This is a genomic window from Fundidesulfovibrio agrisoli, from assembly GCF_022808715.1.
GTDB lineage: Bacteria > Desulfobacterota > Desulfovibrionia > Desulfovibrionales > Desulfovibrionaceae > Fundidesulfovibrio > Fundidesulfovibrio agrisoli.
Window position 1 is genome coordinate 2648 of sequence record NZ_JAKZKX010000015.1, and the last position, 56687, is coordinate 59334.

Below are 56687 nucleotides of genomic sequence, written 5' to 3' on the forward strand. Positions count from 1 at the left end.
ATTTTGTTTTGGGTGTGGGGTTTGGGGCCGGGGCCGCGGCGCGCGCCCCGCCGGGGGGCCGCCCCGCGGCCCATTTGGGAGTCCAGAGGGTCGAAGGCAGGACTTCGTCCTTTGGCCGCCGGAGGCTCTCCTCATGATACATCTCGCAGGAACCAAACGCCGGAGCCGTGAAGAACAAGATGCCTCCGGCGGCCAAAGGGAGTTCCTCCCTTTGGAATCCCGTATGGGGTTCTTCGCGGGGCGGGGAGGCCGGGGGTGAGCGGGGGGACGGCGGTATACGCGCTCACGCCGCAGGGTGCGGCGCTGGCGGTTCGGCTGGTCCGCGCTCTGGGCGGGGAGCTGTTTTTGCCCGCGCGCATGGCGGCGGATGCGCCGGGGGCGCATGGCTTCGCCTCGCTCACGGAGTTGGTTGGGGAAAACTTTCATGTGTATGCGGCCCATGTGTTCGTGGCGGCCTGCGGCATCGTGGTCCGGGCCGTGGCCCCGCACCTGCGCGGCAAGGACGCCGACCCCGCCGTGGTGGTGCTGGACCAGGGCGGCCGCCACGCCGTGAGCCTGCTCTCCGGCCACCTGGGCGGCGCCAACGACCTGGCACGCGAGGTGGCGCTGGTCTGCGGCGGCGAGGCCGTGATCACCACGGCCACGGATTGCGCGGGCCTGCCCTCCCTGGATGTGCTGGCCCGCGACAGCGGCCTGGCCATCGAGAATTTGGCGGCGGTCAAGGCCGTGAACGCGGCCCTGCTGGAGGGCCGCCCGGTGCAGCTCTTCGACCCGCAGGGCAGGCTTGCCGTGCCTGGGGAGCACGCCGGGCTCTTCGAGTGGTTGGCAGCGCCCCACTTGTTGGACCTGGAGAGGCCCAGCGTGCTGGTGGACTGGCGCGCGGGCGGTGCCGGGCCGAACAGCCTGGCCCTGCGGCCCAAGGCGGTCGTCGCGGGGGTGGGCTGCCGCAAGGGCACGCAGGGGGCGGAGATCGTGAAGGCGCTGGCCCAGGCCTGCGCGGCGCGGGGCGTGGCCCTGGGCAGCGTGGGCGCGCTGGCCAGCATCGAGGCCAAGCGCGGCGAGCCCGGCCTGGCCGAGGCCGCCCGGGAGCTGGGCGCGGAGCTGATATTTTTCCAGGCTGGGGAACTGGCGGGGGTGGCCGTGCCCAACCCTTCGCCCATGCCCCTCAAACATGTCGGAGTGGAGAGCGTATGCGAGGCAGCCGCGATGCTTGCGGCCGGGACGGCGAAACTGCTGGCCCCCAAGAGAAAGACGCCCACGGTCACCGTGGCGCTGGCGCTCCGGGCATGAAGCCGGGGCGTTTGAGCGTGGTGGGCCTCGGCCCCGGCGACCCCGGCCTGCTGGCCCCGCTGGCGGCCGAAGTGCTGGAACACGCGGCCGTGGTGGTGGGCTACGGCACCTATCTGGACCTGATCGACCCGGAGCTGCTGGCCCGCAAGGCCGTGATCTCCACGGGCATGATGGGCGAGGTGCAGCGCTGCGAAAAGGCCATCGACCGTGCCCTGGCCGGTGAGGACACGGTGGTGGTCTCCAGCGGTGACGCCGGGGTCTACGGCATGGCCGGGCTGGTGCTGGAGCTGCTGGAGGCGCGCGGCCTGCTGGAAACCGTGGAGTTCCAGGTCGTGCCGGGCATCCCCGCCGTTATCGGCGCGGCGGCCATCCTGGGCGCGCCCCTGACCCACGACTTCGCCTGCGTGAGCCTGAGCGACCTGCTCACCCCCTGGGAGCTCATCGAGAAGCGCCTGGACGCGGCCGCCTCGGCCGACTTCGTGATCGCGCTGTACAACCCCCGTTCCAAGAGGCGCAGCGGGCAACTGGCCCGGGCGCTGGAGATCATCGGCCGGCACGCCGACGCTCGGACCCCGGCGGGGCTGGTGCGCAACGCCTGGCGCGAGGGGCAGAGCGCTCTTTTGACAACGCTCGGCCAAATGGACCCCGAAGCGGCGGACATGCTCAGCATAGTGGTGGTGGGCAATTCCCAGACGCGCGTTGCGGGCGGCAGGATGCTCACGCCGCGCGGCTACGCCGGAAAATACGTCTTGGGGGGTCGTTGAGGCGCCTGGGCGCACTCTTCCAAGAGCGCAGATTTCTCGCAACGCGCCTTGACACGGGCTTGCATCTAAAAGTAAACCCTATGTGAATTTTTTCATTCAACTTTTTGGTGAGGAGGTGGAAGGATGAGGAAACCGTTATTTGTCATGTTGGTGTGCGCCGCTCTGGTCGGCGTGTTCTGTCTGCCCGCTCTGTGGGCCGTCGAAGCCCCCAAGGACATGGTCCTGAAGCTGCCCGAGGGCACCGCGACCAAGGCCCCGGTGAAGTTCGCCCACGCTGGCGCCGGTCACAAGGCCCTGGACTGCAAGGCTTGCCATCACAACTGGGACGGCAAGTCCGACAAGGGCATGAAGTGCTCCGACAAGGGCTGCCACGACATCTTCGACCCTGCCAACAAGTCTGACGTGAAGAGCTTCTACAAGGCTTTCCACGACATGAACTCCACCAAGAGCTGCTTGGGCTGCCACAAGAAGGCCAAGGCCGACGGCAAGAACGCGCCGATCGCCTGCAACGCCTGCCATCCCGCTGCTCAGTAGCGAACAACCCCGGCGCGGGCGGTTCGTCCGCCCGCGCCGGATTTTTCCCGCCTGGAGGGTCCCGTGGCCAACGCACCCGAAGACATCATCGAGTTGACCGACATCATCGAACGCGGGCCGGGAGCACCCAAGGCCGACGCCTCCGCATCAGGGGGCGACCTGAACTTCGAGCGCGAGCTGGAAGACCTTTTCTCTGACACCGCCGAGCCGGCCGGAACGAAGGCCTCCGACGCGATGCCCGGGTTCGACGGGCTGGACCTGCCCGACGAAACGGGCATACCCGGCGAGGACATCGACCTGGACGGTCTGGACGCCCTGCTGGCCGAGGCGGGCAAATCCCCCTCCACCGCGGCCAAGCTCGAAATCCCCGACGACTTCATGGACATGGCCCTGGGCGCGCAGGCCCACGAGCCCGCCGCGAGCGCGGCTGCGTTCGCATCGGCCCCCGCCTCCGAGGAAGCCAAGCTGGCCCTCGAGGCCCTGACCGCCCGCCTGGACACCCTTGAAGCCAAATTTTCCGGCCTGGGCGAAACCCTCGCCCAGACCTTCATGCCCATGGTGGACGAGGCCCTGGCCGGGTTCAAGGCCGGGCTGCCCGCCATGCCGGACGCCGGAGAGCTGGAATCCCGCCTGGATGCCAAGCTCGAGGAGCGCCTGGATTCCCTGAAGCAGGAGCTGGCCCCCGCCCCCGTAGCCGAGCCCCTGGACACCGCCGCCCTGATGGCCGACGTGGACGCCCGCCTGGAAGCCCTGAAGGGTGAAATTTCCGAAGCCGCCGCCATGGCCGAAACGGCCGCCCCCGTGGACCCCGTCCCCCTCGTGGCGGAGCTGGGCGAGCGCCTCGAGGCCGACATCGCGGCCCTGAGCGGGCGCGTCGACGAGCTTTCCGGGGCGCAGGCCGCCGCGCCTGTCGCCGCCGCACCGGCCGACCAGACGGACCTGCTGGCCGAGGTTGACGCCCGGTTGGAGGTCTTCAAGGCCGAGGCCGCGTCCCAGGCCGACGCCCTGGGCGAGCGCATGAGCGCCGAGTTGGACGAGATCCGCCAGGGCCTGGCCGCTCTGGAGGCCCGCATCGGCGCGCTGGAAGCAACTCCCGAACCCGCTCCCTTCCCGGAAATCTCCGAGGAGGACGTTCCTGCCTCTGAAACCGCGGGGCCGGACCTCTCGAACCTGGTGACCCAGGACGCGCTGGACGCCCTGCGCCAGGAGCTACTGGCCGAGATCGGCCGCACCGTGCCCGCCGCCGCCGCCCAGATCATCCGCGAGGAGATCAGGGCCCTCGTGCAGGAAATGGGCGAATAGGGACGCAACGCCGGTCTTTCCCGGAATCCGTTCATGCCACGCGCCCCCCGGGACGCCATCGGCCTCTGTCTGGGGGCCTCCTCCATATCCTTCGCCCTGGTGTGCGCCGAGGCGGACGGGGTTCGCCTTGCGCGGGGCGGTTCCGTGCCCCACAACGGCGATCCCGCCAGCACCCTGCTGAGCGTTCTCGAATCCATTCCCAACTGGCGCGAGCTGCCCCTGGCCGCCACCGGCAGGCGGCTGCGCGCCATGGTGTCACTGCCGTCGCTCAGCGAGCCCGAGGCCGTGGAGCTGGCCGCCGCGCACGCCCTGGGCGGGGCCGGGGCCGTCACGGTGCTCAGCGTGGGCGGCGAGACGTTCATGGCCTACGGCCTGGACGCCCACGGCAAGGTGCGTTCCATCCAGTCCGGCAACAAGTGCGCCTCGGGCACGGGGGAGTTCCTGCTGCAGCAACTGGGGCGCATGGGCCTCGCCGTGGAGGATCTCTCCAGCATGGACCATGCGGCCGAGCCCCACGCGGTGTCCGGGCGCTGCTCCGTTTTCTGCAAGTCGGACTGCACCCACGCCCTGAACAAGGGCGCGCACAGGCAGGAGGTGGTGGCCGGGCTCGGCCGCATGATGGCGGGCAAATGCCTGGAGCTGCTCACGCGCATGCCCGTGCAGCGCGTGCTGCTGGCGGGCGGTTGCGCGGCCAACCCCTACCTGCTGCGCTTCCTGCGCGAGGAGTTGCCCGGCTTGGAAGCGCCGGAGAACGCGGCCTGGTTCGAGGCCACGGGCGCGGCCCTCTGGGCGCTGGACCACGCCGGGCCTGTTGGCGGCGCGAAGATTTTCGCCCCGCGCGAAGGGAGCTTCGTCCGGCTCGGGCCGCTCTCGGAGGCGCTGCCCCTGGTGGAGTTCAAAGAACACCCCCGGGGCCGGGCCAGGGAGGGCGATGTCGTCCTGGTGGGCCTGGATGTCGGCTCCACCACCACCAAGGGCGTGGTGGTGCGCCGCGGCGACCGGGGGGTGCTGGCCGGGGAGTATCTGCGCACGGAGGGCGACCCCGTCGGGGCCTCCCGCCGCGTTTACGCCAGCCTCGCCGCGCAACTTGGGGCGCCGGTGCGCATCGTGGGCCTTGGCGTCACGGGCTCGGGGCGGGCCATCGCGGCCTTGCACGCCTCGGCCACGGCGGCCATCAACGAGATCGTGGCCCACGCCGCCGCAGCCCTGCACTACGACCCCGCCGTGGACACCATCTTCGAGATCGGCGGGCAGGACGCCAAGTACACCAGCCTGAGCGCCGGGCGGCCCTGCGACTCCGCCATGAACGAGGCCTGCAGCGCGGGCACGGGCTCCTTCCTGGAGGAGTCCGCGCGGGAGTCCCTGGGCGTGCCCACGGACGCCATCGCGGAGCTGGCCCTGGCGGCCGGGAGCACCCCCAACTTCAACGACCAGTGCGCGGCATTCATCGGCTCGGACATCAAGCTGGCCGTGCAGGAGGGCCTGCCCCTGGAGGACATCCTGGCCGGGCTGGTGCACTCCGTGTGCCTGAACTACGTGAGCCGGGTCATGGGCAGCCGCCCCGTGGGGGAGCGCGTGTTCATGCAGGGCGGGGTCTGCTACAACCGGGCCGTGCCCGCGGCCATGGCCATGCTCACGGGCAAGCGCGTGGTGGTGCCGCCGGACCCCGGGCTCATGGGCGCGCTGGGCGTGGCCCTGGAGGTGGAAGCGCGCATAGCGCGCGGCCTGCTGGCGCAAGGAACGTTCGATCTGGACGAACTGGCCGCGCGGGAGGCCCGCCAGCGCGAGCCCTTCACCTGCCGGGGCGGCAAGGGCGGCCAGCACGGGTGCGACCGGGGCTGCCGCATCGCCCGCATCGAGGTGGGCGGGACCGTGCATCCCTTCGGGGGCATCTGCAACCGCTTCGAGAACCTGCGCCAGGGCCGCTCCCCGGACGCCGCCGCGCTGGACCTGGTCATGGCCAGGCACCGCCGCGTCTTCCGCAGCCTGGAGCCGCCCGCGCAAGGACGGCAGGTGGTGGGGCTCAACCGCTCCTATCTGGTGAACACCTATTTCCCGCTGTTCGACGCCTTCTTCAAGGAGCTGGGCTACGGGGTGCTTCTGCCGGAACGTGCCGACCCCGAAGGCGTGAAACGCCGTGGCGCGGCCCTGTGCTACCCCGGCGAGCTGGCCCACGGCTTCATGGCCGACCTGCTGGCCCGCAAGCCCGAGGCTGTGTTCCTGCCGCACATCAGCGGCGTGCCGGGCGAGCCTGGCCAGGCCACGTCCTGCACCTGCGTGCTGCTGCAAGGCGAGCCCTTCTACCTGAGCAGCGCCTTCGGCGAGCTGGCCGCCTACGGCCCCAGGCTCTTGCGCCCCACGCTGGACTTCACGCGCGGTCTGGAGGCGGCGGAGAAAGCCATGCTGGGGGCCGCGCGGGGCCTGGGCGCGGATGCGCGGACCGCGCGCCGGGCCTTCGCCGCCGGTGTGGAGGCGCAGCGCGCCTGCCGGGCGGACCTGGAGCAAATGGGCCGGGAGGCGCTGGAGAGGCTGGAGCAGGGCGACGGGGCGGTCCCGGGCGTGGTGCTCTTCGGCCGGGCCTACAACGCCTTCGCCCCGGAGGCCAACAAGGCCGTGCCCGAGAAGCTGGCCACGCGCGGGGCCATGGTCATCCCCTGCGACATCCTGCCCCTGCCTCCGGGCTTGCGGCCGGAGCCGTCCGTTTATTGGGGCCAGGGGAGGGTCATCCTCCAGGCGGCCCAGGCCGTGCGCCGCCACCCGGGCCTCTACGGGGCCTACGTCACCAACTTCTCCTGCGGGCCGGATTCCTTCCTGCTGGGCTACTTCCGCGACGAGATGGGCGCCAAGCCCTCCCTGACCCTGGAACTGGACAGCCACACCGCCGACGCCGGGCTGGAGACGCGGCTGGAGGCCTTCCTGGACATCGCCGCGAGCCACAGGCGCGGCAACGGGACCGGGAGGGCAGCCCCGGCGCAGGGTTCCGCGCCCCTCTCCACCCCGAAAGCGGGCTGCGTCCTGGAAGCGAACAGCGGACGGCCCGGCGTGGTGGACTCCCAGGGGCGCTGGCTGCCTCTGACCCATGAGCGCGTGCGCCTGGCGCTGCCCAGCATGAACCCTTACGGCACGGCCCTGGCGGCGCGCGCCCTGGAAGGCATGGGCATCCGCTGCGTGGGCCTGCCCCCGGCCGACGAGGAGGCCCTCAAGCGCGGGCGGGGCAACTCCTCCTGCAAGGAGTGCCTGCCCCTGCAGCTCACGGTGGGCACCCTGCTGGACTACCTGGAGAAGCGCCCGGACGGCGAGGTCACGGCCTATTTCATGCCCGGGGCCCAGGGGCCGTGCCGCTTCGGGCAGTACAACGAGTTCACGGCCAGGATGCTGGCCAGGCGGGGCATCCCCGACGCCGTGGTGCTCACCCCGCTGGCCGACACGGGCTACGCGGGGCTGTCGAACAGCGCCACCCTGGGCATCTGGCGCGGGCTGGTGCTGGGCGATTTCCTGGACGAGGTCCGGGCCGTGCTCCTGGCCGCCGCCAGGGACCCTCGGGAGGCCGAGGCCGAATTCGAAAAGGAGCTCGGCGCCATGCTCCAGGCCATGGGCCTGCCCTGGAAACGCGCCCTGGCCCGCCTGGGCGAGAGCGCCGGACGGCTGGCGCGCATCCCCCTGCGCCTGCCCGCGATGGAGACCCCGACCGTCTCGCTGCTGGGCGAAATCTTCGTGCGCAACGACCCCATCTCCCGCCAGCGGCTGGTGGAGCGCCTGGCCGCCAAGGGCATCGCCGCGCGCACCGCGCCGGTGCACGAGTGGGTCTTCTACACGGACTGGCTCCAGAACGAGGGGCACACCGCGCCCCCGGGTATCGGCGGGCGCATCCGCCAGTGGGTGAAGCGCAGGGCCTACCGCCAGATCCGCGCGGCGCTCGCCCCATCTGGGCTGGTGCGGGGCCACACGCCGGACATCCCGGCCCTGGTTCGCGCCGGGCGGCGCTTTCTCACGCCCGCGCTCACCGGGGAGGCCATCCTCACCGTGGGCGGGGCCTTCCATGAGATGCTGGCCCCTGCCTGCGGGATTGTCTCCATCGGCCCGTTCGGCTGCATGCCCGCGCGACTGAGCGAGGCCTTGCTGGCCGACGCCTTCAACACCACCACCCTCGCGGAGCTCTATCCTGAGCGGGTCCGCGCGCTGCCCGAAAGCGAGCTGGGCAGCCTGCCCTTCCTGGCGCTGGAGACCGACGGCAACCCCTTCCCCCAGCTCATCGAGGCCCGGCTGGAGGCCTTCTGCCTGCAGGCGCTGCGGCTGCACGAGGCGGCCCTCAAGCGCCCGCAACGCGCCCCGTAACACATCCGTAACATTCCGTCCGGCGCCCGTCCTTGCGCTTTTCCGGGGGAAATGTAACCGGATCGCCATAATGTCATCATGGCTTCGTCACGGTGCCGTGATGTATGGCCCCAGCGGAGGGTATGGCAATGACCAAGGAAAGCGTGCTGCTGGTGGAAGACGACGAGGACATCCTCCAGTTGCTTGAATACAATTTTCAGAACGCCGGGTTCGCGGTGACGACATCGCGCGACGGACTGGACGCCCTGACGCGCATCCGCCGCCAGCGCCCGGACCTGGTCCTCTTGGACATCATGCTGCCCGGGGCCGACGGCTTCGAGGTCTGCCGCAGCATCAAGCGCGACCCCAAGACCGCCCAGGTGCCGGTCATCATGCTCACGGCCAGGGGCGAAGAGGTGGACCGCATCGTGGGCCTGGAGCTGGGCGCGGACGACTACGTGGTCAAGCCCTTCAGCCCCAGGGAGCTCATCCTGCGGGCCAGGGCCGTGCTCAAGCGCCTGAGCCCCGAGGCCCCGGCCAAGCAGGTGCTGCGCAAGGACGGCCTCAGCGTGGACATGGACGCCCACCGCGCCGAGGCCCAGGGCCAGGAGATCCCGCTCACGGCCACCGAGTTCAAGCTGCTGGCCGAGCTTTTCAGGAGCCAGGGCCGCGTGCTCACGCGCGATCAGCTGCTCAACACCGTCTGGGGCTACGAGTTCGAGGGCTACGCCCGCACCGTCGACACCCACGTGCGCCGCCTGCGCCAGAAACTGGGCCACTATTCCGAAATGATCGAGACCGTGCGCGGCGTGGGCTACCGCTTCAAGGAGTAGGGGACCGGGCCATGCTCTCCTACGGAATGCGGCTCTTCGCCTCCCACCTGGCGGCCTGCGGCCTGGGCCTGTGGGTCTACGTCGAGATGGCGGACCAGCGCACGGGCCTTGCCCTCGCGATAGCCGTGTGCGTGCTGGTGGCGGCCGTTTCGAGCTACGCGGTCACGCGCCGCCACGCCCGCTTCATCCGCCAGTGCGCCGGAGTGCTCGGGGCCGTGGCCGAAGGCGACTACGGGCGCAGGCTCTGGCCCGAGTCAGGCCTGGCCCTGGAGGAGCTGGCCCAGAGCGTGAACGCCATGGCCAGCGGCATCGAGAGCCAGGTCACCGCGCTGGCGGCGGACAAGGCCCGCATCGAGGCCGTGCTGGAGGGCATGCGCGAGGGCCTGATGGTGCTCAGCGAGGAAGGCCGCATCGTCATGACCAACAAGGCCCTGGACGACATCTTCCCCCATGCGGCCGAGGCCGTGGGCAGGCTGCCCATCGAGGCCGTGCCCTGCCCCGAGCTTCAAAACGCCGCGGAAACGGTGCTGAACTGGCAAGATGCGCAGCGCCCCGCCGTGGTCTCTGTGCAGATCGAGCCCATGCACGACAGATTCTTCGACGTGAGCCTGGTGCGCCCGGTGCGCCGCCACCCCGGCCTGGGCGCGGTGCTGGTCTTCCACGACCTCACCGAGTTCCGGCGGCTGGACAAGGTCCGGCGGGATTTCGTGGCCAACGTCTCCCACGAGCTGCGCACGCCCCTGACCTCCATCAAGGGCTACGCCGAGACGCTGCTCGGCGAGAGGCAGTTCCTGGAAGGGCAGGGCAAGCGCTTCCTGGACGTGATCCTCAAGAACGCCAACCACATGTCGAAGATGGTGGAGGAGCTTTTGAGCCTGGCGCGCATCGAGAACGACCGCCAGGCCCCGGTGAAGACCCCTGTGAAGGCGGGTGAGGCCCTGCGCGCGGCCCTGCGCGAGTGCGCGGCGCTCTCCCGGGAGCGCTCCGTCACCGTGGAGATCCGCCTGCCCGAGGGGGACGTGACCGTCTCCGCCGACTCGGGGCAGCTCACGCAGGTGTTCCGCAACCTGCTGGAGAACGCCTTGAAATACGGCCCATCCGGCTCCATGGTGATCGTCTCCCACAGCGCCGGCAACGGGGAGGCCACCTTCTGCGTGGAGGACATGGGGCCGGGCGTGCCCGAGGCCGAACGCCAGAGGGTTTTCGAGAGATTCTACCGCGTGGACAGGCCGCGCATGAAGAGCGAAGGGGGCACGGGCCTAGGCCTGGCCATCGCCAAGCACATCGTGGAGCGCCACGGGGGCAGGATATGGGTGGAGCAGGCCCGCGACCGGATGACCGGGGCCGCCTTCTGCTTCAGCCTGCCCGATGCCTCATAATCGAGTCGTGAACAAGGATCGACAATGACAACGCCACTGAAAATGTCCGCCAGAAACCTGGACTTCTACTACGGGGACTTCAAGGCCCTGCACGCCGTGAACCTGGACGTGCGCACCAACGAGGTCACCGCGCTGATCGGGCCGTCGGGCTGCGGCAAGTCCACCTTCCTGCGCTGCCTCAACCGCATGAACGACCTCATCGACATCGCGCGAGTGGAAGGCGAGTTGCTTCTGGACGGGCAGGACATATACAAGGGCGGGATGGACGTGGTGGAGCTGCGCCGCCGCGTGGGCATGGTCTTCCAGAAGCCCAACCCCTTCCCCAAGACCATCTTCGAGAACGTGGCCTACGGCCTGCGGGTCAACGGTTCCTCCGACAACGCCTTCATCGCCGGGCAGGTGGAGAAGAGCCTCAAACAGGCCGCGCTCTGGAACGAAGTGAAGGACCGCCTGCACACCAACGCCCTGGGCCTCTCCGGCGGCCAGCAGCAGCGCCTGTGCATCGCCCGGGCCCTGGCCGTGGAGCCCGAAATCCTGCTCATGGACGAACCGGCCTCCGCGCTGGACCCCATAGCCACCCAGAAGATCGAGGAGCTCATCCACGAGCTCAAGGAAGACCTGACGATCATCATCGTCACCCACTCCATGCAGCAGGCCGCGCGCGTCTCGGACATGACGGCCTTCTTCTACATGGGCAAGCTCATCGAAATGGACCAGACCGAGACGATCTTCACCCGTCCGGCCAATAAGCAAACCGAAGACTACATCACCGGCCGCTTCGGCTAGGAGGGGAACCCATGGACCAGCGTTTTCAGAAGGAAATGGAGCAGCTCAAGGTCAAGGTCCTCCAGATGGCCGCCTACACGGACCGCGCCCTGGAGCGCGCCCTGGCGGCCATCGCCAACCGCGACGCGGAGCTGGCCCGACAGGTCATCGACTCCGACCGGGACATCAACGCCATGGAATGCGAGGTGGACAACCTCTCCCTGCGCCTCCTGGCGCTGGACCAGCCCGTGGCCATGGACCTGCGCTTCATCGTCTCCAGCATGCGCATGGTGGTCGACCTGGAGCGCATCGGCGACGAGGCCGTGAACATCGCGGAGCAGGCCGTGCTGCTCGCCCAGCTGCCCGCCATGAGCAACCTGCCGGACCTGAACTCCCTTGGCTCCCAGGTCACGGACATGTACCGCCTCGGGGTGCGCTCCTTCCGCGACCAGGACCCGGAGCTGGCCCGCCAGGTCTGCGCGGCGGACTCCGTGGCGGACGACCTGAACATGAAGGTGCTCAAGGAGTGCATGGACGCCGGGGCGGGCGAGGGCGGCCTGAATGGCCTGGACCGCGCCATCCGCACGGTGATCGTGGCCCGCTCCATGGAGCGCATCGGCGACCTCTCCACCAACATCGCCGAGGCCTGCATCTTCGTGGTCAAGGGAGTCTCGGTGAAGCACCACTGCCAGCCCTTCTAGCAGCCTGTTGAAAAATCCCCGCTGGCTGCGTTGCCTCGAAAAAGTCAAACCCTCACGTATGCCAAATACGCATCGGGCTTGACTTTTTCGAGCACCTTGCCAGCGAATTTTTTGAACAGGCTGCGAAGTCCAACGTCATCAGCGGGCCGCCAACCTCGCTTTGCAACGCTGACAATAGCAAGGCCGCCGGGACAGGCAACTGTCCCGGCGGCCTTTTCCTGGCGCAAACAGATCAAGCGGCAACGCGGCCCAGCGCGGCGGCAGGGCGCGCAAGCGGCCCGCCGCGGTGCGGCACTCTAGGACGCGGCCGTTAGAAGCGCATGGCCGGGGAGTAGCCCCGCGCCTTCATGCAATTTGCCGTGGCGTCGTCGACCTCGACGTTCTTGCCGGGGGTGTAGTGGTCCAGGCTGCCCAGGGAATAACAGTCCTGATAGTCGGCCGCGGCCTGTTCACGGGTTGCGCCCTGCTTGGAATAGGGCGGGCTGGCGCAGGCGGCCAGACTGGCGAGGGCGGAGAGCAGCAGGATGATACGCAACATACGCATGGCGGGCTCCTTGATAGTCGATGCCTTTCTGGTTAGAGCAAGGTGGGCTGGGAGTCAACGCGGCCGTTGCGGCGCGGGTGCGCCGGAATAGCGCCGCAGTGCCGACCGGCCGTATGACGGCGCATGGGCAACAACTTGAAATCACGCGCAAGGTTCCGTACTTGCAGGGAGCGGGCGTTGCATTTCACCTTCAAGGGTACGACCATGCTCAAGAGGCTCCTTCGAACACTATGCTTTCCGGTTCTGGCGCTGACCCTGGCGCTGACGGGCTGCGCGCCCTCCCAGCAGAGCGCCGGGCACGGCTCGCGCTCCAACCTGGAGCCGGAGATCACCGGCCTCGAAGCCCTGAGCCAGAGCCGGGGCCGCCCCCTGACCGCCGCCGAGAAGCAGGCCCTGGATTCCCACCAGGAGCTGACCTTCAGGCTCTCTCCCGAGGAAACCGAGGAGATGCGCCTGTTCTTCCAGTATTTCACCCGCGACAAGCGCGACACCGTGCAGCGCTGGATGCTGCGCAGCGAACCCCACCTGGAGTACGTGCGCGCGGTCATGGCCAGCCACCGCCTCCCGCAGGACCTACTGGCCCTGCCCTACATCGAGTCCGGCTACAACGTGCTGGCCGTGTCCAACTCCGGGGCCGTGGGCATGTGGCAGTTCATGCCCGCCACGGCCCGGCGCTTCGGCCTCACCGTGGACTGGTGGCTGGACGAGCGGCGCGACCCCTACCTGGCCACAGTGGCCGCCGCCCGCTACCTCAAGGCCCTGCACCAGCAGTTCGGCGACTGGCAGTTGGCCCTGGCCGCCTACAACGCGGGCGAGGGCAGCATCTCCCGCGCCATGGCCTCCACGGGCACACAGAACTTCAACAGCCTGGCCAAGTCCTCCAGCCGCCTCAAGGACGAGACAAAACATTACGTGCCCAAGTTCATGGCCATGCTCAAGATCGTGCGCAACGCCAAGCGCCTGGGCTTCAACGCCCCGGACCTGCACGCCTCCAAGGAACTGCAGGAGGTGCGCATCCCCGCCGGGTCCGACCTGTCGGGCCTGGCCTCCAACCTGGGGCTCTCCTGGGAGCAGTTTCACGCGCTCAACCCGGCCTACCGCAGGCAGGTGAGCCCGCCGGACCGCACCACGGCGGCCTGGGTGCCCAAGAACTCGGCCAAATCGGCCCTGGCCTTCCTGCAGAATCCTCCGGGGCAGGGCGGCGGTTCGAGCCGCATTGCCGGCCCCGGCGACACCTGGTGGAACCTCTCCCGACAGACCAACATCCCCGCCAACGTGCTGCGCGAGGCCAACGGCAACAAGGACGCCCCGGCCCCGGGCAAGCCCGTGCTGATCCCCCTTGCGGCCTGCTCGCTGGATAACGGACTGCCCGCGCCCGAGCCCGCCCCCAAGTACGCCAAGGCGGGCGGGACGCAGGGGAGCGGGGCCGTCGCCGCCGTGCCGTCGTATTCCTCCGGTCCGGCCCCGGCCCCGGCCTCGGGCCAGCCCACGCTCTACGTGGTGCGCAAGGGCGACACCCTGGAGAGCGTGGCCGGCAAGACCGGGGTGGGCGTGCAGGAGCTCATCAGCTTCAACAAGGCCAACCCCAAGGACGCCCTGGTGCCCGGCACCCCGCTGCTCATCCCGGTGCGGGGCCAGGCCTCCTCGCCCGCTCCGGCGGCCGCGCCTTCCCCGGTGGCCTCGCAGGCCCCGGCCTCGCCCGCCTCGAAGGATGCCGGCACCACCGAGCTGGACCCCAACCCCAAGTACAAGATCATCAAGCGCACCGGCATCTGAGCCGAAGCGGAGCGGAGAGAAAGAAGAAGGCCCCGGAAGAAGTTCCGGGGCCTTTGTTTTGGTTGGGGAAAGATCGGGGAGGCTCCGCCTCCCCAAACCCCTCCGGCAGGGAAGTGACTCCCCTGCACCCCCAGCAGCTTCGCGTTCACGCCCGTAAGCATCGCGTCCACCCGGAAAAAATAATAGCCCGGGAGGCGAAGCCTCCCGGGCTGATTATTGCGGGGTCCAGGGGGATCATCCCCCTGGTGGGGCGTGGGGTGAAGCCCCACTCCGGTAATCCGGCGGCGGGGGCTATGCGCCGAGCGCCCTGAAGAGCAAAGCCTTGGCCTCGTCCAGGGGCAGGTCCAGCCCTGTCCAGAGCTTGAACTGGGCCGCGCCCTGGCCCGCGAACATGGCCAGGCCGTCGATGGCGGCCGCGCCGCGCTCCCGGGCCTGGAACAGGAAGGGGGTGAGCAGGGGGTTGTAGACGATGTCGTAGGCGACGTGGCCGGGCGTCCAGTATTCGGCGGGCATGGGCGAGAGCCCGTCGCCCTTGCCGGACATGCCCACGGGCGTGGTGTTCACCACCAGCGCGGCGTCGAAACCGGCGCGCTCCTCCCAGGGGATGGCCATGGCCCCGAAGGTTTCCGCCAGGGCCTGGGCGCGCTCGAAGGTCCTGTTGGCCACGGCCACCCGGGCCACGCCCAGCTCCTTCAGGCCCGCCAGCACGGCCTTGGCCGCGCCGCCAGCGCCCAGCACCAGGGCGGTTTCCGGGATGGCGCCCAGCCGCTTGAGCGGCGCGCAGAACCCTGCCACGTCTGTGTTGTGGCCCACCAGCCGGCCGGTTCCGGGCTCGCCCTCCCAGACCAGGGTGTTCACCGCGCCCACGCTCCCGGCCAGCGGGTCCACCGCGTCCAGCAGCGGCATCACGGCCTCCTTGTGGGGGATGGTCACCGAGAGGCCGCACACGGGCATGGTGCGCACGGCGCGGATGAAATCCTCCAGGCGCTCGGGCGGCGTGGGGAAGGCCACGTAGGCCGCGGCCACGCCCATGCGCGTAAAGCCCCAGTTGTGCAGCAGGGGCGAGAGCGTCTGGCCCAGGGGGTGCCCGATGATGCCGTAGAGCAGCCTGGGCGGGGCCGGGATGGCGCTGGCCTCAGGCGGCGTCATACCCGGCCTGCAGGGCCTCTGCGTTCTTGGGGATCAGGTGGCCGTAGTGGGCGGGCACCACGTGGCTGAGGGCCTGCTTGAGCCGCTCAAGGGGCAGCGCGCCCGTGGCCTTCACGAAGGCTCCCATGGCAACCATGTTCACCATTCGCGCGTTGCCCACCTTCTCGGCGATGTCGTTGCAGGGCACGCCCACCACCTTGATCCGGGCGGAGTCGGCCAGGGCCGGGTCCGCCAGGGAGGAGTTGACCACCACGGTGCCCCCGTCGGCCAGCTGGAGCTGGAACTTCTCCAGCGACGGCCGGTTCAGGGCCACCACGTTCTGGGGGCGGCGGATGATGGGGGAGCCGATCTCCTCGTCGGAGAGCACCACGGTGCAGTTGGCGGTGCCGCCGCGCATCTCCGGCCCGTAGACGGGCATGAACGTCACGTTGAGGCCGTGCTCCATGGCGGCGTAGGCCAGAAGCGTCCCGGCCAGGACCACGCCCTGGCCGCCGAACCCGGCGATGATAACGTCGGCGTACATCAGCAGGCTCCCGCGTTTTTGGCGATGTCCTTGAAGACCCCCAGGGGGAAGGTGGGGATGATGGCGGCCTCGATGTGCTCGTTGGCCTGCACCGGGGTCATCTTCCAGTTGGTGGGGCAGGTGGCCAGAAGCTCCACGAAGCCCATGCCCTGGCCCGCCAGCTGCACTTCGAAGGCGCGGCGGATGGCCTTGCGGGCCTGGGCCAGGTGCTTGACGTTGTTGAGCGCCACCCGGGCGGAGAAGGCCACGCCGCCGAGTCCCGCCACGATCTCGGCCATGCGGAAGGGCGCGCCCTCGGTGCTGGCGCAGCGGCCCGCCGGGCTGGTGGTGGTCTTCTGGCCCACCAGGGTGGTGGGGGCCATCTGGCCGCCGGTCATGCCGTAGACGGTGTTGTTGACGAACACCACGGTGATGCGCTCGCCCCGGTTGGCCGCGTGCATGATCTCGGCCATGCCGATGGAGGCCAGGTCGCCGTCGCCCTGGTAGGTGAAGACCACCTTGTCCGGGCTGACGCGCTTGACGCCCGTGGCCGTTGCCGGGGCGCGGCCGTGGGGGGCCTCGACGGAGTCGAAGCGCAGGTAGTTGTACAGGAAGACCGAGCAGCCGATGGAGGTGACCATGATGGTCTTCTCCGCCAGGTTCTCGGCGTCGAGGTATTCGGCCACCATGCGGTGGGCCACGCCGTGCTGGCAGCCCGGGCAGTAGTGTGTGGGCGTCTCGGCCACGGAGGGGGTGCGGGTGAAGGCCAGGGTCTCGCTCATTTGGAGCCTCCGGTGAGGGCGGCCTCGATGGCGGCCTCGTATTCGTCCGGCGTGGGGATGGTGCCGGAGAGGGTGCCGTGGAAGGCGCTGTCCGCGATGCCGCACACGGCCAGGCGCACGTCGTCCACCATCTGGCCCATGTTGTGCTCGATGGTCAGCAGGCGCTTGCCCTGCCTGGCCACGGCGGCGACGGCCTCGGCCGGGAAGGGGAACAGCGTGATCGGGCGCAGCAGGCCCACCTTGAGCCCCCGGGCGCGCAGCTTGCGGATGGAGGATTTGACGATGCGCGCGATGGACCCGAATGAGACCACCACCAGCTCGGCGTCCTCCGTCATGAACGTTTCGCAGCGCGCCAGGGAGGCCATGGCCTCGAACTTGGCGCGCAGGCGCTGGTTCACGGCGGTGAGCACGCCCTCGGCCAGGAACAGGGAGCGGAAGATGCGCTGCTCGCGCCCCTTTGCGCCGCTCAGGCCCCAATCGGCCGATTCGGCCGGGTCGGCGGGCCTGGGAACGCCTCGCGTGATGGGCTCCTTCATCTGGCCCAGGATGGCGTCGCCCAGGATCATCACCGGGGTGCGGAAGCGGAAGGCGATGTCGAAGGCTTCGCGGGTCAGGTCGTAGGCCTCCTGACAGGTGGAGGGGGCAAGCACCGGGGTGCGGTAGTCGCCGTGGCCGCCGCCGCGCGTGGCCTGGTAGTAGTCGCCCTGGGAGGTGTTGATGTCGCCAAGGCCCGGGCCGCCGCGCATCATGTTCACCACCACGCAGGGGGTCTCGCTGGTGGCCATGTAGGAGAAGGACTCCTGCATGAGCGAGACGCCGGGGCTGGAGGACGAGGTCATGGCCCGCGCGCCCGTGGCGGCCGCGCCCAGCACCATGTTGATGGCGGCCATCTCGCTCTCGGCCTGGACGAACGCGCCCCCGGCCTTGGGCAGATGCAGGCTCATGTACTCGGGGATCTCGTTCTGGGGCGTGATGGGGTAGCCGAAGTAGCCCTTGAGCCCGGCGTCGATGGCCCCCATGGACACGGCCTCGTTGCCTTTGACGAAGATGCGGCCATCGGCGCTCATCGGCTGGCCTCCTTGGCTTTGACGGTGCGCCAGACCACGATGGCCAGGTCGGGGCACATCTGGGCGCAGGCGGTGCAGCCGGTGCACTCTTCAGCGAGCTCCGGGGCGCACTCGGCCACCTTGTATCCCTGCGCGTTCATGCGCGAGGACTGGCGGAGGATGTTCTTGGGGCAGACAACGGTGCAAAGCAGACAGCCTTTGCAACGCTCCTCGTCGAGGACGATTCGTGACATCGGGCAGGCTCCCTTGGTGTCGGGTTTGGCCGCGTCAGCGGATGAGCATGGCGTCGCCGTAGGAAAAGAAACGGAATCCCTCGCGCACGGCCCGGGCGTAAGCATCAAGGATCACACCCCGGCCGGCCAAGGCCGCGACCATAATCACAAGGCTCGAACCGGGCAAATGAAAATTGGTGACCATTGCGTCAACAATGCCGAACCGGTAGCCGGGAGTGATAAAAATGTCAGTCCATCCGGCATAGGGGCCGATGCCCCCCAGGGCCTGGAAAGAGCCCTCCAGGGCCCTGGCCGAGGTGGTGCCCACGGCCACCACGGGGCGGGCCTGGGCCTTGGCCTCGCGGACGGCCTCGGCGGTCTCGGCGGGCACCTCGGCGAACTCGGCGTGCATGCGGTGCTCGCGGATGTCCTCGGCGCGCACGGGGCTGAAGGTGCCGTAGCCCACGTGCAGGCTCACCTCGGCCCAGCCGAAGCCCCGGGCGGCCAGGTCCGCGCGCAGCTCGGGCGTGAAGTGCAGCCCGGCCGTGGGCGCGGCCACGGAGCCGCGCTTGTCCTGCCGGGAGTGCAGGGTCTGGTAGCGGGCGCGGTCCGCCTCGGAGTCGGGGCGCTGGATGTAGGGCGGCAGGGGCATGTGCCCGATGCGCTCGAACAGCATGGCCAGGTCGCCCCGCCAGTGCAGGCGCACCCGGCTGTGCCCGAAGTCCCCGCGCTCGAGCACTTCGATCTCCAGGTCGGGGTCGAAGGCGAGGCGCTGGCCGGGCTTGGGCTTCTTGGAGGCGCGCAGCAGGCCGTGGGCCTCGGCGTGGAAGAATCCGCCCTCAGCCGTGGGGGAGATGAGCGGCAGGGGCGTGAGCAGCAGGAACTCCACGGCCCCGCCCGTGGGCTTTTTGGCCAGCAGGCGCGCCGGGAGCACGCGGGAGTTGTTGGCCACCAGCAGGGCTCCGGGCGGCAAATGCGCGCCCAGATCCGCGAAGCGGGCCTCGCCCGTAGCGCCACGGCCCTTTTCCACCAGCATCAGGCGCGAGGCGTCGCGCCGGGCGGCGGGCTCCTGGGCTATGAGGGCTTCGGGCAGGTCGAAGCGGTAGGAATCGAGTCTGGTTTCGTCGGCCAAGGTTTTCAGCGGCAGATGCCGAAGCGGAGGATCCAGTAGATGGCGGCCACGCCGTCGCGCCAGCCGATCTTCTTGCCCTCGTCGTAAGTGCGGCCGTAGTAGGCCACGGGCACCTCGTAGACGCGGGCCTTGAGGCGGGCGCACTTGGCGGTGAGCTCCGGCTCGATGCCGAAGCGGTCGCAGACGAGGTTCATGCGCGCCAGCAGGTCGCGCCGGAAGACCTTGTAGCAGACCTCCATGTCCGTGAGGTTGAGCCCCGTGAACACGTTGGACAAGAGCGTCAGGAAGCGGTTGGCCAGGTAGTGCCAGAAATAGAGCACCCGGTGCGTGCCGCCCAGGAAGCGCGAGCCGAACACCGCGTCGGCCCGCCCCCGCAGGATGGGGTCGAGCAGGTGGGGGTAGTCGGCCGGATCGTACTCCATGTCGGCGTCCTGGATGAGCACGATGTCCTTGGTGGCGGCGGCGAAGCCGGTGCGCAGGGCCGCGCCCTTGCCCCGGTTGTGCGGGTGGAAGAGCACCCTGACCTTCTCCATGCCCTCCAGGGCGCGCAGGATGTCGCGCGTGCCGTCGGTGGAGAAGTCGTCCACCAGCACCACCTCGTCAACCGAAGGCTGCGCGAGCACCAGTTCCAGGATGTCGCGGATGGTGGCTTTCTCGTTGTAGACGGGGATGACGACGGAGAGGGTCTCGGCGTGGCGGTTCATAGGAGCCCCCCTTATGGTGAATGTCGTGGGGCGTCAAGGCGGTAGGGTTTCATGAACGTTGCGATATTTCGCCGGGATGGTATGCAGCTTGAAACAAGACTCGCAAGCGGAGACCCCCATGAGCCAGAACGGTCCCTCGTCCTCTTCCTCCCTGAAGTCGCTCCTCATCGTGGTGTTGCTCGTCGTGGTGGGGGTGCAGGCCTACTTCCTCTGGGGGGGCAGGCAGCCCGCCCGGGAATCCGCGCCGCAAACCCCGGCCACCGCTCCGGCGCCGGCGTCCGCCCCGGCCCAGGCCCCGGCCAAGTCGGTGGGCAAGGCGGAGGGCCAAGCCGGGGGCCAGCTCTCCTACTACCACACCTGGAACCGGCGGGACACGCTGCTCATCATGTTCTCCAAACCCGTGGGCGATACGGAGTACAACGGCCCCCTCTCCAAGCCCCCCTTCGAGATGGACCCGCCCCTGCCCGGCGAGTGGGTCTGGATGGGGCCATACATCCTGAGCTTCAAGACAGCCCAGAAGGGCGGTTTCAACCCCTCGGACTCATACACGCTCACGGCCCGGCCGGAGAACTTCCTGCCCGTGGGCGAGACGCTCTCCGGGGCGCAGTCGTTCACGCTGCAGGGCCAGGCGCTCACCGTGTACGACTTCAGCGCCGAATCAGAGCCCGTGGCGGGACGCCCGGGCTGGTACGTCATCAAGGGCAACATCCGCTTCAACGCCGACATCAAGCCTTCCGAGATGGCCGCCGCCATGACCCTGGTGGACCCCAAGCTCGGGGCCGCCCAGCCCGTGCCCCTGGAGGTCGCCAAGGACGAGGGCTACGGCACCTCCGACCTGGCCTTCCAGAGCGCGCCCGTGCAGGGCGAGGCCAAGGCGCGCATGTTCACCCTGCTGGTGGACAAGAACAAGGCCCAGTCCGACAAGGGCCTCAAGCTGGAGAAGCCCCTGGCCTATTCCGTGGCCGTCTCCCACTCCGACACGCTCACCGTGGCCGCGCCCAAGCCCGTGGCGGGCGGCCAGGGCGGCTGGGAGCTGCCCTTCTCCGCCAAGGTGGACACCGACGCCCTGCGCCGCAAACTGGTGATCGAGCCCGCGGTCGATTCCTTCAGCATCGGCTCCGAGCGCGGCCGCAGCGTGGTGCTCAGCGGCGGCTTCAAGCCCGGGGCCTCCTACACCGTGACCGTCCCGGCCGGGGTCACGGCCCTGAACGGGGCCGCCCTGGCCAAGGACGCCCGCTTCACCTTCAAGGTGCCCGACCTGGCCCCCGCGGTGGGCTTCGCCAACCCGGGCGTGTTCCTGCCGCGCAGCGGTTCGCGCAACGTGGCCCTGGAGTCCGTGAACGCGGGCAAGGCCAACGTGCGCATCGAGCGGGTGTTCCGCAACAACATCTTCTTCAGCCTGAGCTACTACGGGGACTCCACCTTCGAGAGCGAAGGCTACGAGGACGTGCTGCCCTACCTGGGCGACGAGATCGCCAACTTCTCCCTGGACCTCAAACGCCCCCGCAACGAGAAGCAGCTCACCAACATGGACGTGGAGTCCCGCGTGAAGGACTCCGAATCCGGGCTCTACCGCATCACGGTGGAGCAGGCCGAAGGCGGGAGCGGCAGGCGCCAGAAGTGGCTCCTGATGACGGACCTGGGCATCGCGGCCAAGCGCGGCCAGGACGACCTGCTGGTCTGGGTGGCCTCCTATAAAGACACCGCCCCCGTGGCCGGGGCGCGGGTGAAGGTGGTCTCCACCAAGAACCAGGTGCTCTTCCAGGGCGTGACGGACAAGAACGGCCTCTGGCGCACCACGGGCCTCTCCAGCCTGCCGCCCGAGCGCGAGCCCTTCATCGTGACCGTGGAGAAGGATTCGGACTACTCCTTCCTGCACTTCGACCGCTTCCGCACGGACATGACCGGCTTCGACGTCTCGGGCACGGGCGTGCCCGCCGTGGGATACGTGAGCACCATCTGGGGCGAGCGCAACATCTACCGCCCCGGCGAGACCGTGAACGGGATCATGGCCGTGCGCGACCCGCAGCTCAAGACGCCCCCGGCCGGGATGCCCGTGAAGCTGGTCTGGAGCGACCCCCAGGGCCGCGAAGTGGCCGTCGAGAACGTGAAGACCGACGCCCAGGGCATGGCCTCCTTCACCCGCGCCATCCCCGCGCACTTCATGACCGGCTCCTACCTGATGGAGCCGCGCGTGGGCGACGAATCCATCGGCCAGTACCGCTTCGAAGTGGAGGACTTCAAGCCGGACCGCATCAGCACCTCCATCGAGCCCGGCTCCGAGCGGGCCTCCCCCGGCGCGGACCTGGCCTTCACCGTCGAGTCCCGCTACCTGTTCGGCGCGCCCGCCGCCGGGCTTGCCGCCGAGGCCCAGGTGATGCTCATGCCCGCGCCTTTCGCGCCCAAGGGCTACGAGGAGTACACCTTCGGCGACCCGGACCGCTCCTTCGAGACCCAGGTCATCAACCTGGAGCCCGGCAACCTGGACGAGCAGGGCAGGCTGGGCTTCAAGGCGGCCATCCCCGAGGGGCTCAAGCCCCCGGCCGCGCTCTCGGCGGTCATCACCGCGCGCGTCAGCGAGGCGGGCGGGCGCGGCGTGGCCGCGCGGCTCAAGATGCCCGTGGACGCCTACAGCGTGTACCCGGGGCTTAAGAAGCTGGGCGAATCCGGCCTGACGCCGGGCCAGGCCCACGCCTTCGACTACGTGGTGGTGGACGGCCTGGGCAAACCGGCAAAGTCGCCCAAGCTGCTGGCCGAATTCTTCGAGGACCGCTGGCAGACCGTGCTGCGCCGCGCCGACGACGGCTCCCTCAAGTACGAAACCAAGCGCGACTCCCGCCTGGTGGAGCGGCGCGAGCTGCCCGACCCGGGCGAGAAGGGTCAGGTGGCCTTCACCCCGCCCAAGGTGGGCTCCTACCGCGTGGTGCTCACGGACGTGGCCTCGGGCTCGGCCTCGCAGCTCGGCCTCTGGGCCTCGGGCGAGGGCTACAACCCCTGGGCCATGGAGAACCCGGCCAAGCTGGAGCTGGTGCCCTCCAAGACCGACTATCTGGCCGGCGAGACGGCCCGCTTCCAGGTGCGCGCGCCCTTCGCGGGGAGGCTCCTGCTCACGGTGGAGTCCATCGGCGTGATGGACAGCTTCGTGGTGGACATGCCCGCCAACACGGCCGAGGTCAGCGTGCCCATGAAGCAGGGCTACAGCCCCAACGTGTACGTCACGGGCGTGCTGGTGCGTAAGGGCGCGGACATCCGTCCCGGCCAGGCCGGGCGCGCCTTCGGCACGGTCAGCGTGGGCGTGGCCCGCGAGGCCGGGCGCCAGAACGTGACCATCCTGGCCCCCGAGCTCATCAAGCCCAAAACCAAGTTGACCATCACGGCCAAGGCCGACCCCGGCGCGGTGGTGACCCTGGCCGCCGTGGACGAGGGCATCCTGCAGCTCATCGCCCAGAAGACCCCCGACCCCTGGGGCGAGCTGTACGCCAAGCGCAGCCTGGGCGTGACCTCCTTCGACACCTGGATGATGCTCCTGCCGGAGGTGAAGGCGCTCACGGGCAAGTCCCCGGCGGGCGGCGACGAGATGGGCCGCTACCTGCGCACCGAATCGCCCCAGGGCGACAAGTCCGTGGCCTTCTGGTCCGGCCCGCTCAAGGCCGACTCCCAGGGCCGCGTGCAGTGGACCATCGACGTGCCCCTGTTCCAGGGCGCGCTTAGGATCATGGCCGTGGCCGTGAACGGCAACCGCTTCGGCTCGAGCCAGCACTTCACCCGTGTCAGGAGCCCGCTCTCCATCCTGCCCACGTTCCCGCGCTTCGCCCAACTGGGCGACGGGCTGCGCCTGCCCGTCACCGTGCGCAACGACACCGACAAGGACGGCAGCTTCCAGCTGGCCCTGGCCGCCTCCGGGGCCGTGAGCAGCACGGAGCAGCCGCGCACGCTTGAGATCCCCAAAGGCAAGGACCGCACCGTGTTCCTGGCCGTAACCGCGGGAACGCAGGAGGGCACGGGCGCGCTTGCGCTCTCGGCCTCCGGCAACGGCGAAAGCTACGAGGTGCGCTCCGAGTTCCTGGTGCGCTCGCCGCTTCCGGCAGTGAGCCGCATCCAGGCTGGAGCCAATGGTGCCGGGCCGGTGGAGTTCGGGGAGGAGGCCTCGGGCCTGCTGCCCGGCTCCGTCAGCCGGGACCTGCGCCTGGGCCGCTACCCCGTGGTGCGCTTCAGCGGCAAGCTGGAGAGCCTGCTGGGCTACCCCTACGGCTGCCTGGAGCAGAGCGTGTCGCGCAGCTTCCCGCTGCTGTACTTCGCCAACCTGGCCCGGGAGCTGGAGCCCGAGGCCCTGGCCAAGGCCTCGCCGGAGTCCCTGGTGCAGGTGGGCATCAGCCGGGTGTACTCCATGCAGCTGCCCTCGGGCGGGTTCGGGCTGTGGCCCGGGGCCCAGCGCGAGCACGCCTGGAGCTCGGTGTACGCCATCCACTTCCTGCTGGAGGCCTCCAAGGCGGGCTTCCAGGTCACGGGCCCGTCCATGACCCAGGCCCTGGACTGGCTGGCGGACTTCGTCAAGCAGGAGCAGCCCGTGGGCCTCGTCAAGGCCCAGGCCTACGGCCTGTACGTGCTGGCCCGGGCGGGCAAGCCGGACAAGGGCATGATGGACCACCTCACGGGCAAGCTCGCGGGCAAGCTGGGGGCCGACGCCAAGGCCCTGCTGGCGGCGGCCTACGTGGCCACGGGCAACGCCAAGGGCTCGGACAGGCTGCTCACCGGCCTGGGCCAGCCCGTGCCCGCGCCCGCGGCCGACGACATCCTGGATTCCCCGCTGCGCGCCCAGGCGCTCATGCTGGCCGCCCTGGTGGACGCCGCCCCGGATAACCCGGCCACGGCCCAGGCCGCGCGCGAGGTCTCCAGGCTGCTGGAGGCCAAGGGCCCCTGCTCCACGCAGGAGGCGGGCATGGCCTTCATGGCCCTGGGCAAGCTGTTCGCGCGCCAGCAGGCGGGCGAACCCTGCACGGCCCAGGTCATGGCCGGGCAGAGCTCGCTGGCGGCCTACGACGGAGTGAAGACGCTGACACTCAAGCGCATCAAGGCCGCGGGGCCGCTGCGCATCGCCACCGGGGCGGAGTGCAAGCCCGGCGCGCTGTTCTACAGCCTGGATACGCGCGGCATCCCCGAGGCCTCCACGTATGCGCCCTTCGCCAAGGGCCTGGAGGTCAAGCGGGAGTTCCTGGGCCGCGACGGCAAGCCCCTGGACGTGGCCAGGCTGCCCCAGGGCACGCCGGTGGTGGTCAAGACCTCGGTGCGCTCCACGGCCGGCCCGGTGGCCCATGTGGTGCTCACCCAGCTGCTGCCCTCCGGCCTGGAGGTGGAGAACCCCAGGCTCGCCACCACGGACAAGCTGCCCTGGATGGAGTCCGAGCCCGCGCAGACCAACTATGCGGACTACCGGGCCGACAGGGTCAACGTGTTCCTGGACCTGCCGGGCGACAAGTGGGTGGACGCCTACACCCTGTGCCGGGCCGTGATTCCGGGAACCTACGCCCTGCCGCCCGTGCAGGCCGAGGCCATGTACGCCCCCGAGCTGCAGGCGGGCACGGAACTCGGCAGGATCACGGTGGAAGGCGGTCAATGACGCAAGGCTTGAAGGGTGGGGGCGGCGCGGACAAGACGCCCGCCGCCCCTCCCGCCTGTGAAAATACCCCCCCTGGCTCCGGGCCGGAGGGGAGGCCGTGCTGGCGGCCATTTCGCGACGCGGCCCCGTGGGCACGGGGCTTGCGGCGGCCAGGCCGTTCTTTGCTCTCCGGGCTGCGGGGCTGGAGGGGGGGCCTGGCCCTGGCGCTGGCCCTGCTGCTCATTGGCGCGGCTGGCTTCGCCGCGCTGGACGCCCTGTTCCCCTTCCCCTGGGAGCGGCTCGCGCCCCCGGCCTCCACGGTGGTGCTGGGCAACCGGGGCGAGCCCATCCGCTTCTTCCTGGCCAGGGACCAGGCCTGGCGCTTCCCCGTGGCGCTCGATGAAGTCTCCCCCGTCTGCCTGGAGACCCTGATTTCCAGCGAGGACCGCTATTTCTACAGCCACCCGGGCGTGAACCCGCTCTCCATCCTGCAGGCGGCGCTGGGCAACCTGCAGGCCGGGCGCGTGGTGCGCGGGGGCTCCACCATCACCATGCAGGTGGCCCGGCTGGCCGAGCCCAAGCCGCGCACCGTCTGGGCCAAGGCCGTGGAGTGCTTCCGGGCCTTGCAGCTGGAGCTGCGCCTGAGCAAGCGCGAGATACTCAATCATTACGTGAACCTGCTGCCCTGCGGCGGCAACATCGTGGGCCTGGGCGCGGCCAGCTGGTTCTACTTCGGCAAGACGCCGGACAAGCTCTCCCTGGCGGAATCGGCCATGCTGGCGGCCATTCCGCGCGCGCCGGGGCGCTACAACCCGGTGAAGCATCCCGAGGCGGCCCAGGCCGCCCGGGACCGCGTGCTCCAGGCCGCCCTGGACGCGGGCGCGGCCACACGCGAAGAGGTGGAGCACGCCAGCGCCCAGGGCCTGCCCGAGCGGCTACGCCGCCCGCCGCTGGTGGGGCCGCACCTGGCCCAGATGGCCGCTCCCGGGCGGGAGCGCCCCCCGCGCATCCGCACCACCCTGGACGCCCGCGTGCAGGAGTTGGCCCGCCAGGCCATGCGCTCCCGCCTGGTGGAGCTGCGCGCCCAGGGCGTGGAGAACGCCGCCGTGGTGGTGCTGGACCTCGCCAGCCGCGAGGTGCTGGCCCTGGCGGGTTCGGCGGACTTCTTCGACGACGTCCACCACGGCAAGGTCAACGCGGCCACGGCCCCGCGCTCGCCCGGCTCGGCGCTCAAGCCCTTCCTCTACGCCCTGGCCTTCGACAAGGGGCTCATCGCGCCCGAGAGCCTGCTGCTGGACATCCCCATCGCCACCGGCACCTACGACCCGCGCAACTACGACGGCAGCTACCGGGGCCGGGTGGAGGCCCAGGAGGCGCTGATCCACTCCCTCAACGCCCCGGCCGTGCGCCTGCTGGCGGACGTGGGCGCGGAGCCCTTCCACCGGCTGCTGCTGGACGGCGGGCTGCGCACGCTTTCGCGGCCCACGGCGCACTACGGGCTCTCCCTGGTGCTGGGCGGGGGCGAGGTGAGCCTTTTGGACCTGACCAACCTCTACGCCACCCTGGCCCGGGGCGGCATGCACGGCCCGGCCTCGATCCTGGCGGACGGCCTGCCCCCGCGCGAGGCGCGCCTGCTCAGCCCGGAGGCCTGCGCCCTGGTCACGGGCGTCATCTCGCGCCTGGAGCGCCCGGACCTGGCCGCCGGCGTGGAAAAGGCCCGGGGCGTGCCCGCCGTGGCCTGGAAGACGGGCACATCCTTCGGGCACCGCGACGCCTTCGCCCTGGGCTACTCGGCCCGCTTGGCCGTGGGCGTGTGGGTGGGCAACGTGGACGGCCGCCCGGTCAAGGGCATTTCGGGCGCGCGCCAGGCCGCGCCCCTGCTCTTCGACGTGTTCCGGGCCCTGGAGCCCGACGGCATGGGCCTGCCCCGGCCCGAGGGCCTGAACCTGGCCGAGGCCGAGGTCTGCGCCCTGTCGCGCCAACTGCCCGGGCCGGACTGCGCGCAGCGCGTGCGCATGAGCGTGATTCCCGGCGTGACGCGCCTGGAGCCCTGCCCGGTGCACCGGCGCGTGCTGGTGGACGCGGCCACGGGACTGCGCGTCACGGGCGAGTGCCTCACGGGACGCGAGGTGCGCCAGGAGCTGGTGACCCAGTTCCCGGCGGAGCTCACGGCCTGGTGGCGCGCCGGGGGCATGCCCGCCCCGGGCCTGCCCGAGCCCAGCCCGGACTGCCCCGAGGCCATGGCAGGGCTCCCGCCGCGCATCACCTCGCCCAAGGCGCGGATGGTCTACCAGATCAGGCCGGACTCCCCCTCGGGCTTCCAGCGCGTGGGCCTGTGCGCCCAGGCCGGGGCCGACGCCGGGGCGCTGGCCTGGTTCCAGGACGGCGCGCACGTGGCCGCCTCCCAGGTGGGGGAGACGGTGTTCCTGGAGTTGACCCCCGGCGCGCACAGGCTGGTGGTGGTGGACGCCCAGGGCCGCTCGGACGCGCTGCGCTACGAGGTGCAATAGGGTTTGGCGCAGGGTGCGGGCAGCGGGTGAAACGACGCGGGCGAGGCCGTGAACACCCGCAGCGACGTCCTGGCATGCCTGGCGAGGGAAAACAGTCGCTTGTGTGATTGAATATCACTTTGTGACATTCAAGGGCGCTGTGCCGCGTCTTCCCTCCGGGGCGGGGCCGGTGTAGGGGCAAGCCCATGACCAAGGACACCATCCGCCTGAAATTCACCCTGGCCTACCAGGGCACGGAGTTCGCGGGCTGGCAGCTTCAGCCCGAGGGCCAGGGCCGCAGCGTGCAGGGCTGCCTTGAGACCGCCCTGGAGCAGCTCTGCGGGCGGTTCGTGCGCGTGCACGGGGCCTCCCGCACGGATTCCGGGGTCCACGCCCTGGGCCAGCACGCCCACGCCGACATCCCCGCCTCCAGGGGGCACCTGCCCTTCCGCCGCGCGCTCAACGCCCTACTGCCCAGGGACGTCTCCGTGCTGGCCGTGGAGCGCGTCCCGGCCGATTTCCACTGCCGCGTCCACTCCGTGCGCAAGTTCTACGCCTACACCCTCTGGCACGAGGCCGAGTTCATCCTGCCCCAGCGCAGGCCCTTCGTCTGGCGGGTGGGCCGCCTGGACACCCGGGCCATGCTGGAGGCCGCCAGCCTCCTCGTCGGCACCCACGACTTCGCGGGCTTCCAGAACACCGGCACCCCCGTGCGGGACACCGTGCGCACCATCGAGTCCATCGCGCCCCACCCGGGGCAGACCCCGCAGGAAACGGTCTGGCGCGTGACCGGGCCGGGGTTCCTTAAGCAGATGGTGCGCAACATCATGGGCTGCCTGGTGGAGGTGGGCAGGGGTAAAGCGAACCCGGACTTCGTCCGATCTGTGCTTGTTGAGAAGGACAGAAGCCTGGCCCCGGCCACGGCCCCGGCCAAGGGGCTGTGCCTGGAAGGCATGGAGTTCGCGTACCGTGAGCGATGTGAGGATCAATCCCACGCAGGAGCAGAGCGCCCCGAGCTCGACCCAGGTGAAGAAGGCCTGGGCCGCGAGGGAGGTGCTGCACCGCGCGGATGACCCCGCCGGGGGCGGCGGCCTGGCCCTTTCCGACTCCATCGCCGCCGGGCTGGAGCGCAGGCTCACGGATTTCGACCAGGCCCTTGCGGGCTTCCAGTGGCCCGCCGGGCACACGCCCTGGTTCCAGGCCCGGCTGGTGACGGGGCCGCAGGAGGCGCGAGGCTACGCTTCGGGCGTGGCCCTGCCGGACTCCCTGGCCACGCCGGAGCTCAAGGCCTTCTCCAGCGGGTTCCAGGCCTGGCAGGCCACGAGCCTGGCCCCGGGCAAATACTCCTTCAATCTTTCGCTGGGCGGCAAGACCGAGAGCCTGAGCCTGGACGTGGCCAAGGGCGACACCTGGGGTGGGGTGCTGGCCGGGGTGGCCGCCGCCGTGAACCGCGCCGGGCTGCCCGTGCGCGCCGACGTGGCCTGGCAGAACGCCGCCTTCCAGCTCGGGCCGGACGTGGCCGGGGCCGGATCGGTGCTGACCTTCTCCATCAACCCCGCCCGCAAGGATCAGGACCTCGCCCTGGCGGACACTTCCGGGCATCTGCTGGCAAAGCTCGGCGTGCGGGCATCGCTGAACCCGGTGGGCTCGGCAGGGGAGGGGAACTACATCTTCCAAGGCTTACAGAGCGCTGCGCCCACCGTGTTCGGCTCCAACCCCGTGGACCCTGGCGCGGCGACCACCCTGGCCGTGGGCAGGCACGACCTGGCCTTCGCCGTGGGCGACGCCGCACAGCCTTCGTCCTACATCTCCAAGACCTACGACCCCACCCAGGCCACCACGCTGGCCGCCGGGACCTACTCCTTCACTTCCACCTACGGCGGGGAGGCCCGCTCCCATTCGGTGAAGATCCTCGCGGGCTGGACCTGGAACGACGTGCTTCAGGCCGTGCGCGCCGAGATCACCGGTTCCCCGGCCGTGCTGAACCTCGCCGCCCCGGCGGTGGCGGGCTCCACCGGATTCTCCCAGCCCGGGGTGAGCGCCTCGGTAGACCCTTGGGCAATTCCTTCGGCCACGTCCGCCACGGCGGCTTCCACCAGCGGCAGTTCGCTCACAGTCACGGGCGCGGCCGGGCAGGATTTCAGCCTCGCGGACGGCTCCGGCGGGCTGCTCTCGTCCCTGGGCCTTACCACGAAGCTCACCGGCACGCCCGTGAGCTTCAACGTCTACGCGGGCGACACCTGGCGGGACGCCTACCAGCGTATGGCCGTGGCGGTTGGGGGCGCGCAGGATTCCTTCACGGCGGACATTCGCGAGACCGCCATACCCTCCACGGTCACTCCGGGCCGGGCGCTCACACATCAGGGCATCACCCTGGAGCTCACTCAGCAGAACCAGCGTATTGGCGAGCGCGTCAATTTATCAGATGGGCGAACCGGGGCGCTCGCATCCACGGGTCTGCGCGCGCAGAGCCCGGGCGCGGACGGCCTGGCCATCATCAACGGAACCCTCCACAGGTCCGAGAACAACCTCTTCAGCCAGGATCAGGGCCGGGTGCTCCTGGGCCTGGAGCATGAGAACGCCAAGGCCCTGCCCCTGGCAGTGACCGCCGCCGTGGACGGGGTGGAGAAGGGCTGGAGCCGGGTCACGCAGGCCTGGAACTCGCTGGCCAAGTACCTGAATGCCAACGCCGACGCCCTGGAACCCGCCGTGGGCGCGCGCCTGGAGGCCCCGCTCAAGGCCCAGGCCGCCAGCCTGCGCTGGCTGGGCGTGAGCAACGCCGGGCGCAAGGGCCAGCTCTGGACCAACGCGGACACCTTCTGGCGCTCCCTGGCCGCCGACAAGGACCGGGCCGAAGCGACGCTGTGGCAGGCGCCGGACGGCCTCATCCCGGCCTGGAGAAAGGGCGTGGAGGACGTGCGCGGGGCCGGGGTGGCAAGCTGGCTCAAGCCCGCCACCGGCTTCGAGGCCCACCGCCCCAGCCTGACCAGCGAGTTCCAACTGGAGCAGAAGCACCGGCTGGTGAAGCTATTGGGGTGATGCCGATTGAAGTTGCTCCCGGTGTTCTTGTGAGTTATATATCGAACAGCAGATTTCGTCTTGGTTGTATTTGGTGCTGTTCGTTCATGGCAAATTGGTTTCTCTCTCGGGGAAGGTGGTGTCATGGGGGAAGATAAACTCCCGGTTTGGAAAAGGGTGGTTCTGAGCGTGATTCCGTTCCTGGCGGCGTTGCCGGTGAGCGCGCTGATCATCTACTGCATCAGGAGGTTTGTCCTGTGAGGGACATGTACTTTTCTGGGGATGACTATGTTTATTTTTTCGTGTCACGAATGATACAGGCTACGATGATCTATCTGAGTATATATTACGGAGCCATTTCTCCGTGTGAATTTCCCGTGTGAGGTTGGCGATGAATGAAAATAATGATATGATTCGCGATTTTGTGATCTACGTTTTTGGGATCGTTGTCCTGTACTTTATCGTGTATAATAAGCATTTTGCAAATTGTGGCTGAGTGGTCCGTGGCAAGTGGGTCAGTATAGTTTGGGGGGATAGCTGGCGCTCATGGCAGAGGGCTGGCCCAAAAGCCAGCCCCGTCTCCGAACGATGGACCTTAAAGCCACGGAGTATTCCCCTCCTTGTTCCGTGCATCTGGTTCCCGAGGTTCATATGATAACCACGGCCACCGGACGTGTTCATTGATTAAATCCTCGGCACCATAGCCGACTGCCCATTGACTGAAGAGGTTGCCTGGGGTCACTGAACCGACAAGCGCCCCCGAAAAGCTGCTGACAGCCCCAGGAAGCGGTTTCCACCTCAGGTACGTGTCGTCCCCAAACCGGACGTCTCCATTCGGCAGGACCTCCGCCCAGGCCCGGTCCTTCGGGGACATCCCTTCCTGATGGATGCGCTGACCCGCTTCCCTGGCCTCCCGTTCCGCGGGTGTCTGGTACGATGGCGGATAGCCGGGATTGGCTTCCCTGGCTTCGCGCTCAAAGGGGCTCATGCCGTTTCCGGCGTCTAGTAGCCCGCCACTGGCCGGTGAATCGGGGTTGCCGGTTTGCTGCCCTGCCGGTTGGACCCACAGGCCTCCCGGGCCGTGTTCCTCCTGGGCAAACTGGCTCAACGCCGTTTTGGGCGTATCGTCCGCAAGCCCGTTGTCCATCATGTAATCGAGAGCGATGGTTTCGCTGCTCATCGGTAGTCTCCTCTATGTCGCCGGATATTGCATCCGGGGCTCTGGTTGATGTCTTGGCGTTATGCGACGGAAAGCTCCAGATACCGAAGCAGGTCGCCGTCTCTTGCGCCTCCCGACTTGACCCGGCGGACAAGTTCTCTGCGCTCAGCCTGTTCGGCCTGAGTGAGCTTTCGGCTCTTAAACCGATTCCCACTTTCCTCTGCGGCAAACCGTGCGCTGTTCTTTCCGCTGTGGAGGCGTTGGTGGTTCTCGATGATCACGGCGGCCTTGCGCAGATAGCTATAAAGCGCCGTGAATTCCTTGATCTCGCGTGCCATGGCGGGCATGGCCAAACGCCTGATGGGCTCGGGGAGCTTGCCGAGGTAGTGCTCCATCACGTGCATGGTCCTCGCATACAGAGGGTCATGGGAACTCAAAGCGCGGACCACAGTATGGTACGTGTGGTGTTTCAGGTTTCGAGTTGACCGCCCATTTCCTGAATGGACCTGGCCTGTGCCAAAGAGCCGGAGTGGGTCGCAGTGTTGGGGTGTCTCAAGGGAATGCATGGTGTCTCCTGGAGTTGGTTTCCAGCCAAGGAATTGGCTGGTAACCGGGCATTGTAGTCAGAAAAAAATCCACTGCACCCCATATAGGGCTATGTAGGGAACTTTCTTCTTGTTCGGGCATTTTCCTGCCAAGCCCCAACCGGTCGCGAGCCTGTTGCGGCTGAAGCCCCCTCGACACCCGCCCCGCGCGGGAGTAGAACCCGGCCACTCCACACCGGGAGGCATCCCAATGCAGATCATCACCGACCCCAAAGAATTCCAGTCCGTGTGCTGGTCCTGGCGGAGCCAGGGGCTCACAAGCGCCCTCGTCCCCACCATGGGCTTTTTGCACGCGGGCCACATATCGTTGTTCAGCTGGGCCAGGGCCAACGCCCAGAAGGTGGCGGCCAGCATCTTCGTCAACCCCACCCAGTTCGGCCCGGGCGAGGACCTGGACCGCTACCCCCGCGACCCCGAGGGCGACGCGGCCAAGGCCCGCGAGGCCGGGGTGGACGTGCTCTTCCTGCCCGAACCCGGGGCCATGTACCCCGAGGGCTTCGCCACCAAGGTGAGCGTCTCCGGCCTCACCGAGGGCCTGTGCGGCGCTTCCCGCCCCGGGCATTTCGACGGCGTGGCCACGGTGGTCACCAAGCTGCTCCTGCTGGCCATGCCCAGCGCGGCGGTTTTCGGCCAGAAGGACTGGCAGCAGCTGGCCATGATCCGGCGCATGGTGCGCGACCTGGACATCCCTGTGGCCATCGAGGGCCGCCCCATCCACCGCGAGGCCGACGGCCTGGCCATGAGCTCGCGCAACGTCTACCTCTCCCCCCAGGACCGCGCCCTGGCCCCGCACATCCAGAAGGGCCTGCGGGCCGCGCGCGACTGGAAGGCCCAGGGCGTCACCTCCGCCCGGGAGCTGACCGAACGCCTGCTGGCTTATTATAAGGAGAACATCCCCTCTGCCCGGCCGGACTACGTGGCCTGCGTGCACCCCGAGAGCATGCTCCCCCTGGAGGACGCCTCGGGCCCGGCGCTGATCGCGGTGGCCCTGTTCTTCCCCGGGGCGCGCTTGATCGACAACCTGCTGCTGGATTGAAAAAAATGTCCCGGAGGCATTTGACAAGCCTTCCGCAGTTGTGACACATGGCCTAGCGGCCTCTTAGGCCGCTCCGCATGATTTTGCCTTTATCGCCGCTCCGGCGAATATATTCCCTGGGAGGAAACTTCATGTCCGCAGCCAAGGGCAAGTATCTCTTCACTTCCGAGTCCGTCACCGAGGGCCATCCCGACAAGGTGGCCGACCAGATTTCCGACGCCGTTCTTGACGTCATCTTCAAGCAGGACCCCGAAGCTCGCGTCGCATGCGAAACCCTGGTGACCACCGGCGTGGCCTTCATCGCCGGCGAGATCACCACCTCCGCCTTCGCGGACTTCGCGGGCATCGTGCGCGAGACCGTGAAGAACGTGGGCTACAACAGCTCCCAGATGGGCTTCGACTGGGAGACCTGCGCCGTCATCTCCTCCGTGGACAAGCAGTCCGCCGACATCGCCCAGGGCGTCGACCGCACCAAGCCCGAGGAGCAGGGCGCCGGCGACCAGGGCATGATGTTCGGCTTCGCCGTCAACGAGACCGACACCCTGATGCCCGCGCCCATCTACTACGCGCACAAGCTCTCCCGCCGCCTGGCCTACGTCCGCAAGGAGAACATCCTCGGCTTCCTGCGCCCCGACGGCAAGACCCAGGTCTGCGTGGAGTACGAGAACGGCAAGCCCGCGCGCATCGACAACATCGTCGTTTCCTCCCAGCACGACGAGCACATCAGCTACGACGACCTGGTGGACGCCATCAAGCTGGAGGTCATCCAGAAGGCCCTGCCGCCCGAGCTGCTGGACAAGAACACCAAGATCTACATCAACCCCACCGGCCGTTTCGTCATCGGCGGTCCCCTGGGCGACTGCGGCCTGACCGGACGCAAGATCATCCAGGACACCTACGGCGGCATGGGCCACCACGGCGGCGGCGCCTTCTCCGGCAAGGACCCCTCCAAGGTGGACCGCTCCGCGGCCTACTTCGCCCGCTACGTGGCCAAGAACGTGGTCGCCTCCGGCGCGGCCGACCGCTGCGAAGTGCAGATCGCCTACGCCATCGGCGTGGCCGAGCCCGTCTCCGTGCTGGTGAGCACCAACGGCTGCTCCAAGTTCAGCGACGCCGAGCTGACCAAGGCCGTGCGCGAAGTGTTCGACATGCGCCCCTACTTCGTCACCAAGCGCCTGGACCTGAAGCGCCCCATCTACGGGCTGACCTCCTGCTACGGCCACTTCGGCCGCGAGCTGCCCGAGTTCACCTGGGAGAAGACCGACGCCGTGGCCGACCTCAAGACCGCGCTGAAGATCTAGCTCCCCGCCTCTCCATCGAGCATCGAGCGCCCGGACCAACGTCCGGGCGCTTTTTTTGTTCCGCGGGCAGGTTGGAGAAGCAGGCCATGCATCCGGCCTGCGTCGGCTCTGGGGGCGTCATGAGGGCGGCCCTGATGGCCACGTCTGGATTGAACTTGACAGGCACTGTAGTGGAGATGTAACAAATATGAATAAGTGGTAGAGTAATTGCAGCGCGCGCAATAGATTGCCAGGCGTGCAGGGATTCCCTTTGCGGCGACTTTCGCGAGTTGCCGCTGCCCAGGAGGATATTCTTTGCATGGCCTTCGTCAGCAGGAAAGTGCGAACAAGCGGGCGGCATTTGCGTGACTCCAAAGCATCGGAAGCCCTTTCAACGGATGTTATTCACATGAAGAAGCGGATCATATTTTCCATGTTTCTGGCCGTGTGCGTCATCTCATGCGCCAGCCCCCCGCCGGAGCAGTTCTTCAAGTCGGAACTGCATACGCGAAACGACCTGTTCAGGTCTTACGGCTCGCTCCTCGGGGTTGTGGACACGCTGTTCTCCAAGATCGTGCCCGGGGTCATCGACCAGGAAACGGGGGCTCCAGAAAAGCAATTCAGCTTCACCGTCAACGATTTCGTTCGCGGCATGAAGGCCTACGGCCCCAATTCGAAGTGGGAAAAGAAGGAGAACGGCTGGATACTCCATGCGGAATCCAAAGATGCCCTGACCGGGACACTGTATACGTCTCATGCCCAGTTCGATGTGGACCCCGCCAGCGGCAAGGTGACGCTCACGCGCTATATCGGCATCGACGGGGTGGAGAGCGAGGATCTGGATAAGTTGCTGATATCGATTTTATACGCGCCGCAATGAGGGAAGGCTCATGGCGTGCGGCCACTGTCGCGCGGCCCGGTCCGAGCCGCGGAAAGTGAAATGAGCCGCATCGGCATGACGGCCTGCGCCGGGCTGGAGAGCGGCACGCAAACCGGCCGGCGGGGCCGTTGGCCAGGGGCGAGCCTTTCCGGGCCCGGCACTGCGCCCTCCCTTTGACATCCCGCCCAAACGCGTTACGTAGCCCCCATGACGCTCAAAACCCCCAAGAACCCCATCAAGCTCCGCGTCGAGGTGCTCGAAGAGGACAAGACCGTGACCTTCGGCCCCGGGGAGGACACCTCCATCGGTGGAGCCTCAGGGAATCTGTTCTTCATCGGCATGGAGGGCTCGGGCAGGCGCGAACTGGCCCGCCAGGCCGCCGAACGGCTCGGCCTGACCTACGGCGAGGCCCCGGACGCCCCGGCCCTGGCCCGGGCCGCCGCAGGCTCGGGGCAGAGCGTGGCCGTAATCGGGGAAGGCCTGGCCGACCCGGAACAGGTCCAGGCCATGCGCGCTAGCGGCAAGGTGTTCTTCGTCATGCGCGGCGTGGCCGACCTGGCCCGCAACCTGGGCGACCCGGCCCGCGCTGAGGAGCTTGCGGCCGAGACCGCCCGCCTGGAGCCCATGCTCATGGAGGCGGCGCACTTCATCGTCCCGGTGGACGCCGCCGGCGAGGAGCGCATCGAGGACGTGGTCTGGAAGGCGGGGCTCTGATGCAGCCGCTGGGGGCGCTGATCGTGGGCTTCGCCAGCCGCAGCGACGCCGCCCAAGGCTTCCGGCTGGCCATGCTCTGGCCGCGCTGGCGCGAAGTGCTCGGGGACATCGCCCCCTTCGCCCACCCCATGGGCCACCGGCGCGGCACGCTGCTGGTGGGCGTGGAAGACCCCATCGCCATGCAGGAGAGCCACTACGAGGCCCCGGACATCCTGCTGGCGGTCAACACATTTCTGGGGCAACAAGTCTTTGACAGGGTGCAGTTCGATTTGCTACAGGGCAAGACCCCTCTGGACGCCGCGAGCGGCGAGGCGCCGACCTTCTGGCGGCCGCCCGCCCCACGCATCGCCAACCTGGGGAACCTGCGACTGGACCCGGAAACTGCCGTGGGGCGCTCGTATGCGGCCTACGTCCGCCAGTATGGCCCCGGCAGGTGACAATAACTCTTTGGAGGCGGAAAATGGCCGACGAAATCACCCTGGACCTGAAGAAACCCCTGGACAAGATGACCGCCAAGGAACTGCGCGACCTGGTCATCAACCAGATCCCCAGCATCACCGGCGCCTCTGGCAAGGACAAGGAAACCCTCCTTTCCGAGATCAAGGCCGCCATGGGCATCACCGAGGAAGAGGGCGGCGCGTCCCCCTACAAGGCCCAGATCCTGTCCATGAAGGCCCAGATGCGCGAAATGCGCGCCAAGAAGGCCGCCGAGGGCGCCTCCCGCAAGGAGAAGGACATCCTGCGCCGCAAGATCAACGGCCTCAAGAAGCGCACCCGCCACATGGCCCGCACGGCCTAGCTCTGCGCAGCCCACGCCTTTCGCGCCCGGCCGGATTCACTCCGGCCGGGCTTTTTGCGTTGCGGTAAGCACAAAGGAGAAGCCCATGTTCCGGGTGATCGTTTTGTGGTGCGTCTTGTCCCTTGCGCCCGTCTGGAGCGCCCACTGCGGGGAGGGCTCCGCCCTCGGCGACCAGGCGGTGGATTTCGCCTCAGCAAGCCAGGATCACCAGCAGATCAGGGGCTACATTTCCCTGCCTCCCGGCGAGGGCCCGTTCCCGGCGGTCGTGCTGCTGCACGGCTGTAGCGGGACGGGGAAATATCTCGGCTTGTGGAAGGATTATTTCCTGCGGGCAGGGTACGCCTGCCTGGTCGTGGATAGTTTCAGGCCGCGCGGTTTCACGGAGATCTGCACCGATTTCAAGCGGGTTACTGATGCCATGCGCGTGGCGGACGCCTATGGCGCGCTGGAATATCTCGCGGCGCATCCCAGGTTGAAAAGCGACTCCGTGCTGGTCGCCGGTTTCAGCCACGGGGCGGGCATCGCGCTGGACGCGGTCTCCTCGGTCGGCCTGACCGGGCGAACCCCCGGGTCGCCCGCCTTCATGGCGGCCGTGAGCATCTTCCCAGCGTGCGACCAGAAGAAGCGCATGGAGGCAAAATACCGCGCCCCGGTGCTCATCCTGATCGGAGAAGCGGACGATTGGACTCCGGCGCGATTCTGCCGGGAGCTTGTGGACGCTCGCACCGCCGATGAAGCACCCGTGGCCTTCAAGGTCTATCCGGGGGCGCACCACGGGTTTACCACCCCGTATCTGCCCCTCACCTACCGGCCGGAAGTGCTCAACAAGCACAGCCCGACTGGGAAAGGAGCCACCCTGGCGGGAAGCCCGGAGGCCACGGCGGACGCCCAGGAACGGATTCTGGAGTTTCTTGGCGGCCTGGTGGCCGCCAAGACCCGTTGAAGGGAAGCTCTTGAAGCGCGGCGCGGCCGAGGCCGGGCGCAACGGCTGCCCCGCATGGGCCCGAACTGGTCCGGGGCGTCCATCCCGGTGCCGGCGCGGCCACTGCTCGCGGCCGCACAAAAAACCCGCCGGGATATCCCGGCGGGGTTTTTGACTTCGTGAAAGGCCAGGATGCTAGGGCCTGTCGGGCAGTTCCTTGCCGGCCTGGAGCTTGGTCAGATCCTCGGAGAGTTTGGCGGCCTTCTTGGCCGCGACGAAGGTCAGTATCTCGCCGGCCTGGCGGCCCTTCATGCCCGACAGAATCTTGACGGCCACGTTCTCGTCCAGGGTCTCAAGCACCGAGGCGGCCTGCTTGGGCTTCATGTTGGTGTACATGTCGATGAGGTGGCGCATCTTCTCGTCCTTGACGGTCTTGGCTTCGTCCAGGAGGCTCTTGAGCGAGCCTTCCAGCTCCTTGAGGGAGGCCAGGCGGGCGTTGAGGTCGGCCTCCAGGGTCTTGAGGGCCTGCTCCTGGCGGTCCAGGGCCTCGGCCCGTTGTCTGAGCACCTGGACGGAGAGCACGGTTTCGGGCTGCTGGGCCGTTGCCGGGGCTTTCTTGTCCGGCGCGGCCGGGGCGGCTGCCGCCGTCTGGGCGTGGGCCGCGGCGTCGTCCAGGATGGAGGCCCGGACCACGGGGGCCGGGGCGGGGGCGTTGACCGGAGCGGGAGCCTGGGCCACGGCCGAAACGGCGGCGGGCGCGGGCAGCGCGGCCACGGGGGCCGGAGCGGGCGCGATGCGCAGGCCCATGGTCAGCAGCAGGGCCAGCTTGGCGGCCGCGAGCACGGCCACGGCCAGGGCGATCCTAGACAACCGGAGGCTGGTAACGAAGCGTTGCCATTTCGTCGAAGCCTGCCTGCTCTTTTCTGTTTTCTTCCGCAACATGTCTGGCCGCCTGGGTTTCCTTGAGTTTTTCGAGGAGCTTGCGGTCCTTGGCGCGGGCCGCCAGCTCTTCCCGGCAATTATGCACGTCCTGGGCCAACTCGATGCGCCGTTGCCTGCCCAGGGCCAGGTCATGCTCCAGGCGCTGAATGTAGGAGCGCAGCAGCCAGAGCTCGGCCGCGCTGAGGGCGGTCGAGGCCAGCTTTTCGCGCTGGAGGTCCAGGTCGCCCTCCAGCATCTCCAGGAAACGGTCGTGATCCCGCAGGGCCTGTTGGGCCTTTGACAGGGCGATCTTGGCCTGGTCCTCCAGCTGGGAGCGGTATTCCAGGACCTTGTCCAGGTTGAAGCGGAATGGTCTGGGCATGATGCCGGGCCTTCAAGCAAGGACCGGGCCAGCTACTTGAGCTTGAGGTCCCCCTCGGAGAGGGCCTCGAGGCGCCCGCGGTCCAGGATGGTGATGGTGCGGTTGTCCATGGAGATCCAGCCAGAGTCCTCCAGGCGTGCCAGCGCGCGGGAGAGGGCCTCGCGCGTGGCCCCCAGGAAGGCGGCCAGGTGCCCCTTGCTCATGTCCAGCACGTAGGTGTCGGACCGCTTCTCCTCGGCCTGGAGCAGCAGGTAGGCGGCAAGGCGGGCGGGCACCTCGCGCAGGGTGAGCTGGCCGATCATGGTGGCCATCTGCCTCAGCCTCTGGGAGAGCGCGGCCAGCATCGCCATGGCCAGCCCTGCGTCGCGCTCCATGAGGCGCATGAGCACGGCCTTCTCGGTATAGAGCACGGTGCTCGGCTGCACGGCCATGGCGTTGGCCGGGAAGACCCCGCCCTGGAACATGGGCACCTCGGCGAAGGGCTCGCCCGGGCCGAGCATGTGCAGGATCTGCTCCTTGCCTTCGGAGGAGGCCTTGAAAATCTTCACCTGGCCTTGCAGCAGGATGTAGAGGCCCTTGGCCTCCGCGCCTTCCAGGAAGAGCACCTGGCCCTTGTCCGCCTTGATGACCGCGGAGTTCTGCTCGATGGTCTCAAGCTGCGCCGGGCTCAGCTTGGAGAACAGGGGCACCATGCTTAAAAGCGTGCCGGTGGAGGAGGTCTGTTTTTTCATGGGCATGGAATTACCCGGTTTGTGACGCAAATCAATGCCCCGCAGTCCATCCGTGCTAGAAAACAGGTGAACGACTTTCGTGGAGCGGCACATGAACCGAGTCAAGAACGCGGGGCTGGTGGCCCTGGTCGCCCTGGGCGCGCTGATCCCGGCGGCGCACCTCAACCGCTGGTACAGCCTCTGGGAGGCCCTGGGCTGGCTGGCCCCGGCGGTTTGCCTGATCTTCACCCGCCGGGAATCCGTGCGGCGGGTGAACCAGGTTCTGGCCCTGGCAGGGTCGCTCCTCACCGTGGACACCATGCTGCACTTCGTGCGGCTGCGCCAGGCCATGGGCGCGCCCTGGCTGCGGCTGGCGGTCATCCTCGGGGTGGCGGCCCTGGTCACGGCGCTGGCGGCCTGGGTTCTGGAGCACCCGCTGTTCGCCCGCAACGGGAATAAAGACGGCGGAGCGGGACGGCGCAACGGCCGGGACGAGCCCGGCGCGGGCTCCACAGCTGGAGGTGCGGGCATGAGTGTGAACTCATCGGCGCAGGACGCGCCATGGGCCGGGAACGACGCCCTGGAGGCCGCACTGCCCCGCACCCTGGGGGCGCCGCACATCGCGGATTTGCGGACGGCCAATCGCAGGCGGGGTGACGCGGACCCACTGTCCGGCGCGTCCGCGAGGCCGGACGCGGGGGAGCAACAACCCAAGGGAATCTTCCGCGAGTTCCCAGCCGCCGGGTTCGCGGCCTGGGGCATCACGCTGGCTTTGCTGGCCGTGGTGCAGCTCAAGGTGCGCCCGCCCATGCTTCTGGCGGAACGCTTCGCCCAGGGCGCGGGCTGGCTGGAGATATCGCTGCTGGCGCTCTACGCGGGCTTCCTGGCCGAAACGCTGTGCGACCCGAAGCGGGCCCCGAAGGCGCGCAGGCGGGCCTGGGGGCTGTTCTCCCTGGTGTTCTTCGGCCAGTTGGCCCTGGGCCTGGCCGGGTTCAAGGATTTCCTGATGACCGGCGCGCTGCACCTGCCCGTGCCCGCGCTCATCGTGGCCGGGCCGCTGTTCCGTGGCGAGGGGCTGTTCATGCTGGTTTTGTTTTCGGCCACGGTGCTGCTGGTGGGCCCGGCCTGGTGCAGCCACCTCTGCTACATCGGAGCCTGGGATTCGGCCATGAGCCAGGCGCGCAAACGTCCGGCATCGGCCCCGGCCTGGTTGCGCCGGGGGCGCATCCTGCTGGCGGCGGCGGTGTTCGCCGTGGCCTGGGGCCTGGGCCGCATGGGGGTTCCCGTCCTCACGGCGGTCTGGCTGGCGGCGGCGTTCGGGCTGGCCGGGGTGGGGATCATGGCCTTCGCCTCACGGCGTATGGGCGTGATGGCCCACTGCACGGGCTGGTGCCCCATGGGACTGCTGGCCGGGCTGGCCGGAAAACTCTCGCCCTGGCGGCTGACGATCGGCAGCGGCTGCAAAGGCTGCGGCGTGTGCTCGCGGGCCTGCCGCTACGACGCCCTGCGCCCCGAGGATCTGGCCCGTAAGCGGCCGGGCGTGTCCTGCTCGCTCTGCCGGGACTGCCTGGGCACCTGCCCCAAGTCGGAGATGGAGCTGACCTTCCTGGGCCGCTCCGGGCCGTGGGTGTGGGTCGCTTTTTCGGTGCTGGTGGCCGGGCTGCACGCGGTGTTTCTGGGGGTGGCCCGCATCTGACGCGGGCTAGAGATAGCTCCTGATCCTGCGCAGGCCGTCGCGAACGGCCGTGCCCAGCGCCCCCATCCAGCCCTCGAAGGGCGCGAAGAGGCAGGCGTAGCGGTGCAGCGAGACCGCGAGCGACGACACCTTGGCCAGCACCGGCCCCAGCACGGGCACCGGATGCTTCACCAGGGCCATGAGCGGGCGCTCCAGCCAGGGGTAGCGCACCATCCAGTAGAAATAGGCGTTGAAGCGCTCCAGGGCATCGGTGTCGGGCTGGCGCAGCGTGGCCGAGGTGAACAGGTTGGCCCCGGTCTCGCCCTGGGGGATCAGGCCCATGCGGAGCGCGATGTCGTAGACGTCCGTGCCCCGGTAGGGCTGCAACAGCCCGGACCAGGGGTGGTTGCCCGCCCTGATGCGCTGGTTCAGGCGCAGGGTGGCCACGGCCTTTTCAAGCGTCTCGCCGGGCAGGTTGAACATGTTGAAGGTGGAGAAGCGGATGCCGTGCGCGTGCAGCATGGCCGCGGTGCGCACGATCTGCTCTTCCGAGATCTTCTTGTTGAGCGTCTCGTTGCGCATGGCCGCGTCGCCGCTCTCCACCCCGAAGGAGACCATCCTGCAGCCCGAGCGGGCCAGCAGTTTGGTGAGGGCCTCGTCCATGAGGTTGGCGCGCACCCCGCACATGAAGGGCAGGCCCACTTCGGCCCGGTACAGCTCCAGGAATCCCTCCAGCCACTCACTATCCTGCACGAAGAGGTCGTCCACGAAGGTCACGTAGCGTAGCGGCGCGCTGCGGCTGGCGGCGATGTCGCGGATTTCGTCCAGCACGCGCCGGTGGCCGTGGCGGCGGATGTAGCTGCCCTTGCCCTTGTAGAGCCCGCGCAGCACGCGGTTGTAGCAGAAGCTGCAACTGTAGGGGCAGCCCCGGGCCACCAGGATCTGCGCGCCCGAGCTTCGGGCAAGCTGGGGGTAGCGCCGGGCGTACAGAGTGCGGTCCGGCCTGGGCAGGCTGTCCAGGTCCGGGCGCAGGGGGTAGATTTCGTTCTTCGCCACGCCCCGGGCCGTCTTGACCCAGAAGCCCGGCACGTCCGAGCCGTCGCCCCCGGCGGCCAGGGCGTCCGCGAAGTCGGGCAGGGCGTCCTCGGCCTCGCCCCGGCACACGGCGTCGATGCCTTCCTCCTCGATGAACTCGGGGAAGAAGGTGCAGTGCGGCCCGCCCGCGATCACGGGCACGTTCATCAGGCGCTTGACGGCACGGGCCGTGCGCGCGGCCCAGTCCTGCAGGCCGCTCATGAGCGAGAAGGCCACGATGTCCGGCTTGGCCGCCGCCACGGCCGCCATGAAGCCGCGCCCCTCCTCCACCTCCACGAGCACCTCGGCCCGGTGGCCGCGCCGGGCCAGGGCCGCGCTCAAATACATGGGGCCGAAGGATTCGTACCCGTCGCGCTGCAGGAAGAGGACGGTGGCCATCAGCGGCTGGAGAGGTCCAGCACTTCGGGGGTGTAGAGGGCCACTTCCTTCTTCATGATGGCGCGCCAGTCGTACTCGCGCTCCACCAGCTCGCGCCCGGCCGCGCCCATGCGGCGGGCCAGCTCGCGGTCCTCGATGAGGCGCAGGAAGGCGGCCGCGTAGGCGGCCACGTCCTCGGAGGGGCAGACCAGACCGTTCTCGCCGTCCTTGACGATGCGCCCGATGGCCTTGAGCCTGGTGACCACCACGGGCAGCCCGCAGGCCCAGTACTCGAAGAGCTTGAAGGAGAGGTAGTTGTCGTGGTTGAGCGTGGCCCGCAGGGTCATGGCGCCCACGTCGCAGGCGTTGACGTAGGCCGGGACCTCGTTGTGCGGAATCCAGCCGGGGCTTACGATGTGCTGGGCCAGCCCCAAGCTCTCGATCATGGGCTTGATGACCCCGTCGAAGTAGGGGCCGCCCCCGCCCAGGATGAGCAGGCGCGTGTCCGGCCGGGTCTTGACCACTTCGGCCAGCACGTTCAGGAGCACGTCCACGCCGTCGTCGTGCTTGATGTCGCCGTGGAAGATGATGAGCGGGGTCTCGTCGGCGATGCCCAGCTTGCGGCGCACGGCCGCCCCGTCCAGGCCGGGGCGGAAAGTCTGGGCGTCGGTGCCGTCGGGCACAACCACCACCTTCTCGGGCGGCAGGCCCTTGTTCACGATGAGGTGCTCGCGCATCACGTCGGAGACGACGAACACGTTGCGCGCCCGGCCCAGCACCAGGTTCTCCATCCAGACCAGGGGCTTGGCCAGCAGGGGCATGTCCGTGCGGGCGATGTCGGAATAGAAATCAGTGAAGTCGAGGAACACGGGCCGCCGGATGAGCCAGCCCGCCACCACGGCGGCCATGCCCGCCAGGGGGTTCCAGGCGTGCACGGCGCAGAAGCCGCGCGCCCCGGAGCGGCGGTACCAGGCCTCCAGCACCACGATGGAGATGATCGAGGCCAGGAAGTGCCAGATGCGCACCGGCAGGCGAAGCGCCCCGTAGAGCGACTTGCCGAAGCCGGGGTACTGGTTCATCCAGATCCATTCGGTGAAGTAGGAGGCCCTGGAGCCCAGGTCCCGGCTGGGGGCGATCATGTTCACCAGGGCCTTCTTCTGGGCGATGATCTCCCTGGCCAGCCAGTACATGCGCAGGTTGGCGCGCGACACCGGCGGGATGGTGGTTTCCACGATGATGGCCACCTTGGGGTGGCTCCCCAGGTCGAACCCGTCGGGGACGTTCTGTGCTGCGGTCTTGCGGAATGAGGTCATGGCTTACTCTGTGAGGCTCACCGTGGAGTGGCCCTTGCGGATCATGCTCAAGAACTCGCGCAGGTCCTGAAGCAGGTATTTGGGGTTGAGCAGGTCCCGCTTGAGGCGCGCGAGGATGTATTCCGGGCGCAGGTAGTACTTGAGGTAGCCCTGCTTCTTGAGCTCCAGCACGCGTTCCTTGGTGATTCCGTCCGGGTAGTACTTGGGCCAGACGGAGAAGAAGTCCTCGCCGTACTCGAAGTTGATGTAGCGGTCGATGAAGTCGGGCGGCACCTTGCCCTCCTCCAGGGCGATCTTCCAAAGGCGCGAGCCCGGCAGGGGCACGGCCAGCTTGAAACCCACCTGGGTCAGGCACTTCACGCCCATGCTCTTGAGCTTGGCCGGGAAGAAGCAGGTCTGGGCCAGCTCCGCCTCGGTCTCGGTGGGGTGGCCAAGCACGAAGGAGGCCTCCACCTCGAAGGGGTGGCGGTCCAGTATCTTGAAGGATTCGAAGATCTGCTTGTCGCTGATGCGCTTGCCCACGATCTCGCGGCGCACTCGCTCGCTGCCGGTCTCCACGCCCACGAAGAAGTCGCGGCAACCCGCGCGCCACATCAGGTCCAGCACGTCGGGGTTTATCTGGTCAAGCCGGATGCCCCCGGCGGACCAGCGCACCGGCTTGCCCCAGCGCATCAGGCCCTCGCAGAACTCCACCACGTTGCGCTCGCGCAGGGTGAAGCTCTCGTCCAGGAAGCCGTAGCGGCCCCCGAAGATGTCGTAGCCGCGCTTCATCTCCTCCAGAAGGTTCCCGGCGGAGCGGAAGCGCACCTTGCGCGACATGGGCGAGCGCGAGCAGAACACGCAGTTGAAGGGGCAGCCCCGCGTGCCGAGCAGCGGGTAGTACTGGAGCCCGGCCTCCTTGTAGGCCTCGAGGGGCGTGAGGTCGTAGGCGGGGAAGGGCATGTCGTCCAGGCTGGCGGTCATCTCGCCGTTGAAGGTGCCGCGCACCTTCTCCCCGCCGAGCACGCGCCTGGCCAGCTTGGTGAAGGTGATGTCCCCGTCGCCGACCACGCCGATGTCCACCTGGGGGTAGCGCTCAAGGAAGGTGGGGTCGTTGCTGATGTGGAAGCCGCCCAGGGCGATGGTCAGCTTGTCGCCGAAGCGCTGGCGCATCCCGTTCACGATGCGCATGGTGATGTGTATCTGCGGCGAGTTGGAGGAGATGCCCACCAGGGGGATGTTCTCCGCCGAGATGACGTCGTTGATCTTCTCCACCGTGAGGGGCTCGATGCCCAGGTCGATGATCCTGGGGTTCATGCCCTCCTGGCGCAGCGAGGCGGCCAGGTAGTTGAGCCCGATGGGCGGGTAGTACTGGATGCCCCGGGCCACCCGGCCGTAGGTGAAGGAGGAGTTTATCAGCAGAACGTCCGTCATCGCGGGGCCTCCTTCTTGCGGGCCACGGCCACCAGGTTGCCGCCGCCAAGCGGCCCCTGGAGCTTGAGCCCGCCTACCACCAGGGCCATGAGGTGGGTCCAGGGCGAGGTGTAGTGAACGCCGCGCACGAAGCGGTGCGGGTCGCCCATGCCCTCGATGCGGATGGAGAGCGGGGCGAAGCCAGAGCCTTCGAGGGCGCGGGTCATGGATGCGGCCTCGAAATAGCAGAGGTGCTCCAGCATGTAGTGCACCGCGAAATCCTTGCGGCCAAGCATGTTGGAGAGGGTGTTCTGCAGGTTGGACTGCCGGGGCACCTCGCAGTAGAGCACGCCTCCGGGCTTGAGCAGGCCCCACACGCGGCTCAGGGCCTCCATGGGCTCGAAGAAGTGCTCCAGCACGTGGTTCAGGTGCACCAGGTCGAAGGACGAATCCGGGAAGGGACATTCCTCCGGGAAGACGCCGTGGGCCAGTTCGGCCGCCGGGACGGTGCCCCTCAGCACCTCCACGGTCTCCTCCGCGAACTCCTGCCCGCAGGCCTTCCAGCCGCGCTCCAGGGCCGCCTCGAGGAACTGCCCGCGCCCGCAGCCCACCTCCAGCACGCGGCCGGGGCCGCCCGTGAGCGGCTCCAGGACGGCCAGGCGGTGGGCGAACATGGCCTTGCGCTCGGCGAACTGGGCCGGGAAGTACTGGCCGTCGTAGTATTCCTGCGAGGCGTAGAGCGCGCTCAGGGCCTCCAGCGTGGGCATGGGGTTCTGGTATTTGAGGCCGCAGCTTGCGCAGCGCACGAGCCGGACGGTCTGGTCCTGGTGGTACTGCGTGGCGCGGTCGCAGCGGCAGACGGGGCAGACGGAGGCGGGCTTTGAGGCGTGGTTCATTTGCGCGAGCCTAGCTTTTGACCGCGAGGGGGGTCAAGCGGGTCCTGGGCCGTAGCCCATGGCGGCCAGGGTGCGGCCGTAGATGTTGTCCCAGAGGTTCTCGCGCGAGGCGGCCACCACGTTTGCCCGCACCGCGAAGTAGGCCGCCGGGTGGGAGAGCAGCTCCACCACCGCGCCGGTCAGGGCCTCGGGAGAATATTCGATGACCCGGCCCAGGTTCTTCTCCAGAACCTCGCGGTGGGAGGGCGGCACCTCGGTGGTGACGATGGGCAGGCCGCAGCCGATGGCCTCGCGGATCTTGATGACATCCCCGAAGCGCTTCACGCTGGTCTCCAATGGGGCGTACGGGGCGAGGGCCAGGGCCGCGCCCAGTTGGGCGTCCAGGATGCGCTTGCGGTCCGTGACGAAGCCGTGCCAGGTCACGGCGCCGCTTAAGCCCAGGGCCTCGGCCCGGGCCTTGAGCCGGGGCAGGTCCGGCCCGTCGCCCAGCACGTCCAGGCGGATTTGCGGCAGGGCCGCGCGGATGGCGGGCAGGGCTTCCACGATCACGTCCAGCCCGTTCTCAGGGCCGATGCCGCCGCAGAACACCAGGCGGTTCAGGTCCACCTCGCTGTCGGGCGGGATCACCACCCCGTCGGGGATGAAGCCGAAGGGCACCCAGTGCTGCTGGCCGAATTTCGAGTCGTCGAAGTGCAGGATGTCGCGCCGGGCGTCGGCGATGGCGTAGGTGTAGTTCCAGATGTGGCCGCTCAGGTTGCAGGCGGCGCGGTCCATCTCCAGGTAGACGCGGTTGAGCGTCTTGTTGGCGAACTTCCAGGGCGACCAGTCCGAGATGTAGTAGACCGACTCGTCCACGAGCCTGAGCCTGCGCAGCACCCCGCCCAGGATGGCCAGCAGGGATTCCACCCCGATGAACAGGTCGTAGCGGCGGTTGAAGGCCTGGGCCGCCCAGAGGCAGGCCAGCAGGTCGCGGACCTTGAGGCGCATGTAGGTGCGCGGCCCGGCCTCGCCGTCCGCCACCAGGAAGGGCCTGGTGGCCAGCGGCCCCCAGGTCTTGAAGGCGGTGCGGCGGCCGTTCTCGTACAGGCTCAGTTGCGGGCGGACCACCATGCCCTTGCGCGGCACCGAGAGCTCCAGCAGGGCCAGCGTGCGGCAGCGCCTTGAGAAGTAGTCGCGCAGGGGCCAGGCCGGGCTGTTGTGCCGGATGGGCTCGCCGGATTCGTCCAGAATGTCGGAGCAGGTGGCGATGAACGCGGAGTCGAGGCGCCTTGGCATGGGCTGTCCTTACGCGGCCCTGGGCGCGCGGGCCTTGGCCAGGATCAGCGCCGCGTGCCTGGCGTCCAGGCGGGCCATGGCCCTGCCCGCGCCGCCCGGCAGGGGGAAGTACCCGGCCCCGGCCATGCGCTCCACCGCGAACCCGTGGGAGGCGAGCATGTCCTTGAGGCCCTGGTGCGCGAACACGCGCAGGTGGGGGCTCTCGTCCTCGCCCAGCGCGCCGAAGCGCCCGGGCTGGAACACGTTGCCCAGGCGTTTGGTGGGGCTGAGCGCGATGGTCATGGTGAAGGGCTGCTGCCCGAGCATGAGCGCCAGCACGTTGTGCCAGGAGGCCAGGTTCTCCGTGCCCACGATGGCCACGCCGCCGGGCCTCAGGATGCGCCGGGCCTCGGCCAGGTGCGTGTCCGCGTCCAGGATGTGCTCCACCACGAAGTGGGAGAACACAACGTCGAAGCTGGCGTCGGCGTATGGCAGGGGGGTGTTCAGGTCGTGCACGAGCACGTCCATGCCAGCCGCGGCGGCGGCTCCGGCCTTGGCCTCGTGGTTCTCCACGCCGCTCAGGGCCGTGCCCGGGGGCAGCATGGAGCGGGCGAAGGAGCCGTCCCCGCAGCCCAGGTCGCAGGCGCTGCCGAGGCGTTCATCGCGCAGCATCCGCGCCACCACGGCCCGGTAGTCCGCCAGCCAGCCCTCCCAGGAGCGCGCGCCCAGGCTCACGCGTCTTCCGCCTTTTCGGGTGCCTTCTCAGCCGTCTCCTCGGACGTCTTCTCGAAGAGGATCAGGTTGTCCTGGCGGAAGGTGATCTCGTAGCCGGGCAGGTCCAGCTCCTCGGGTTTGACGAAGTTGGTGCTCACCAGGAAGGCGTTGAGCCGGTACTTCTCGGCGATTTCGGTCAGCGGCTTGGTGATGAGCGGGAACCAGTCCACCAGCTCCCACACGCCCACCGAGTTGTCCGAGAGCAGCACCTGGCCGTTTTCCAGGAAGTAGGTCACGGCGTCGGCCAGGCCGTGGGGCAGGCAGGCCAGGCGCACCGGGCGCGGGCGCGAGTTGAGGTGGGCGATGAGCGCGCGCAGGGCCGGGGTGATGGACTTGTCCGGGTTCTTCACCACCAGCTTGAGCTGGAAGAAGAGCACCAGGGCCAGGCAGCCCAGGCCCAGGATGCAGGGCACGGAGCGCACCACGCCCCAGACCTCGGGGTTGTGCTGGAATCTGAGGATCATGGTTCCGGCCACGGCCGCGGCGGCGGAGGTGCCGAACTCCAGGTAGCGCTGGCCCTCGCCCAGGAAGCGCAGGAGCGGCAGGTTGAACAGGATGCCCAGGAAGAAGAGCGTCACGCTCCAGAGCACGAAGGTCTTCATCCAGGGGTCGGCACCGGCTGCGGGCAGCACGCTGAACACGGCGCAGAAGCTGTAGAGGATCCAGGGGTTCACGGCCAGGAAGGGCGCAACGGGTATCTTCCAGATCAGGTATTCGATGCGGCGCACGAAGTCCGTGTGCTTGCGCTCGGCCGTGGGGTTGCCGCGCACCTGGTGGGCCAGGCGGTTGTGGATGTTGTACATCCAGAAGCAGATCATGAGCATGTGCCCGCGCAGGTAGCGCAGGTAGAGCCCCTTGGTGCAGAACACCGCCGCCAGGATGCCCAGGGCGAACACCAGCAGATGGTGCGCGTCGCCGGTGACCATGCTCATCCAGAACAGGGTGAAGAAGAAGACCTGCATGGCCATGCGGTGCGTCATGGAGAGCAGCACCACGCCGGCCACGCCCACCAGCAGGGTCCACCAGGTGGGGTGCAGCACGTAGCTCTGCACCATGAGCATGGACCAGGTGAAGATCAGCCCGCCCAGGGTGCGCAGGCTCAGGTTGGAGGCCTCCAGGGGCACCACCGGGGTGAGCAGGTAGGCCATCTGGGCGTAGTGCCCGCCCGCTGCCTGCCCCGAGGCGGCCAGGCCCATGAAGTAGACGGTCAGGCTGGTGAGGATGTCGAACGCCGGGGAGACCAGGCCCTGGTTCCGGTCCAGCCAGTCCTTGGGCAGGAGCGAGCAGAGCCAGGGCAGAAGCGGCGGGTTGTCCACGGAGCCGGGCACGATGTACTTGTGCGGCAGGCTCTCGGGGAGCTTCTTGTTGTCGCGTATGTACTGGGCCAGCAGCGTGAAGCGCCAGGTGTCTATGCCGAAATAGCGGTTGATGAGCCGGGGCCAGACCTGGAGGGCGAAACCCGCCAGGCTGATTCCCAGCGCGATGAGAAGGTCTTGCATGGGGTCTCCGCAGAGGGGGAAATGAAAACAGGCTAGGGCTTACGGCCGAAGAGGGCCGAAGTCAATGCGGGCGCGGCCTGGGAGTGGCTCGGGCGGATCAGCAGCGGTCGGAGTGCGCCGTGAACCCGGCGGAGGCCCCTCTGCTCAGGGGCAGGCGGATGATGAAGCGGGCGCCGTTGCCGGGTGAGGAGTCCACCTCGATGCTGCCCTTGTGGTTGTTGGTCACGATGAAATAGGAGACCGAGAGCCCGAGCCCCGTGCCGCTGCCCACGGGCTTGGTGGTGAAGAAGGGCTCGAAGATCTTGCGCCTCGTGGCCTCGTCCATGCCGGGGCCGTTGTCCTGCACTTCGATGCGCGCGCAATCGCCGTCGAGCATGGTGCGCAGCACGATGGCGGGCTCGGGCGTGCCCCGCAGGGCGTAGGCCGCGTTGCCCAACAGATTGATGACCACCTGCTGTATCTGCGTCTTGGAGCAGGGCACCTGGGGCAGCCCGCTCTCGAACCGGCGCTCCAGGCGGATGTTCTTGAAGTCGTACTTGCTGTTGAGGTCGTAGCCGGTGGAGTAGAGCTCCACGGTTTTCTCCAGGAGGTCGTTCAGGTCGGCCGGGGCGTTGGTGGATTCGCTCCTGCGGCTGAACTCCAGCATGTTCCTGACCACCTGGGCCACGCGCACGCTGGATTCCCGGATGCTGTTCAGGCCCGTGAGGATGCCCCTGCGCTCCATGTAGCCGGTCACGGAATCCAGGGTGCAGCCGGACTCCCGCGCGGCCAGGGCGTTGGCCCCGTTGGGCTCGCCCAGGCGGCGCATGATGACCTGGATGCTCTGCAGGATGCCGCTCAAGGGGTTGTTGATCTCGTGGGCCATGCCCGCGGCCAGGCCGCCCACGGACATCATCTTCTCCGTCTGGACCATGAGCTCCTGCATGCGGGTGCGTTCGGTGATGTCGTTGATGGAGCCGTAGAGGCGCAGGCTGTGGGCGTGCTCGCCCTGCTCGCAGAGGTAGGTTTCGCGCACGTTGCGCACGCCGCCGTCCTTGTGGACCAGCCGGAACTCGATCTCGCCCGCGTCGCCCGCCTTGAGGCGCATCAGGTGCGCGCCGACGCGCTCCTGGTCCTCCTGGTGGACGAAGGTCAGCCAGCAGCCCGTGGCGAGGATTTCCGGCGAGCCGTACCCCGTGACCTTTTCGTAGGCCCCGCCCAGCCAGGTGATGCGAAAGGGTTCGAGCCCCTCGCGGGCGCAGGCGTGGGTGAAGTCGCAGGACACGGCCGCGAGCTTGCGGCGCAGCCGTTCGCTGCTTCGCAACTCCAGCAGTTCGGCCAGGAGCTGTTCCCTGGTCTTCCCGGAATCCGGCATGAAAGCCCCGCAACCGCGGGCGTAGAACCCCGCGCACGACTCGGAACTGAACAACAGAAGCCAGGCATCCGGCCGGATGGCCGGCCGCACTCCACGCCGCAACCGCCCTTTCGATATCCGGCGGGCCACCCCGCGCCGCCAGAATGGGCGGCTCACATCGCGATGCACGATATCGAGAACTGATGACAAAAAAGCTTTGCACACATTGCGGCCCGAGCGCAAGCCCGTCAGCGTTGCGGCGACCTCCCCTCCCGCCGCTTCTTTCCCTCGAAGACCCGCTCGATGCGTTGGTCCGGCACGAGCCAGATCAGGGCAACCAGCACGTAGATGGCGTCGGCTATCCATTGGGCCAGGAACGCCGAAGGGATGGCCAGCAGGTACAGCACCGGGGAGAGCTTGCCCTTGAGGTCTCGCCCCACCGCAGCCTTGAGCAGGGAGTCCGGGCCCTGGGCGTTCATGATGGTGCGTTGCAGCAGCCAGTAGGCGATGGCGGCCATGAGCAGCACCACGCCGTAGAGCGCGGTGGGCGCGGGCGCGAAGTGGTTCTCGCCCATCCAGCCCGTGACGAAGGGGATCAGCGAGAGCCAGAACAGCAGGTGCTGGTTGGCCCAGAGCATGCCGCCGCTCACCCGCTGCACGGTGTGGAGCATGTGGTGGTGGTTGTTCCAGTAGATGCCCACGTAGACGAAGCTCAGCACGTAGCACAGGACGGTTGGAATCAGCGGGAGCAGCGAGGCGAAGGTGTCGCCGCGGGGCACCTTCAGCTCCAGGACCATGATGGTGATGATGATGGCGATCACGCCGTCGCTGAAGGCTTCAAGCCTGTTCTTGCCCATATGCCCCGCTTCGCGTTTGCTGTGCTTCTCCGATTTTCAACCAATAGTCGAATCCAGGGGCGGCGACAACATCCCGGCAATCCGCGCGGGCCGGATTTTTCGGAAGGGCGCTGGGGGGCCATGCTCAATCCAAGCTCAATCCGGGCTCAATCCGTGACGATCAGTGCTCGATCCGGGCGCGGGGCGCGAACTTCGCTTGATACTCGTCACGGCTTCCTTCATAACCGGGAAGGCAACGCGACGCTTTCACCGCGACCCAAGCCTTTTCTCAGCCCTACGACTCAAGATGGACCGGACACGCGGACGGCCTCCCGGGGCGCCCGCGATGCCGTGAGCCTCGATATTCGCCATGATGCCCGCGCCCCGGAGGCTTGCCCCAGGCGCGCCATGTCCCACCACACTCTAGCACAAGGTTGACCGTGGCTAAAAAACCCAACTATTCATTTGAGAAGCGCGCCAGAGAGGCTGCGAAGAATAAGAAGAAGGAAGAGAAGCTCCAGCGCAAGCAGGAAAAGAAGGCCGCAGCGTCGGAAGGCGATCAGGAAGAGAGCCAGGAAGACGGCCAGGAGCAGCCTGCGGAGCATTGAGCCCCAGGCCGGTCTTGGCGGTTTGGAGAGGCGCGGGGGCTTTGCGCAGCCGGGGATTTCGGCGCAGTGAGCCCCGGAACCGGTGTTGGCCATTCTGCGCCGAAACGCCCGACGCCCTGCTGATGCAGCGGCCGGATCAAGCTCCGGGCCGGGCGCGGTGCTCCTCGTCCGGACGGCGCGGCTTCCTCCAGAACCTCGGCCAGAATCTCGGCCCGGATGGCTTCCGCCCATCCCGCGTACCTTCAGACGCCAGGGAACCCCGCTCAGCCGGGGCGCCCTGGCGCTTTTTCGTCACGTCCGCCGGGCCGGGCCTCGGGCGGCTAGAAGTTCCACTCGCAGACCTGGAAGTAGGCCTGGGGGTGCATGCAGGCCGGACAGCTCACCGGGGCGGCCTCGCCCGTGTGGTTGTAGCCGCAGTTGCGGCACTTCCAGGTGGTCTCGCAGCTCTTCTTGAAAACGGAGCCGTTCTCCACGTCGGCGGCCAGGGCCTTGTAGCGCTTCTCGTGGAACTCCTCCACGGTGCTGATGGCCTCGAAGACCATGGCCACGGCCTCGAAACCCTCCTCGCGGGCGATGGCCGCGGCGGCCGGGTAGAGCACGGTGTGCTCCTCGTGCTCGCCCGCGGCGGCATGCTTCAGGTTCTCAAGCGTGGTGCCGATGCGTCCGGCTGGGTAGGTGGCGGTGATCTCCACGTCTCCGCCCTCCAGGAACTTGAAGAAGCGCTTGGCGTGCTCCTTCTCCTGCTCGGCGGTCTCGGTGAAGATGGCCGCGATCTGCTCGTAGCCTTCCTTCTTGGCCACGCTGGCGAAGAAGGTGTAGCGGTTGCGCGCCTGGGATTCCCCGGCGAAGGAGGCCAGGAGGTTCTTCTCGGTCTTGCTGCCTTTGAGGGATTTCATGGGGATCTCCGTAGTTGGGGTATCGGCCGCGCCAAGGCGGGCGCGGCCTGGAAATGTGCGCCGCCTCAGCCCAGCGGCAGGAGCAGCTTCTCGGCCAGGGCATGCCCCTGCTCGCCGCCGCCCGCCATGCGGCTCAGTTCCTCGGCCAGGGCCTTGCCCTCCAGGGCGGTGACCGTGGTCTCGGTCTGGCCGTCGGCCACGTGCTTGGCCACCATGAAGTGCCGCCCGGCCAGGGCCGCCAGTTGGGGCCAGTGGGTGATGAGCAGCATCTGGCGGTGGCGAGCCAGCTCCTTGAGGCGTTCGCCCACGCGGTTCAGGGTCACGCCGCCGATGCCCGCGTCCACCTCGTCGAAGATCAGCGCGGCCTGGTCGTTTTCGGAGCGCAGGCTGGTGACGGCCAGCAGGAAGCGCGAGAGCTCGCCGCCGGAGGCGATGCGGTCCAGCGGCTGGGGCGGCTGGCCCGGGTTGGGCGCGAAGAGCAGCTTGGCGGAGAGTTCGCTGAGCGCGGGCATGCCGCCCTCTGCCGGGAAAAGCTCGGCGGGGGTCAGCTCGAAGAGCACGCGCACGTGCTCGGAAAATCCCAGGCTGCGCAGCTCCGCCTCGATGCGCTGGCAGAGCCGCCCGGCGGCCTCGGTGCGGGCCGCGTCCAGCCCGGCGAGCACCTGGGCGGCCTGGGCGCGCAGTTCGCGGGCGCGGCGCTCCAGGCGCTTGAAGTCCAGCCCGGCGCTGTCCAGAAAGCTCAGGTTCTCCTCGATCTCGCGGGCCAGGTCCAGGATGGCGGGCATGTCCAGCTTGAGCTTGCGCTTGAGCTGGGCCAGCTCCCACAGGCGGGACTCCACGGCCTCCGGGTCCTCCTCCAGGCCGGGCACGCCGGAGCGCAGCCGCTCGGCCAGGTCGGAGAGGGCCACCCGGGCCTCGCGCACGGCGGCCGCGTCGGCCTCGAAATCCCCCCCGGTCTGGGCGAGCACCCCAAGCTCGCGCTCCAGGCGGCCGAGCCCCGCTGGCAGGCCCTGGTCGCCGTAGAGCATGTCCAGGGCGGCCTCCACGGCGTCCTTGGCGCGGCGGGCGTGGCGCAGGGCCTGCTGGCGGGCCAGCAGTTCCTCCTCTTCGCCGGGGCGCGGGGCCACCTTGTCGATCTCGGCGCGCTTGAGCTCCAGGATCTCGCGGCGGTCCTCCAGGTGGGCCAGGCGCTCGTGCAGGGCCTTGGCCTGGCGGGCCACGTCGGCCAGCTCGCGCAGCAGCGCGGTCCGGCTCCCGGCGAGGGATTGGTCGGGCAGGAAGTGGTCCAGCAGCTTGGCCTGGAAGGCCGGGGCCAGGAGCTTCTGCTGCCCGTGCTGGCTGGCGTGCAGCAGCAGGCGGGGCTTGAGCTCGCGGGCGGTGTCCTGGGTGGCGAGCTGGTCGTTGACGTAGAAGCGCGCGCGCCCCGTCTCGGCGGAGAGCTCGCGGCGCAGCATGAGCTCCTCGCCGTCCAGCACGAACACGGCCTCCACCTGGGCCTTTTGCGCGCCGTGGCGCACCATCTCGGCGCTCAGGCGCTCCCCGGTGAGGAACTCCAGGGCCTTGAGGATGAATGTCTTGCCCGCGCCGGTCTCGCCGGTGAGCACGTTGAGCCCCGGGCCGAACTCCAGTTCCACGTCGGCGATCAGGGCCAGGTTTTTGATGCGCAGAAGATCGATCACGGCTTGGGGCCTCCGTCGGGCCGGTGGGTGAACATGCCCGGCGGCCTCTCTTACTGCTTGAGCCGGGGGTCGAGCAAGTCCCGCAGGGATTCGCCCAGCAGGTTGTAGCCCAGCACCGTGAACAGGATGGCCAGCCCCGGGAACACCGAGAGCCAGGGCGCTATCTCCAGCACCTCCTTGCCTTCCAGGAGCATGTTGCCCCAGGAGGGCATGGGCGGCTGCACCCCGAGCCCCAGGAACGACAGCGAGGATTCCGTGAGGATGGCCCCGGCGATGCCCAGCGTGGCCGAGACCAGCACCGGCCCGGCCGCGTTGGGCAATATGTGGCGCAGCAGGATGCGCGCGCTGCCCGCCCCGGCCAGCCGCGAGGCCAGCACGAAGTCGCGCCTGGCCAGGGAGAGGGTCTCGGCGCGCACCAGGCGGGCCACGCCCATCCAGGAGGTCAGGCCGATGATTATCATGATGTTGGCCAGGGAGGGCTCCAGGAAGGCGATGACCGTGAGGATCAGGAAGAAGGAGGGGAAGCAGAGCATCACGTCCACCCCGCGCATGATGACCTCGTCCGCCAGGCCCCCGAAGTAGCCCGCCACCAGCCCGAAGAACAGGCCCACGGCCACGGCCAGCCCCACCGCCAGGAAGCCCACCCACAGCGAGACGCGCCCGCCGTGCAGCATGCGCGAGAGCACGTCGCGCCCCAGGGCGTCGGTGCCCAGGAGGTGCGCGGCGCCGGGCGGCTGGAGCAGGGCGTCCACGTTTAAGGCCGTGGGGTCGAACGGGGCGATCCAGGGTGCCAGCACCGCCGCCAGGGACATGCCCCCC

48 protein-coding genes (1 of these 48 cut by a window edge) are annotated in these 56687 nt (G+C 68.6%); 23 read left to right on the forward strand and 25 right to left on the reverse strand.

Annotated features, from left to right (window positions below):
• Nucleotides 1–255 precede the first annotated feature (255 nt).
• The 9 genes from MLE27_RS11655 to phoU all read left to right on the forward strand — a co-directional run bounded on the left by MLE27_RS11655 (nucleotide 256) and on the right by phoU (nucleotide 11882).
• A complete protein-coding gene (locus MLE27_RS11655) occupies nucleotides 256–1290 on the forward strand; it encodes a cobalt-precorrin 5A hydrolase (RefSeq protein WP_243312251.1) in 1035 nt (344 codons plus the stop codon).
• The gene (gene cobJ, locus MLE27_RS11660; protein WP_243312252.1) at nucleotides 1287–2054 is read left to right on the forward strand and encodes a precorrin-3B C(17)-methyltransferase; all 768 of its coding nucleotides are present in this window, start codon (nucleotides 1287–1289) and stop codon (nucleotides 2052–2054) included. The genes MLE27_RS11655 and cobJ overlap by 4 nt, the downstream gene beginning before the upstream one ends.
• Nucleotides 2055–2198: 144 nt before the next feature.
• Nucleotides 2199–2588 (forward strand): cytochrome c3 family protein, encoded by a 390-nt coding sequence (locus MLE27_RS11665; protein WP_243312253.1) that lies wholly within the window; start codon nucleotides 2199–2201, stop codon nucleotides 2586–2588.
• Between the two features lie 63 nt (nucleotides 2589–2651).
• Nucleotides 2652–3890: a hypothetical protein gene (locus tag MLE27_RS11670; protein WP_243312254.1), complete on the forward strand. Its 1239-nt coding sequence runs from the start codon at nucleotides 2652–2654 to the stop codon at nucleotides 3888–3890.
• Nucleotides 3891–3923: 33 nt separating this feature from the next.
• Complete coding sequence (locus MLE27_RS11675) at nucleotides 3924–8225, forward strand: BadF/BadG/BcrA/BcrD ATPase family protein (RefSeq protein WP_243312255.1); 4302 nt, start codon at nucleotides 3924–3926, stop codon at nucleotides 8223–8225.
• A 128-nt stretch (nucleotides 8226–8353) separates the two neighbouring features.
• Complete coding sequence (locus MLE27_RS11680) at nucleotides 8354–9037, forward strand: response regulator (protein WP_243312256.1); 684 nt, start codon at nucleotides 8354–8356, stop codon at nucleotides 9035–9037.
• Between the two features lie 11 nt (nucleotides 9038–9048).
• Nucleotides 9049–10416 (forward strand): sensor histidine kinase, encoded by a 1368-nt coding sequence (locus MLE27_RS11685; protein ID WP_243312257.1) that lies wholly within the window; start codon nucleotides 9049–9051, stop codon nucleotides 10414–10416.
• A gap of 24 nt (nucleotides 10417–10440) precedes the next feature.
• Nucleotides 10441–11202, forward strand: a complete 762-nt coding sequence (gene pstB, locus MLE27_RS11690; RefSeq protein WP_243312258.1) for a phosphate ABC transporter ATP-binding protein PstB — start codon at nucleotides 10441–10443, stop codon at nucleotides 11200–11202.
• Between the two features lie 11 nt (nucleotides 11203–11213).
• Nucleotides 11214–11882, forward strand: a complete 669-nt coding sequence (gene phoU / locus MLE27_RS11695) for a phosphate signaling complex protein PhoU (protein WP_243312259.1) — start codon at nucleotides 11214–11216, stop codon at nucleotides 11880–11882.
• Between the two features lie 310 nt (nucleotides 11883–12192).
• Here phoU and MLE27_RS11700 read toward each other — a convergent pair whose 3' ends face one another.
• Nucleotides 12193–12426, reverse strand: a complete 234-nt coding sequence (locus MLE27_RS11700; RefSeq protein WP_243312260.1) for a hypothetical protein — start codon at nucleotides 12424–12426, stop codon at nucleotides 12193–12195.
• 177 nt (nucleotides 12427–12603) lie between these two features.
• Here MLE27_RS11700 and MLE27_RS18270 point away from each other — a divergent pair, with 177 nt between their 5' ends.
• A complete protein-coding gene (locus MLE27_RS18270) occupies nucleotides 12604–14202 on the forward strand; it encodes a lytic transglycosylase domain-containing protein (protein ID WP_423747981.1) in 1599 nt (532 codons plus the stop codon).
• Nucleotides 14203–14493: 291 nt separating this feature from the next.
• On the opposite strand, the gene aroE is transcribed toward MLE27_RS18270, so the two are convergent.
• The 7 genes from aroE to MLE27_RS11745 are packed head-to-tail and all read right to left on the reverse strand — an operon-like array spanning nucleotide 14494 to nucleotide 19750.
• Nucleotides 14494–15351: a shikimate dehydrogenase gene (gene aroE / locus MLE27_RS11715; protein ID WP_243312261.1), complete on the reverse strand. Its 858-nt coding sequence runs from the start codon at nucleotides 15349–15351 to the stop codon at nucleotides 14494–14496.
• Nucleotides 15338–15880: a 2-oxoacid:acceptor oxidoreductase family protein gene (locus MLE27_RS11720; RefSeq protein WP_243312323.1), complete on the reverse strand. Its 543-nt coding sequence runs from the start codon at nucleotides 15878–15880 to the stop codon at nucleotides 15338–15340. Before MLE27_RS11720 ends, aroE begins: the two co-directional genes overlap by 14 nt.
• Nucleotides 15874–16635 carry a thiamine pyrophosphate-dependent enzyme gene (locus MLE27_RS11725; RefSeq protein WP_243312262.1) on the reverse strand — a complete coding sequence of 254 codons (762 nt, stop codon included), beginning with the start codon at nucleotides 16633–16635 and terminating at the stop codon, nucleotides 15874–15876. The genes MLE27_RS11720 and MLE27_RS11725 overlap by 7 nt, the downstream gene beginning before the upstream one ends.
• Nucleotides 16632–17702, reverse strand: coding sequence for a 3-methyl-2-oxobutanoate dehydrogenase subunit VorB (locus MLE27_RS11730; protein WP_243312263.1), 1071 nt, complete (start codon nucleotides 17700–17702; stop codon nucleotides 16632–16634). Before MLE27_RS11730 ends, MLE27_RS11725 begins: the two co-directional genes overlap by 4 nt.
• Complete coding sequence (locus MLE27_RS11735) at nucleotides 17699–17935, reverse strand: 4Fe-4S dicluster domain-containing protein (protein ID WP_243312264.1); 237 nt, start codon at nucleotides 17933–17935, stop codon at nucleotides 17699–17701. Before MLE27_RS11735 ends, MLE27_RS11730 begins: the two co-directional genes overlap by 4 nt.
• Before the next feature lie 34 nt (nucleotides 17936–17969).
• Nucleotides 17970–19055: a tRNA preQ1(34) S-adenosylmethionine ribosyltransferase-isomerase QueA gene (queA, locus tag MLE27_RS11740; RefSeq protein ID WP_341482534.1), complete on the reverse strand. Its 1086-nt coding sequence runs from the start codon at nucleotides 19053–19055 to the stop codon at nucleotides 17970–17972.
• The gene (locus MLE27_RS11745) at nucleotides 19052–19750 is read right to left on the reverse strand and encodes a glycosyltransferase family 2 protein (protein WP_243312265.1); all 699 of its coding nucleotides are present in this window, start codon (nucleotides 19748–19750) and stop codon (nucleotides 19052–19054) included. The genes queA and MLE27_RS11745 overlap by 4 nt, the downstream gene beginning before the upstream one ends.
• Before the next feature lie 118 nt (nucleotides 19751–19868).
• On the opposite strand from MLE27_RS11745, the gene MLE27_RS11750 reads away from it, so the two are divergent.
• The 4 genes from MLE27_RS11750 (at nucleotide 19869) to MLE27_RS11765 (ending at nucleotide 30874) form a co-directional block, all read left to right on the forward strand.
• On the forward strand, nucleotides 19869–25367 hold the full coding sequence (locus MLE27_RS11750) for an alpha-2-macroglobulin family protein (RefSeq protein ID WP_243312266.1): 5499 nt from the start codon (nucleotides 19869–19871) through the stop codon (nucleotides 25365–25367).
• Between the two features lie 161 nt (nucleotides 25368–25528).
• Complete coding sequence (gene pbpC / locus MLE27_RS11755) at nucleotides 25529–27856, forward strand: penicillin-binding protein 1C (RefSeq protein WP_243312267.1); 2328 nt, start codon at nucleotides 25529–25531, stop codon at nucleotides 27854–27856.
• Between the two features lie 185 nt (nucleotides 27857–28041).
• Nucleotides 28042–28908: a tRNA pseudouridine(38-40) synthase TruA gene (gene truA, locus MLE27_RS11760; protein WP_243312268.1), complete on the forward strand. Its 867-nt coding sequence runs from the start codon at nucleotides 28042–28044 to the stop codon at nucleotides 28906–28908.
• The gene (locus MLE27_RS11765; RefSeq protein WP_243312269.1) at nucleotides 28805–30874 is read left to right on the forward strand and encodes a hypothetical protein; all 2070 of its coding nucleotides are present in this window, start codon (nucleotides 28805–28807) and stop codon (nucleotides 30872–30874) included. The genes truA and MLE27_RS11765 overlap by 104 nt, the downstream gene beginning before the upstream one ends.
• 574 nt (nucleotides 30875–31448) lie before the next feature.
• On the opposite strand, the gene MLE27_RS11770 is transcribed toward MLE27_RS11765, so the two are convergent.
• Both MLE27_RS11770 and MLE27_RS11775 read right to left on the reverse strand, forming a co-directional pair.
• Nucleotides 31449–32033: a hypothetical protein gene (locus MLE27_RS11770; RefSeq protein WP_243312270.1), complete on the reverse strand. Its 585-nt coding sequence runs from the start codon at nucleotides 32031–32033 to the stop codon at nucleotides 31449–31451.
• Nucleotides 32034–32092: 59 nt separating this feature from the next.
• A complete protein-coding gene (locus MLE27_RS11775) occupies nucleotides 32093–32410 on the reverse strand; it encodes a hypothetical protein (RefSeq protein WP_243312271.1) in 318 nt (105 codons plus the stop codon).
• Between the two features lie 397 nt (nucleotides 32411–32807).
• On the opposite strand from MLE27_RS11775, the gene panC reads away from it, so the two are divergent.
• The 7 genes from panC (at nucleotide 32808) to MLE27_RS11810 (ending at nucleotide 38269) form a co-directional block, all read left to right on the forward strand.
• Nucleotides 32808–33653: a pantoate--beta-alanine ligase gene (panC, locus tag MLE27_RS11780; protein ID WP_243312272.1), complete on the forward strand. Its 846-nt coding sequence runs from the start codon at nucleotides 32808–32810 to the stop codon at nucleotides 33651–33653.
• Nucleotides 33654–33784: 131 nt separating this feature from the next.
• The gene (gene metK, locus MLE27_RS11785; protein ID WP_243312273.1) at nucleotides 33785–34954 is read left to right on the forward strand and encodes a methionine adenosyltransferase; all 1170 of its coding nucleotides are present in this window, start codon (nucleotides 33785–33787) and stop codon (nucleotides 34952–34954) included.
• 298 nt (nucleotides 34955–35252) lie between these two features.
• Complete coding sequence (locus MLE27_RS11790) at nucleotides 35253–35813, forward strand: hypothetical protein (protein WP_243312274.1); 561 nt, start codon at nucleotides 35253–35255, stop codon at nucleotides 35811–35813.
• 207 nt (nucleotides 35814–36020) lie between these two features.
• Complete coding sequence (locus MLE27_RS11795) at nucleotides 36021–36527, forward strand: hypothetical protein (protein ID WP_243312275.1); 507 nt, start codon at nucleotides 36021–36023, stop codon at nucleotides 36525–36527.
• Nucleotides 36527–36964: a DciA family protein gene (locus MLE27_RS11800; RefSeq protein ID WP_243312276.1), complete on the forward strand. Its 438-nt coding sequence runs from the start codon at nucleotides 36527–36529 to the stop codon at nucleotides 36962–36964. The genes MLE27_RS11795 and MLE27_RS11800 overlap by 1 nt, the downstream gene beginning before the upstream one ends.
• Nucleotides 36965–36987: 23 nt before the next feature.
• Nucleotides 36988–37326 carry a hypothetical protein gene (locus MLE27_RS11805; protein ID WP_243312277.1) on the forward strand — a complete coding sequence of 113 codons (339 nt, stop codon included), beginning with the start codon at nucleotides 36988–36990 and terminating at the stop codon, nucleotides 37324–37326.
• A gap of 85 nt (nucleotides 37327–37411) precedes the next feature.
• On the forward strand, nucleotides 37412–38269 hold the full coding sequence (locus MLE27_RS11810) for a dienelactone hydrolase family protein (RefSeq protein WP_243312278.1): 858 nt from the start codon (nucleotides 37412–37414) through the stop codon (nucleotides 38267–38269).
• Nucleotides 38270–38443: 174 nt separating this feature from the next.
• On the opposite strand, the gene MLE27_RS11815 is transcribed toward MLE27_RS11810, so the two are convergent.
• Genes MLE27_RS11815 through MLE27_RS11825 form a run of 3 tightly spaced genes read right to left on the reverse strand, consistent with a single transcriptional unit; the run spans nucleotide 38444 to nucleotide 40288 of the window.
• Nucleotides 38444–39118 (reverse strand): MotE family protein, encoded by a 675-nt coding sequence (locus MLE27_RS11815; RefSeq protein ID WP_243312279.1) that lies wholly within the window; start codon nucleotides 39116–39118, stop codon nucleotides 38444–38446.
• A complete protein-coding gene (fliJ, locus tag MLE27_RS11820) occupies nucleotides 39111–39551 on the reverse strand; it encodes a flagellar export protein FliJ (protein ID WP_243312280.1) in 441 nt (146 codons plus the stop codon). The genes MLE27_RS11815 and fliJ overlap by 8 nt, the downstream gene beginning before the upstream one ends.
• Nucleotides 39552–39583: 32 nt before the next feature.
• Entirely contained in the window at nucleotides 39584–40288 is a 705-nt protein-coding gene (locus tag MLE27_RS11825; protein WP_243312281.1) for a Crp/Fnr family transcriptional regulator, read from the reverse strand.
• A gap of 85 nt (nucleotides 40289–40373) precedes the next feature.
• On the opposite strand from MLE27_RS11825, the gene MLE27_RS11830 reads away from it, so the two are divergent.
• Nucleotides 40374–41957, forward strand: a complete 1584-nt coding sequence (locus tag MLE27_RS11830; protein WP_243312282.1) for a 4Fe-4S binding protein — start codon at nucleotides 40374–40376, stop codon at nucleotides 41955–41957.
• 6 nt (nucleotides 41958–41963) lie between these two features.
• Here MLE27_RS11830 and MLE27_RS11835 read toward each other — a convergent pair whose 3' ends face one another.
• From MLE27_RS11835 to MLE27_RS11875, 9 genes are all read right to left on the reverse strand, one after another.
• Nucleotides 41964–43409, reverse strand: coding sequence for a B12-binding domain-containing radical SAM protein (locus MLE27_RS11835; protein WP_243312283.1), 1446 nt, complete (start codon nucleotides 43407–43409; stop codon nucleotides 41964–41966).
• The gene (locus tag MLE27_RS11840) at nucleotides 43409–44701 is read right to left on the reverse strand and encodes a glycosyltransferase family 4 protein (RefSeq protein ID WP_243312284.1); all 1293 of its coding nucleotides are present in this window, start codon (nucleotides 44699–44701) and stop codon (nucleotides 43409–43411) included. Before MLE27_RS11840 ends, MLE27_RS11835 begins: the two co-directional genes overlap by 1 nt.
• 3 nt (nucleotides 44702–44704) lie before the next feature.
• Entirely contained in the window at nucleotides 44705–46114 is a 1410-nt protein-coding gene (locus MLE27_RS11845; RefSeq protein WP_243312285.1) for a B12-binding domain-containing radical SAM protein, read from the reverse strand.
• Nucleotides 46111–46989: a class I SAM-dependent methyltransferase gene (locus MLE27_RS11850; protein WP_243312286.1), complete on the reverse strand. Its 879-nt coding sequence runs from the start codon at nucleotides 46987–46989 to the stop codon at nucleotides 46111–46113. Before MLE27_RS11850 ends, MLE27_RS11845 begins: the two co-directional genes overlap by 4 nt.
• 33 nt (nucleotides 46990–47022) lie before the next feature.
• Nucleotides 47023–48264, reverse strand: a complete 1242-nt coding sequence (locus MLE27_RS11855) for a glycosyltransferase (RefSeq protein ID WP_243312287.1) — start codon at nucleotides 48262–48264, stop codon at nucleotides 47023–47025.
• 9 nt (nucleotides 48265–48273) lie between these two features.
• The gene (locus tag MLE27_RS11860) at nucleotides 48274–48978 is read right to left on the reverse strand and encodes a class I SAM-dependent methyltransferase (RefSeq protein WP_243312288.1); all 705 of its coding nucleotides are present in this window, start codon (nucleotides 48976–48978) and stop codon (nucleotides 48274–48276) included.
• Nucleotides 48975–50516 carry a hypothetical protein gene (locus MLE27_RS11865; RefSeq protein ID WP_243312289.1) on the reverse strand — a complete coding sequence of 514 codons (1542 nt, stop codon included), beginning with the start codon at nucleotides 50514–50516 and terminating at the stop codon, nucleotides 48975–48977. The genes MLE27_RS11860 and MLE27_RS11865 overlap by 4 nt, the downstream gene beginning before the upstream one ends.
• A gap of 97 nt (nucleotides 50517–50613) precedes the next feature.
• Nucleotides 50614–51870: a sensor histidine kinase gene (locus MLE27_RS11870; protein WP_243312290.1), complete on the reverse strand. Its 1257-nt coding sequence runs from the start codon at nucleotides 51868–51870 to the stop codon at nucleotides 50614–50616.
• Between the two features lie 227 nt (nucleotides 51871–52097).
• Complete coding sequence (locus tag MLE27_RS11875; protein ID WP_243312291.1) at nucleotides 52098–52706, reverse strand: TMEM175 family protein; 609 nt, start codon at nucleotides 52704–52706, stop codon at nucleotides 52098–52100.
• A gap of 419 nt (nucleotides 52707–53125) precedes the next feature.
• On the opposite strand from MLE27_RS11875, the gene MLE27_RS11880 reads away from it, so the two are divergent.
• Nucleotides 53126–53293, forward strand: coding sequence for a hypothetical protein (locus MLE27_RS11880; protein ID WP_243312292.1), 168 nt, complete (start codon nucleotides 53126–53128; stop codon nucleotides 53291–53293).
• Nucleotides 53294–53613: 320 nt separating this feature from the next.
• On the opposite strand, the gene rbr is transcribed toward MLE27_RS11880, so the two are convergent.
• The 3 genes from rbr to MLE27_RS11895 all read right to left on the reverse strand — a co-directional run.
• A complete protein-coding gene (rbr, locus tag MLE27_RS11885) occupies nucleotides 53614–54189 on the reverse strand; it encodes a rubrerythrin (RefSeq protein ID WP_243312293.1) in 576 nt (191 codons plus the stop codon).
• A gap of 65 nt (nucleotides 54190–54254) precedes the next feature.
• Complete coding sequence (locus MLE27_RS11890; protein WP_243312294.1) at nucleotides 54255–55868, reverse strand: DNA repair protein RecN; 1614 nt, start codon at nucleotides 55866–55868, stop codon at nucleotides 54255–54257.
• A 50-nt stretch (nucleotides 55869–55918) separates the two neighbouring features.
• Nucleotides 55919–56687: the 3' portion of an ABC transporter permease gene (locus MLE27_RS11895; RefSeq protein WP_243312295.1), read on the reverse strand. Its footprint extends 65 nt past the window's final position; only the last 769 of its 834 coding nucleotides appear in the window; the start codon falls outside the window, past its right edge; its stop codon occupies nucleotides 55919–55921.

What these genes read in the sequence shown, in the direction of transcription:
- cobJ (WP_243312252.1), top strand. Translation starts at nt 1,287, where the DNA reads ATGAAGCCGGGGCGTTTGAGCGTGGTGGGCCTCGGCCCCGGCGACCCC.
- MLE27_RS11730 (WP_243312263.1), bottom strand. Translation starts at nt 17,702, where the DNA reads ATGAGCGCCGATGGCCGCATCTTCGTCAAAGGCAACGAGGCCGTGTCC.
- MLE27_RS11870 (WP_243312290.1), bottom strand. Translation starts at nt 51,870, where the DNA reads ATGCCGGATTCCGGGAAGACCAGGGAACAGCTCCTGGCCGAACTGCTG.
- MLE27_RS11810 (WP_243312278.1), top strand. Translation starts at nt 37,412, where the DNA reads ATGTTCCGGGTGATCGTTTTGTGGTGCGTCTTGTCCCTTGCGCCCGTC.
- MLE27_RS11790 (WP_243312274.1), top strand. Translation starts at nt 35,253, where the DNA reads ATGGCCTTCGTCAGCAGGAAAGTGCGAACAAGCGGGCGGCATTTGCGT.
- panC (WP_243312272.1), top strand. Translation starts at nt 32,808, where the DNA reads ATGCAGATCATCACCGACCCCAAAGAATTCCAGTCCGTGTGCTGGTCC.
- rbr (WP_243312293.1), bottom strand. Translation starts at nt 54,189, where the DNA reads ATGAAATCCCTCAAAGGCAGCAAGACCGAGAAGAACCTCCTGGCCTCC.
- fliJ (WP_243312280.1), bottom strand. Translation starts at nt 39,551, where the DNA reads ATGCCCAGACCATTCCGCTTCAACCTGGACAAGGTCCTGGAATACCGC.
- MLE27_RS11750 (WP_243312266.1), top strand. Translation starts at nt 19,869, where the DNA reads ATGAGCCAGAACGGTCCCTCGTCCTCTTCCTCCCTGAAGTCGCTCCTC.
- MLE27_RS11665 (WP_243312253.1), top strand. Translation starts at nt 2,199, where the DNA reads ATGTTGGTGTGCGCCGCTCTGGTCGGCGTGTTCTGTCTGCCCGCTCTG.
- metK (WP_243312273.1), top strand. Translation starts at nt 33,785, where the DNA reads ATGTCCGCAGCCAAGGGCAAGTATCTCTTCACTTCCGAGTCCGTCACC.
- MLE27_RS11725 (WP_243312262.1), bottom strand. Translation starts at nt 16,635, where the DNA reads ATGAGCGAGACCCTGGCCTTCACCCGCACCCCCTCCGTGGCCGAGACG.
- MLE27_RS11735 (WP_243312264.1), bottom strand. Translation starts at nt 17,935, where the DNA reads ATGTCACGAATCGTCCTCGACGAGGAGCGTTGCAAAGGCTGTCTGCTT.
- MLE27_RS11845 (WP_243312285.1), bottom strand. Translation starts at nt 46,114, where the DNA reads ATGACGGACGTTCTGCTGATAAACTCCTCCTTCACCTACGGCCGGGTG.
- aroE (WP_243312261.1), bottom strand. Translation starts at nt 15,351, where the DNA reads ATGACGCCGCCTGAGGCCAGCGCCATCCCGGCCCCGCCCAGGCTGCTC.
- MLE27_RS11830 (WP_243312282.1), top strand. Translation starts at nt 40,374, where the DNA reads ATGAACCGAGTCAAGAACGCGGGGCTGGTGGCCCTGGTCGCCCTGGGC.
- MLE27_RS11875 (WP_243312291.1), bottom strand. Translation starts at nt 52,706, where the DNA reads ATGGGCAAGAACAGGCTTGAAGCCTTCAGCGACGGCGTGATCGCCATC.
- MLE27_RS11825 (WP_243312281.1), bottom strand. Translation starts at nt 40,288, where the DNA reads ATGCCCATGAAAAAACAGACCTCCTCCACCGGCACGCTTTTAAGCATG.
- MLE27_RS11685 (WP_243312257.1), top strand. Translation starts at nt 9,049, where the DNA reads ATGCTCTCCTACGGAATGCGGCTCTTCGCCTCCCACCTGGCGGCCTGC.
- MLE27_RS11800 (WP_243312276.1), top strand. Translation starts at nt 36,527, where the DNA reads ATGCAGCCGCTGGGGGCGCTGATCGTGGGCTTCGCCAGCCGCAGCGAC.
- MLE27_RS11770 (WP_243312270.1), bottom strand. Translation starts at nt 32,033, where the DNA reads ATGAGCAGCGAAACCATCGCTCTCGATTACATGATGGACAACGGGCTT.
- MLE27_RS11675 (WP_243312255.1), top strand. Translation starts at nt 3,924, where the DNA reads ATGCCACGCGCCCCCCGGGACGCCATCGGCCTCTGTCTGGGGGCCTCC.
- MLE27_RS11850 (WP_243312286.1), bottom strand. Translation starts at nt 46,989, where the DNA reads ATGAACCACGCCTCAAAGCCCGCCTCCGTCTGCCCCGTCTGCCGCTGC.
- MLE27_RS11680 (WP_243312256.1), top strand. Translation starts at nt 8,354, where the DNA reads ATGACCAAGGAAAGCGTGCTGCTGGTGGAAGACGACGAGGACATCCTC.
- MLE27_RS11865 (WP_243312289.1), bottom strand. Translation starts at nt 50,516, where the DNA reads ATGCAAGACCTTCTCATCGCGCTGGGAATCAGCCTGGCGGGTTTCGCC.
- MLE27_RS11855 (WP_243312287.1), bottom strand. Translation starts at nt 48,264, where the DNA reads ATGCCAAGGCGCCTCGACTCCGCGTTCATCGCCACCTGCTCCGACATT.
- phoU (WP_243312259.1), top strand. Translation starts at nt 11,214, where the DNA reads ATGGACCAGCGTTTTCAGAAGGAAATGGAGCAGCTCAAGGTCAAGGTC.
- truA (WP_243312268.1), top strand. Translation starts at nt 28,042, where the DNA reads ATGACCAAGGACACCATCCGCCTGAAATTCACCCTGGCCTACCAGGGC.
- MLE27_RS11745 (WP_243312265.1), bottom strand. Translation starts at nt 19,750, where the DNA reads ATGAACCGCCACGCCGAGACCCTCTCCGTCGTCATCCCCGTCTACAAC.
- MLE27_RS11700 (WP_243312260.1), bottom strand. Translation starts at nt 12,426, where the DNA reads ATGCGTATGTTGCGTATCATCCTGCTGCTCTCCGCCCTCGCCAGTCTG.
- MLE27_RS11835 (WP_243312283.1), bottom strand. Translation starts at nt 43,409, where the DNA reads ATGGCCACCGTCCTCTTCCTGCAGCGCGACGGGTACGAATCCTTCGGC.
- MLE27_RS11805 (WP_243312277.1), top strand. Translation starts at nt 36,988, where the DNA reads ATGGCCGACGAAATCACCCTGGACCTGAAGAAACCCCTGGACAAGATG.
- MLE27_RS11840 (WP_243312284.1), bottom strand. Translation starts at nt 44,701, where the DNA reads ATGACCTCATTCCGCAAGACCGCAGCACAGAACGTCCCCGACGGGTTC.
- MLE27_RS11795 (WP_243312275.1), top strand. Translation starts at nt 36,021, where the DNA reads ATGACGCTCAAAACCCCCAAGAACCCCATCAAGCTCCGCGTCGAGGTG.
- pstB (WP_243312258.1), top strand. Translation starts at nt 10,441, where the DNA reads ATGACAACGCCACTGAAAATGTCCGCCAGAAACCTGGACTTCTACTAC.